Origin of the sequence: Pelagibius sp. Alg239-R121, from assembly GCF_947331435.1 — a bacterium.
Taxonomy (GTDB): domain Bacteria; phylum Pseudomonadota; class Alphaproteobacteria; order Kiloniellales; family Kiloniellaceae; genus Denitrobaculum.
Window position 1 is genome coordinate 1 of the sequence record NZ_CAMZOF010000016.1, and the last position, 55,939, is coordinate 55,939.

Consider the following 55,939-nt stretch of genomic DNA (forward strand, 5'->3'; position numbering starts at 1 on the left):
CTCGTGTCCGTCAGAGGTTCGTTTGGCGGACAAGCAGGCAGAGCGGCGCTTCATATCCTGTTTGTCTGGCTCTCCTAGGGCCGTCTTACCTAGAATTCTGGTGGCAGGAACCCACTGCGATCTGCAACCAATCCTGTGGGACCGCACGTACCTTTATGCCGATAAACCCAAACTTCTGTGGGGCCGGATGTTTCCATGTTCCCGTGGCAACCGACAGTTTTTGGTCAGGAAGAGCGAGCGTCCGAGATAATTTCAAGAATCGCCTCGACAATAGATTCCAATGCGCCGTTCCGGAATGGACCTTTTAAAATGACCACCTTTGAACTGCGTTCCTCTAGACGACGTTTCGTGGCTGCAACTATTTTTTGCGACAAATCGTCGGGGCCAACCAAGGTCCAATTCGTCGCAATTCGAGGTTGAATTTGTGTAATTGGTGCGAAATTTCCATATTGATCGACGAAGTAGATGTCTCCTGACGAATAGGCCGTGCCATCGACTTCAATTCCACCGGTTTCCAATCGCCCTAGTGTTTTCTCCATTTGTTGCGGAAAGAGTTCAATGTATTCTTCACTTGGCAATAGCTCTCGTCGTGCTTCCGGATCTTTTCCTTTATTCACGTCCTCGCTGGCTTTCCGGTTCCTTTTTTTGGGGCGTGTAAGATCGTGAAATACACTGTTCGATTTTGCTTCAACGATGTGGAACAGGAATATCTTGTTGTTTGCCTCGTCGACGGTGTGAACGAGGCCATCAGAAAGCTCTTCAAGTTTAAGCTTGCCGTTGATTGTGTCTGCTGACTTTGAAACCTTCACTGGCCCAAGTCTTCGACCGAGCTTACTTTCAATTTTATTCTTAATGAGGCTGGATTTCTGGAGTATCTTCCGAAAACGGCGTGTGTCGCGAATGGCTAGTTCGAGAATTTCACCCTTAAGTGCCCTAACAACGCCGGCACGTTGAGCTAGGTCGTCACTCGAGAACGTATTTAGGACGTTCGCCGTAACTTTTTTTCGAAAGATGTCTAGGCCTCCGCGACGGATTAAGTCGTCAAGCGTTTTGATCTCTTTTCGACGTAATTTCACGCGGTTGAGTTTACCACCTCGTCCTGCACCAGTTGCAAAATTTGCATCGATTCTATGAACGATTGACCGCGTGGATCTCGTCATTTTGGCAACAACTGCATCACGAAGATGTTTGCGGCGTTCGGCGGCTGTCATCCGTGATTTTTTTTTCATCGCGCCGGTTTTCGAACCAAGGCGGCGGCGAACAGGTGGTATTCCTCTCGGCGTTTTTCTCGATGTCTCTACTTTACTGTCCTCTAAGCCGCGGTCCCTTTGAGATGTCTTCGCGCTCATATCCCGGCGCCGCGACTGTCCGCGCGATAACATGTTCGAGCCCTTCTTAGCAAAGGACAAGATCGCTTTTAGGGCGCCCACGAGTAAGATTGCTGTTTCAGTGATTGTCACGGACGCTTCGTAATATCGTCCTTTCTGTGCATGAGCTAGACCTTCTCTAGATTTTTGAGGGACTTGAAGGAAGGGCGTGATGATGCTCTCTGCGATCATTTTGACGGTTTCTACGTTTTCTTTTATGAGCTCATTCGTCAAATTTTTTGCCGCTTCCCATGATTTCGCAGAAACGATGTCGTCGATCGCTACCCTTGTGTCAATAGTCCAGCCCACAACCGGCCCAACCAATGCCAAAATCCCTGCAACACTATCTTTGACTGCCAGCAACAATGCCATCGCGACCCCGATAATTGACTCGGTCAAGGCATCTATTTCGTTGTTTCTAAACTTGGCCGATTGAATTTGAGCCTTGATGTGGTTATCAAGTTCGGCGACGAGTCCATCCACCTTGGCCAGGAAGTCGCTAAAATCCAAAACCTTTTCAGCAATTTTGGAAAATTCGATGAGGGCGTTTCTTTCACCTTCGGGCATTTTTGCCAATAATTGGAATGCGCTTTGTAATCCCCTTAGAAGGACATCGAGCTTGTCCTCGACGTCTTGTAAAGCACGGATCTCAGGATTTCGCGGCAACGTTGCGAGCGGTATGGTTCGAACAGTGGAACCTGACAAGATACTCCTTTCTTGTATTGTAGTCCCACGTAAGCTCATCGAGTGTGCCTTCGCTAGCCATGTGAATTTGTCGTCTCGGAAATCGTAGTATACGGCATCTACTATACGTCAGGCGCCACAAAGCTAGCTGCTGCACCATGAATATCGATCCGCTTTTCGATATCCGGATCGCTGTATTCGCCTTCGAGTAAACGGATCGCGTGCCGTAGGTTTTCGAGTTCGGCTCGCCTCAATTCCTCGTTAGCTTTTTCGACGTCGATTTGCCGATGCCGAAGCTTGAAAGGTTCGAGCAACGGATGGCTTCCAGGTAATGCCTCCTCGAAGACTTGGCCTGTGGGCACAATTATGACCTCGGATGTCTTCCGAGGACTGGTCAAGCGACCGATTAGGATATTGCGAAGGTTGACTCGATCTTCTTCGGTGATGGAGACGTCATTCCAATTTCGTTCAGCATACTCGATCAATTCAGCATCTGTGTATTCCGAAAGCGCGTCCGGATCACGTAAACCAAACGAATTGTCAATATAATCTTGCATCATAAACTGGGTGATGTAGACGCATTCTTTTAGCGGAAAGAGGATGTAGTTACCCTTAAAACCGAGCGGCCGGTCTAGGTCGGCTACTTCGACCAATCGACGCGTTGAAACACTTATGTCTGAGAAGAATGGTGGAGGACAATTGCCCGTTAGAATCACGTTATTCTGGCCAAATTGACTGAAAGGAAATCCGGGGCTGATCGGTTGAAAGAAATTACAAGTAACCTCAGAGGGCTCGGGCACAGGCACTTCGAGATCGTAGTGACGGAAGAACCGCTGGTCCGGTTGCTCGTGCTCCCAGATAGCTTGCATGTAGTGAAGTATGTTTTGCTTGATATGGAGACGTAGGGCGTCGACGGCGACGCGCTTCTGGAACTGCGTTCGAATTGCTTCACTATAGTCATCAGTTGCGCTTTCGAGAGCTGAAACCACGTTCTGCAAGCGCTCTTGAGCCTCGCGCACAGCCTCCTCGGCGAAAGCAAGGCGTGACTGTGCGGCCTTGCGTTTCGCTTCAAGAATCTCAGATCGATCAGGACCATCATCGCCGAACAGGAGGCTTGTGCCATGACTAAAGATAGCCCGTGCTACGGTCGTACTTGTGTCCGTCTCGCCGGCTTCAGCTAAGTCTCTGCTCTGCGTCAAGTTGATCAGGCCCTCGCGCAGAACGGACCGAGATCGGACACGGGACGCCACTTCATTCTCGATCCGGGAAACCAGTGCTTTCTGCGTTTCCCAATGCGACTTTTTGACTTCGACCGCGATTTCATCGCTTGTCAGCCCTTCCTCGATGTAGTCGAGCGCCTCCTCAAAGTTATCGTCGAGCAGAACCCGGCGGAATATCCAGGCGTGGACCAAGATCCATGCCTCGGTGATCTCGTGCGGCGCAGGTACGTCCTGTGCCACCATGATTACAGGTGTCAGCCGGTGGATGCGCTCGCTCACGTGATAGCGGCGTTCTAACTCATAAAGCAGGTAAGTGACTGTAATTTCATTGTTTGGGTTCGATAGTTCACCCGATGTAGTCGCCTCTATAGCTTCCGAATCCATTGTCTCGACTGCTGTTGAACGTTCGTTCCGGTATTCGCGCGCGGCCTTGCGAACCGCTTCGCGAAAGGATTTTTTTGTTTGCGCGGATTCTCTCGCCTGGTTCAAACTGAAGGTCGAGTTGCCCCCTGCCGAGCCAATGCCGAAGCTGAATGACCCGTTGGCCGAGAGTGAAAAATTCGTAGTCGTGTTCGCCTTGTCGATGATTTCCTTATCGGCACGTCGGGTCTCTGATAAATCTTCCTTAACTGACAGCAAGGCTTTGGCCGCTTCTTTTTCCGATCGCTTCCGCGTTATCGTTTGCGTAGTTGTATATTTGCGGGTCTCGCCGGGGGCGAGTGGTATGGTTTTAACCAAATCACCAACTTGGTAACTCTCTGGTTTCCATTCCTGGCGATACGTGGTCATGATGCCGAAATTGAACGTATTCGGCACAAAAATATCGAATGCGTAGGGTTCGCTCAGGCGTTCGGCGATCTCAGTTGCAAGCTTCTGTGCTCGACCATAATTACCTTCTGGGTTCGAAATTATTTCGAGAGCTCGTCCTTTGCGCTCAACAACAGATAGACCAATCTCAAGGATTAAATAGTCCTGATCCAGTTGGTCATTGTGTTCCAATGACGAGTTTATGATGATTTCACCTCGTTCGCGGCGTTGCTCAATTTCCTGATCAACGATTCTTTGTCTTTCCTTTGCGAAAAAGAAGTTATATATGTCTGAGCCCATTATTCGAACCGGCTCTAGCAAAGTGCGGACCTCCGACAGATCTAGAATGAGCCGCTCTGTTCGGCTGCCCATCTGCACCAGTTGAACGACTTGTGCTTGTTGTTCGAGGCTGAGCATGTGCCACGTATCTTCCGACAATCCAACAAACAACGCGACTTCGTCGGGCACTGGAATTAACGCACCGATTTCAACTTCAGTGTTAATTGCGTTTAGAAAACGGCGCAGTTCGGAAAGTTCACTCAGATCAGGCGTCATGCTGATATCATTGTTAAAGCCAGCATCGTGGCGGGCTTGAACAACCTGACGATAGAGCCGCTGCACGCTCTCGCGCAGGTCTTCATCAAACGCCTCCATCCAAACGTGCTCGAAGGCCACCTGCAAACGATGGAAGTCGTGATAGGAGACCGCGTCCGCAGGGCTTCCGGTGCGGGCTGGTAAGTTGTTGAAGTTAGCAATGCGCTCTTGTAAACGGCCTATTTGCTCTGAGTCAGATAGAACAATTTTCGGTTCGCCCGGCCGGAAGTCTCGAATGCGAGCCAACACGCTTGCCCGTACTAGTGCAACCTGATCATTCTCATCGGTGACTTTATCGACAGCGTCGGCACTCTTTTCATTGCCGGAGCCATCCGTGCCCTCATTGTTATCTTGTGTCAAGCTGTCGAGCGCGTTGGATATCAAATCGAAATCGGCATCCAACAAGTCACGAAGCCGCTCCAGTTCCGTTCCTCCAAGGCGTTCCTCAACGTTTGCGCAGAGATCGTCAATTTTGATCTTCACGCCCCCCTTCGGGTGTTTGTCCGTTGGAGGCAATAAATCGACGACAAGATCGTCAAGAATTACCTTTGGAATCTGCCAGCTAAAGGTGCCCGTGAAGTTTTTGATCTTATCGCAACCAGCTTTCGCCGCTGCAATTTGGGCGCTCTTTACTGACTCAGATTTGTCTTTCGCCGAAAGACTAGCGTAATCGCTGAGGAACCATGGACGCTCTCGAAGATTCATAGGAACGGCAGAAAGCTTGATTGTGAATTCTTTTGCTTGCTCAGCGAATTTGTATTCGCGGAGAAACGCCTCTCGACGGATGCCTGATAGAAGGTAATTATTTTTCAGTCGGCGATCATGAGCTTTGATTACCGCATCCGCTAGTCTGCTTTGCGTTTCCTCTTTGTCACTTTTCGTAGCCTGCTCAGGCAATTCGGGGAACGGAATTTGGGCAAATTTCAATACGCTGTACGAAAGTCGAATAATCCAACTTTCTTTGGCACCCGCGTTAGTCACCGGCTCCCGAGAAACATGTAGCATACGCGACATAGGTGGTGCCGGACGCTTTTTCTCGCCAGTATCTTCCGGCGCGAGGACGAAGACGATCAGATCAGGATGGGGGCTATTCTCGCGGTTTGCGAATGCTGTACTATTGAACTCAAACGCGAATTCGCCTGCTACATTGGTAAGGACCGATCCAATGCGGTCCCCCGGAATGCGCTGCCATTCGAATTCCTCACCAAACTGTCCTGGAAATTCCAAACTACCGACGCGTTTTTCGTCCGGCATGTCGAGATCGTACAGCACAACCTGCAGATCAGGCACACCTATGCCGGTCTCTCGAACAAGCACTTTTCCGCTGACTTGATACATTTTAACCGCACCGCACACGGTTACCGAGCAACCACAATAGTATCACAATGTTAAGTAAAGTGTCGAGACGCGCGTCAGACGAAGTAACGTTGCCTCTGTTGGTCGTTCGAATTGACGCCGAGCGCCCGTTAAGACGGTCGTGAGACTCTTGTTCCAGTTAGAATTGGGGTTGATTCTCGTCCCGCAAAGCGGCGACCTACAGCCGATGTAGCCTGTCTTTCGCTCAACTCGCCGAGCTTAAATAGTAGAAGACTACTCGCTGAATCCGGTGACTCCGGCGATCGCCTGAAGGCGCGCGATGCGCTTACAGGTCGGCGGATGACCATCGAGCCAATAGGCATAGCTCCCCTGGTTCTCCGTCGGGTGTTTGGCGAGTGCTGACGCCAGAGCGGCCGGATTGCCGGTCATGGCAATTGCGGTCATATCCGCGTCGTTCTCCAAAGCCCTCAGCACAACGACGTTCAACAGCATTGCAAGGGCACTGATTACGGTCATCACAACTACGATGGCCTGACCCTCTTCAAGCGCCAGGGCGTTGAGGCCTTCAAAGCGCGTCCAGCCAAGGAGCGCTCCTGTTACAACAAAGATCAGCGCCAGGAGTGCGGCAGTGTTCAATCCCCAGGCGATATAGCCGTCCCGGTTCTTGATGTGGCCGATCTCATGGGCCAGGACGCCGGCGAGCTCTGCGTTGCTAAAGCGCTCCAACATATCTCTGGTTACAACGATCACCGCGCCAAAAGGCGTTGAGATCGTCTGCGCATCAAGGTCCGCCCGATCGCTTATCAGGAGCTTCGGCGCTTCCGCCAGTCCGGCCTTTGCGACCAGCTGGTCGAGCGCGTCAAAAGCTTCTTTCGCGACGACCCTCGACAACGCCCGGGTCCGCCGGAAACTCGGGTGGTACTTCAGGATCAAATCAGGCGTCAGAGACAGACGGATCACGATAGCTAAGAATGCCATGACCAGGCCCACGGTCCCCACGAGCGTAAAGATCAGGGATCCGGAGATCGCCACGACGACGCCGGCGACAAGAAGCCGGTGCAGATAGTCAAATCGGGGCTTGGGCAGCACCTTTATATCCAAAGACGGCATAATACCATGGTCCAAAACGTGGGGTTCTCAGCCCGGAATTCAATTCTAGCACACCCGGGGTTATTGACCCGCTTGCAAGGTTTGTCGCCGATGCTCTGCTGCCGGTCGCCGGGCCGGACACTCTGGCAACCGCCCTTGCTGTCGTTCCTGTCCGATCCCGAGTGGATCCTGGCCAATTGCCGTCGCGGAATCCTGCGCGGGGTAAGATCCGCGCGAGCGGGAATTGACCGGCCGCCGGACGTAGAATCAACCCTATCAAGAACAGAGGTTCCCATGAGCCTGGCATCCAGCTCTTTTTTTTCGGCAAGGCGATCGGCATCTTCCTGCTGAACTGGTCGGCTGGGTCAACGACCAGGTCGTCTGGTTCATCGAGGCCTACGCCCCCTATCTGATCGCCGCCGTGATAGCCGTTCTGCTCTATCTTGCCTTTCTGTCGGTTCGCTGGTTCTTGGCCGACTGACCGCCATTTTCTCAGTTTTCCTTTATCGCTCCGCGACTGTGTTCGCTGTGACCGGATAGGTTTCGACCGCGGCCAGGGCCGCGCGTTTATCGTCTCCAAAAGGACGGGGGGTTTCGACCCCCCTTCCCTGCAAGGAGAATCGGCCGGGCCGTGTCCTCGCTTCGCTGCGGGCCGCACCACCCGGGTACGTCCGCATAAAGGAACGCGAAGTCCCACACCGGATCAGATACGCACCTGAATTTTCAGAGAAAAGAGGTTATTGAAGCCCCCTGCGCGGGCGCTGAGTTTCGACGCTGAATTTCAGGGGCTTGTCGTCCGTCTGGTTATCCGCCTTTCAAATTGTCCGTTTTCGCATCATTTATCCACCTTTCGGACAGGAATTCTCGTGTCCGTCAGAGGTTCGTTTGGCGGACAAGCAGGCAGAGCGGCGCTTCATATCCTGTTTGTCTGGCTCTCCTAGGGCCGTCTTACCTAGAATTCTGGTGGCAGGAACCCACTGCGATCTGCAACCAATCCTGTGGGACCGCACGTACCTTTATGCCGATAAACCCAAACTTCTGTGGGGCCGAACGCGAGGTCGTCACCACCTATGAATCTGAGTACTCCTGGGAGAAAGGCCCGGCACAGGATTACCAGCTATCCAACAATAGCGCCTAGATCCGACGCCTTAAGAAGCGGATCGCTTCATTGCAAACGGCCGCGGCTTACGCCCTTGCCGAACCGGTCCAGGGTGACGGCTTCAAGATCATCGAGAACCCGGAGGAAAACCGCGTCCAGATCATCTTTGACGGCAAACCCGAAAAGGAGATCCGGGAGATCCTGAAGGGTAACGCTTTCAAATGGGCACCCAGCAACAAGGCTTGGCAACGGCAGTTGAACGCCGCCGGGATCCACGCGGCGCTGAGCGTCAAACGCCAACTGGACGAGTTGAAGGCTTGATCCAGGGAGGGGGCGAAAGCCCCCTCTTTCTCGCAACATTTTGCCAATGTCATACGGAATGTTCCAAAAAATGGAACTTTTTGCTTGTTCCATATTTTGGAACATGCTAGCTTAGATCATCAAAACAAAGGGGGCGCGATTGCGGATCATTGCAAGGAACAAACTAGTGGAGTTTTGGGAAAAGCACCCAGAAACGGAGCAACCTTTAAAGGCTTGGTACGCAAGGACAAAAGCGGCTGACTGGCAGAATCCACAAGAGGTGTTGAGTGATTTTGGAACAGCAAAGGTCGTATCAAAGGACCGGCTCAGGTTCAAAATTCACGGAAACAACTATCGCATGATCGTTGGGTTCAAGTTTTCTGCAGGGATCGCTTTTATCAAGTTTATCGGCACTCACAAGGAATATGACCAGATCGACGCCGGAACGGTGAGTCAGTTTTAGAAGGGTTAAGTGTGATGGAAATTAAGCCAATTCGTAGTGAGAAAGATCATAAGGCCATGCTTGGCATGATTGAAGAGCTTTGGGATGCGGAGCCAGGTTCGGAAGCCCATGACCGGCTCGAACTCCTCAGCATTCTGGTAGAGGATTACGAGGAAAAGAGCTTCCCGATTGAAGCGCCGGACCCAGTCGAAGCCGTGAAGTTTTATCTCGAACAGAACGGCCTAGAAAGGTCTGAGCTTGCCAGACTTTTGGGGAGCAGGTCGCGGGCCTCGGAGTTCCTGAACCGGAAAACGGGCCTGTCTCTTACCCAAATTCGCAAACTCAACTCTGCGTGGCAGATTCCTGCTGACATCTTGATTCAGCCCGTGCGGGCCACGTGAACATGACCAATAAGCATCGCGGCCCAACCCTCGGCGAATTCCTTGAGGAAGAAGGCAATCTTGAAGAAGTCACCCAGACCGCCTTGCGGCGCGTCGCTCGTGCAAAGCTCTCAGCCTTCGACGCTGCCGACTACCTGGAGACCGAGGAGGACATCGTTCTCTTTCTCCGGGAAGCGACTGAAACGGGCGACCAGGAATACATTGATCGAGCGACCCGGACTGTGGCCCGGGCGCGCCGTCTATCCGTCAAAAATTTCCGCCCTGCCTAATGCCCGTCCGGACGCTCGCCTTTCGGCTCGCGCTCTTCCTGTCGGCAGCGGGCAATCCGCCGCCGTGACGCCGACCGCGAGCGAGCCGTTTCCGCCGCGATATAAGCGGCTGATCCAGTAAGCCAATATCGCTAATCCTTAGATACTACGCTAAAAATTATGCCTGTGATTGCGCCGACAATAGCTATGCTCAGTGCTACATTGGAGTCTGCACCGAAAGCTATAAGCACGAAATTACCGATGACTCCGATGATGACGTATCGCGCGACACCAACCCAAACACTCACAATCTCGTCCAATATTTCGATTTTCTTCCTGCTTAAACCTTGAACATCGTCTCTGCCAATAAGACACATCGCGATGCCGCAGAACAGCCCGATACCCGCACAAACAAGCATGATGAACCGTAGATCTTCTGGTGTACTTGGTTCATCCAACCGAAACGCGTAGCCGCCCAAGACTAGGGCAACCACAAACATACTGCCCCCAAAATACACGACTCCGAATTTAAGAATAAATTCTAATGGTCTCATGTGGACACCCAAACCCGGCCTAAAAACCGACCCTATCAACGTCAGTTAAGAGCCTTCACGAGCATTCCGAATGCTGTTCTGTATGTTATCCGGCATCGACAAAATGTCTCTCAGCAACTGTAGATCAGCAGGGGTCTGGAAGCAGCGTAAGCCAATGGCACCAAATTCGGCCGCAAGCGAAAGCTCGGTGATAAACAGATCGATATGGCTATAATGCTGTTGGAGGCGCCCCATGAGGACGGCAGCTTACCAACGTACGATCCTGCCTTCTACCGGAGCGGACCCCTATTAACATCAAGAGAATGAACCGCGCGTTCGATTATTTCCGCCATTGAGACGACTCGTCCTTCGGTTTCGGTTGCTGTGTCCGCCAACTCACAGATCTTGTCATAGGTCTCTGGCTTGATCTTGGTGTTGAAGGGATAGGTTCGCCCCGTTTTAGGCCGCGTTCGGACCCGTTTGGCCCTTGGTCTTTTTGGCGCGGGATCGCGCGACGGAAAGCCAGCTTGATCGCTGGCTTGTTTTATTGCGGCAACAGAAGCCGGATCTTTCGGAACCGGTGCAGGCGTAGACGCATCCAGGTCAGAAAGATCGAGAGCGGCGCGTGGTGGTGGTGACTTGTCGTCTTTAGCCATGTCGTACCCTCCTAAGCAGCCTTGCGTTTTGCGCTAAGGCGCTTGATGACGCTATCGGCAAGAGCAAATGCGTTCTCTTGGGCTGCTGACAATCCGCTTACCGCTGTTGACGGGATGGTGTGAATGGTGCCGCCAGTCGAGAAAACAGTCCGGAACGCTTCGCGTTCAATCATTTGAACGGGCAAAACGGAAATGCCGGCATCGTTGAACTGGTTGTTGATGTCCTTGTAGTTCCGGGTTGCGATTGCCGCCGGAATTTTTGTGAAGAGAACGGCGTACTCGATAGGTCGCTGTACCGCCCTCTCCGTCTGCTTGACCAGTTTGATTGCCTTGGCTGTTTCCGGCGCGTCGAGCATCGAGCCCTGGCAAGGAATGACGACAAGGTCGGACGCGCCGATCGCAAAGGACAGCCGCGAAGACGCGGTTCCTTCGAGATCGACTATAACGACTTTGGAAGAGCGAGACGCGTTCTCGATTGAATCGAGAATTGTCTCTTCAGATTCGTCGGCCACGACCTCTATGTTGTCAGGCTTGCCCGGCAACTTCGCCCAGCGGACCAAGGGTTGGTTGGGATCCGCATCAATGAGCGTGATCTTATCTCCGCCGCGCGCCAATTCAGACGCGAGGGCTAGAGCAGAAGTTGTCTTCCCTGCCCCGCCTTTTGACGTGGCGAATGAGATTATCGGCATGCGCTTTCCTTCATCTGGGCTATTGCAATACATAATAAACACACTGGATTGCATCTGGCCATAATATTGTTTTTTGGCAGCTAATATATTGCTTCTGGACAGCAGCAATAAAAATACAATATGCTGGCTATACACCAGACGATAGAAAGATGCAAGCCAGCAGCAATACAATGTATTGCAGTTTATGAGTTGAATCCAGAGAGACCGAGAATTCCAGAGCCGGGCGGCCTTTCGACGATTGCCCACCCCGGTGAGGGGTGGGCTTGCAGGTCGGTCAATCTGCCGGGTTCAAGATGATGGCGAAGGTATCCGGATCGTCATACCCGTTGGCGACGCCCAGGTTGGCGAAGCGCATTGTGAAGGAACCGCACGATCTATATGCCCAAACCAAAAGATGCCCTGAATTGGATTGATGTGCCGCTCTTTGCAGGCCTCATCTTTGTTGCGACTTTCTTTCAGGACCAGCTCTCCAGCGCTAAGCTCTTTCATTACGCTCATCCGGATTTTAACCCCTCCGGTCTTCTGTTTTTCATCAGTCACTTAGATAAGGCACACCTTTTCAAAAACGTAGAAAGTATATGTGATTCTGCGGTGTTACTGATAATCGGTCGTTTTTTACTCGGGTATCGCAAAGATGCTCAATACCTACTCGGCGGCATAGTCTGTTCTTTAGTTATTACAGGCATAATATTTGGCGCAACGCCTCTTGCAGGTATCGAAGGCGTTCAAGGCATGAGCATCATCACCTACGGAGTAGTGTTTTACTCCTTCTGCGTGGTCTTGGCGGGATTTTTAAAGTGGCTCATTCCAAACGTTTTGCCGCGTTCTGAGTGGATATTTCTCGTCGCACCTCTGTTCTGCACTGTTTTGTGGGGCTATTATTTTTATGATCTGGAATGGGGTCCGCAAGCGAGGCGTGGCGATCGGTGGACAGAAGTTAGCGGCATTGGCCATACGATTGGATTCCTAAGCTGCCAAATTGCCTTCCTTCTATACTCCTACAGAGAACTTAAGAGGCAGAATGTCGTGCCGGTCTGGATTAATCCTCCAATTTGGCTTGCGCCGCGCATTAAGGGGTCAGTTGCGGGAGGGGGCGAAATGACACCCTCCCGCAACTGACCCCTTTATAATATTTTTTTGCGCAACTAGTCGTGAAACGGTGCCGTGTTGACACTCCATTTTGAAGAGCTGCAAGTTTTTTTACAGACAAACAAGGGTCTGGCGACAGGATTGTCTGCAGCGATGTTCAGTCTGGCGCTTCTTGCCAGTAGCCTGATCAATCAAGAGCGCAAGGGTGACATCGCGCTCTGGCTAATGGGTGGGCGAAGATTGTTGATGTTTGCTGTTGTGCTGCAACTTTCCATGATCGGAGACGTGGCTATGGCCGCCCCGGCGTTGCCTGGCCAAAAATGCCAAACAGTGCCACTGGAGAAAAAGCTAGGGAACGTCGAGCCATGGTCGCAAGCCGAGATCTGGGCTTGGACTGAAATCTGTGAAGGTCGTATCGCTGACTTCAACAAGCGCTATCACGAAACCCTCGATCCAACGAATCCGGTCGGCTGGAAAAACGGGGACAAGGACCGGCAGATCACCCAACACTTCTTAGAGACGGTCCTGCTGCATGAATCCTTGAGCGGTGCAGTGCCACGCCAAGGCGTACGGATCATAGGCGCTCTCTTTACAACTGATATAGACGTAGCCAGCGCATATGTCGGCAACGACGTTTGGCTCGATCACTCTCGCTTCGAGGGGCGGTTTTCATTGGAACACAGTGCATTTGGAGCTGCGTTGTCCCTGGAAGGCTCCGCGTTCGAAGGCAATGTAAACATGAACGGACTGGAGGTGGCGAGTATCCTGAACATGAATGGCTCCAGCTTTCAGGCAAACGTGGAAATGGACAGATTGGAAGTGGCAAGCAGCTTGTTAATGAGTGACAAAGCCACCTTCGAACGCAATGTGTTCCTGATTGGCGCCAAGGTCGGCAGGTCGATCAATATGAAGGGCTCCAGCTTCGAAGGAACAGTGCTCATGCCCGACCTGGAGGTAGCGAGCCACCTATTCATGAGCGATCAAGCCACCTTCAAAGACAATGTGGATCTGCGAAGCGCCAAGGTGGGCGGGCAGATCGACATGAGTAGCTCCAGCTTCGAGGGCGCCGTATTCATGCCCGACCTGGAGGTAGCGGGCAGCCTGTTCATACTCGATACAGCCACCTTCAAAGACAACGTGGATCTGCATTACGCCAAGTTTGGCGGGCAGATCGGTATAACCGGCTCCAGCTTCGAGGGCACCGTGAATATGAACGGATTGGAGGTAAAGACAAGCCTTTTAATACACAATACAGCCACCTTCATGGACAACCTGACTCTGATTGCTGCCAAGATAGGTGGGCAGATTGAACTGGAAGACGCCAGCTTCGAAGGCCTCGTAGACATGAGCAATCTGGAGGTGAAGGGCAACCTGTTCATGAGCGGCAAGACCAACTTCAAGGACAAAGTAGATCTGCGCGGCGCCGCGGTAGGCGGGCAGGTCGGTATAACTGGTTCCAGCTTCGAGGGCGCTGTGATCTTGAACGGACTGGAGGTAGCAGACTCCCTACTCATAACCGACAAGGCAACTTTCAAAAACAACGTGGACCTACGCGCCGCCAAGATTGGCGGACAGATCGATATAAAAAACTCTGCCTTTGAGGGCTTCGTGAGCATGAGCAGCCTTGAGGTGCATACAAGCCTGTTCATTCGCGAATCAGCCACGTTCGTCAAGCCAGTCAATTTCCTATTCGGGCGCGTTGGCTCGAATCTTGATCTCTCTGGTGCTACTCTCTCCGGATTGGACCTCAGCGGCACGCAGATTACCGGTGAAATGCGCCTGGGATCGGATCGCCATTTAAGGACCGAATGGACGAAGGGGAGTCGGCTGGTGCTCCGAAATACGCATGCTGGCGCCCTGCAGGACCGTATTGACGAGAACGATGACGCCTGGCCCGAAGAACTGCAGCTCGACGGCTTCGTATACAATCGCCTGGGGGGATTTGCGGGTAAGGGTGCCAAAGCAGATATGCTAACCACCCGCTCTGTTAATTGGTACATTGATTGGATCAAGCGTGATCTGACCTACAGCCCACAGCCTTATGCACAGTTGGCCCAAGTGTTTCGTGCGGCTGGAGAGATCGCTAAGGCGAATGATATTCTCCACGCCGGCCGGGAGCGGGAACGAAGCGAAAGCACGGGCCTCAGTTGGCTCGGTCTCAGCCTGCTCAAATGGACTATTGGTTACGGGCTGGGGTTTCGGTACTTCCAGGCACTGTTGTGGGTTTCGCTTCTGGTTGTCTTGGGCGTAACAGTGCTCCGAGCATCCGGGGAGGGACGCCGCAATGGGCTGCCGTGGGGCCTTTCCTATAGTCTCGATCATCTCATACCGGTGGTCGAGCTGCGTAAATACCACTACGACGAAGTCAGCCTACGCGGATGGGCTCGCTACTACTTCTATGCCCACAAGCTGACCGGTTATGTCCTGGCTTCCTTCCTGATCGCCGGTCTCGCTGGCCTGACACAGTCGTAGGCTAGTAGAAGCGACAGCCCAAACACAGGATCACAACAGGAAAGTGACCCGAACAACGTTACATTCAGTGGACATTTTCCTCCAAGCCTCTGTCTGCAAAGAGATGGAGTATTGTATTCGCGCGGCTGTCCATAGCCGCGTATGTGCGACGTGATCTCAGAATTTTCTCCAGATTTCCCTCTATCACATCACTTACGATAATAGCTACTTATCGTAAGGGATGGGATCATCCAAAGTTATCCTCTAGTGCTCATCATTAACTCTGTGTTAATGAATATTAGAGATTAATTAACGCGATAAACCAATGCCCTATAAAGTTCCTCAGAGCCTCCCATGGGACGAATTCATCACTTTGTGGGATGAAGCCGGCGACGCGCTCGCACGGCTCGACCAGTGCCTCGGGCACAGCGATCTGAGAGAGGCCTGGCTGCGTCGGGCGGACTTCGAGGAAGCGGCGGCCGCACTCTGGGTCGAAGGGGGACTCGTCCCTCTGGAAGATCTGGTTCTCGACGACGCTCATACCAATGCCAGACTGCCCAATCACGAGCTGTTCCAAGCCCGCTCGATCCTGCTGATCCGGCGTCGTCTGGCGCGCCAGAAACCGGATGAGGTCCTGACAATAGAAAACCTGCTTGCTCTGCAGGAGGGCAGGGACCAACTGGATACCACGCGGCAGGATACCCAAGAGATGCTCCTGCGCGATCCCTTCTGGGATCCGGAAGAGGCACTCGAGGAATGGTTGGCTCTGCTGCCCCAGTTGGCGGTCTTTCCCTCCCTGCCGGCAACAGCAATCGCCTTGCATGCCTGGGACAAGCTCTGTCCCTTCCAACACCGCAATGCCACCATGGGTCGGCTGCTCGCCTCAAGCCTCTTCATGAAGCAGGGGAAGATCACCGGTCAGATCCTCTGTCTGAATGTCGGTCTAAAGGCAATCCGATGGTATGACCATGCCACATGGCACAGTCAGGCCGCTGCTCCTCTGGAGATATGGATCAAAGAATTCTGCCGGGCGGTGACAAAGGCTGCGGGGCAGGGGCTTCAACTGCACCAGCAATTGGTCATGGCCCGTAGATTGATGGCGCGACGCCTGGAGGGACGGCGGACGACATCGCACTTGCCGGCAGTGGCGCAGCTGGTCCTCGAGCAACCCCTAGTGTCGGCACCGATGATCGCAAAGAAGCTTGGGACCACGCAGCCGACAGCGGTCAGGCTCATGGGGGAATTGGTCGGAACCGGCGCAGTACGAGAGCTGACCGGGCGGTCGCGCTTTCGGGCCTATGGGATTGTATGAGGTAATCGGCCTCAAATATGCCACCAAAGTATTGCACCTACATCTGACGAGAAGCGCAGCCGCGATTATGTCTCCAGCGAGTTCAACTTGGAGCCATTCTGCGTCGTTATCAGTAGTGCCGGAGACGAAAAGGTGGCGGGAAGCGGCCATTCGCTGCGAGTGCGAGCCAGTCTTATCGCAAAGTTGAAAGTCGACCTTTAAGCAATCTTTAAACCAAACTTCTCACTGCGACGCCGCAAGTCGACTTTGAGCCAATTCCGGTCGTCAACCGCACTGCAACTAACGTCTCAGATCGGCTCTAAGCTTGAGTTCGTTGCCCTATTAAGAACTTCGTCGGAACGCACTCGCCGAAAAATATCGTTGAGGTTTGCTACAGTTGCCTAAGAGGATGGGGGCCTCCCGGCCAGCAGACGTTCACGCTTGACCAAAGGTGCGAGCGTTTCGGAAACGCCAGCAATACACGACACTTGGCCGATCACGCAAAGCATTGTACTAGATTGCATAGGCAAAATTGATCGCGTGGCCGATCAAAGGGGACCGCATGCATATCGAGCGCATTCAAATTGAAGAAGGATTCCTTGATGGTTTAGACGTCTGCCCGACCCCGGGGTTGAATGTCATTATCGGCGCACGAGGAACTGGCAAGACCTCGCTGATCGAGTTAATACGATTTTGTCTTGATGTACCGGGATATACGCAGAAATCGAGCCGGCGCAGTCGTGAACATGCCTTGTCAGTTCTCGGCTCCGGTCAGATCACGTTGACATTGGTGGATGGAGCGCGGCGGGTAAAGGTGACAAGGTCTGCAGCCGAGGATGCTCCACGCGCATCTGGTCCCTTTCTACCTCCTATCGTCTTATCTCAGACCGAGATTGAGACTGTCGGACTCCAACCGGGTGGGCGGCTCCAGCTTCTTGATGGATTCCTTGGCGACCAGCGATCGCTCAACGCAGCAGAGACCGAGGCTATGGCCGCCGTGCAATCTCTAACGGCCGAAGCAGACGCGGTTCGCTTAGACATTGAGCAGCTCAACCTTCAACTGGCAGAACTGCCCGCGCTCGAGGAACAGCTCCAGCAGCTTGCGCCGCAAGAACAACATCTGGCTACACTATCCTCCGAAGCCCAGGCACGAACCGTTGAACTCAATTCACTCTCTGGCACGATCTCAATGAAGGGCGTGGCTGTAGCCGCAACCGAGAGATTTCAGGACGGAATCGCTAGTTGGTGTGCCTCGCTTATCGCCGCGCAAGGCTCGATGCCGCCATATGAACCTTGGCCTCATGGTGGTGACAGCGATCCTCTTGACGTTCTGCGCCCTAGGGCTGCAGCTGCGTACAATCATCTTGCACATGCTATAAGCGAGCTTGTGGCAGTAAAGAGCGAAGCTGGTCAGTTGTTGTTGCAACTAAACGGTGACAAAATCTCATTCGAAGATCAGGCTAGGCAACTGCGTGGTCAGATCGAAAACCTGCAAGTGGGCGCGGGCGAGATCATCCGTCGGGGCCAGGTGCTTCGCGAGAGGAAAGCACAACTGGAGTCGCTCGGAGCCGTCCGCCACACGCGCAATCTCACGCTGGAGAACGCGATTCAGCGTCGTACCGCCGCGCTCGATCAACTCGAATTGATCAGAACTCAGCGGTTTCAGATGCGCACGGCGGTCGCGACCGATCTCAACAAGGTTCTCGGACCGCGCATTCGCATTGATGTGCTGCGTAGTGGCCAAACCGAAGGATTCGCTGCTGCTATTGCTGAAGCCTTACGGGGCAGCGGACTTAAATACAACGAGCTCGTCACCACGCTCGCTCAGCGCATGAGCCCTCGTGAACTGCTGGAATCGATCGAGACTAACAACTTTCAACTGGTGGCTAACTGTGGCGGCATGTCTCCGGACCGTGCGGCAAAGGTGATCATCGCACTGAAGGAAGCCGACCTTGGTGCGATCGCCACCGTCGCCATAGAAGACTATGTCAGATTCTCACTACTGGATGGTGCTGATCACAAAGACATTGCAGACCTTTCGACGGGCCAGAGGTGCACTGTAGTACTGCCGTTGGTCCTGAGGCACACCGACCGTCTACTCATCGTAGATCAACCGGAGGACCACATCGACAACGGCTTCATCGTCGACACGCTTATCCGCTCGATCCTTGCGAGAGCTGCAGACGGTCAGATTCTATTCTCGACACACAATGCGAACATCCCCGTGTTGGGGAGTGCCGATTTCGTTCTGCAGCTAGGCTCCGACGGCAAGCGTGGCTTTCAACTCGTGGCCGCGCCCCTTTCCGATCCCGCAGTAGTGAATGCAATCACCATGATAATGGAGGGGGGATTGCAGGCATTCGACAGCAGAGCCGAGTTTTACGGCGCGCAGAGATGATCATGAGTCACGATGAGGCAATCTCGCAACTGGCCTCCCCGTCAGCACACGCCCGCGGACAGGCCGCACGCGCGCTCGGCGATGTCGGTCTAGGGGGCGATCTCCCGGCGATTCGAAAAGCGCTATTACGTGAAACCGTCTCTTATGTTCAATATGCCCTTCAGGACACGATTAAGCGGCTGACGAACAAGACCGGGCCACGGCCGGACGAACCCGAGGAGGGCATTAACGTGCCTCCAGAGGTGCGTCAGCAAATCTATGGTCAGGCGGTCGAATGGGTCACTGGCTTCTTGCTGCACGAGATTGCTTCTCCAGTTGGGCTCGCGATGGTCAGCGCAAAGCGGGAAATCGGAGCGGAATGGGAGAATTCCAGGACGTGGCGGCACCTCGAAACGATCCATCGGGTGTTCGACGCAATTGAGATGCTCAAGAACGCCGCTGGGGCTCCCCGCCCGCAAGAATTTGATCTGGCCACGCTCCTTCAAGAGATCATCGAAACTGAAGTTCCCGACGCTCAGCCCTCAATTTCGCGTCTCGGAGCAAAGCCGTTTGTGCTGAAAGGTGATCCGGGGCTCATCCGAATGGTGGTGAGCAACGGAATCCGCAATGCGGTCGAGTCAGTGTCGGCCAGCGGCGTCGAGCCCGCTGAGCACGCAGTGGTCATCAACTGGGGGAAGACCGATATCGATTACTGGGTCTCGGTGCTTGACCGTGGCGCCGGAATCACTGGTCCGGCGGAATCTGCTTTCGAGATTGGAAGCTCGACCAAGCGGAATCACAGCGGTTTCGGCCTAGCGATAGCACGCCAGGCAATCGACACGCTGACCGGAGAGGTGACTCTCGAACCGGCTCGCAACGGCGGGGCAGTGTACACCGCGAGGTGGAAACGTTGAGGGCGCAGGTTCTGATTGTCGAGGATGACGAGGACTTCGTTCAGGAACTGATGGCGTCGATCACCAGAGTGTCGGCCAATGTTGACATTACGGTGGCCCGTTGTCGCGAGCGGGCCTGTCAATTTCTTGACGAACGATTCTTCGATTTCGCGATTCTCGATTTGAGCATACCGACGCAAGATGGCGGCCTCGACGGCGATCCGGATCACGGCAAGTTTGTCTTCCATCATGCGCGCGTCGCCGCCCCGGGTACAAAAATTCTTGTACTTACTGGTTCACCTTCGGGCGACTTCATCGCCGACATGCTTGCGCAAAAGCACGACGCGGACATCTGGAGCGAAGGTAGAAAGATCGGAACGGTGGAATTTCTGAGGAAAATCGACCTGATCCAAGTTGACGACATTGTCAGCAAGGCCTTGAATGCCATCCACTCCCTGGGCGAAATTGAGCTGGGATTTATCGGCGTGAATCTCCAAACCAGCGAAGATCGTCTCATTCGGATTTTCGCAAAGAAGTTCGGCGCGGCGCGTTGCGACGTGTCGCTGGTTAGTCCAGGGCAATCAGGCGCAGCCCCATTCCGCCTCCAACTTTTCGACGGGAGCGGAACACCGATCCAAGTGGCCGTGGCGAAGCTGGCACCTCTAAACAAAGTGATGGATGAAAATGCGCGGTACGATCAGCACGTTGTGCTTCTCGATCCCGCATCCACTCCACGCAAGATGATCACGCTAGAGTTCGGCGCCGGCGCGACGGCTGGGATATTTTATCAGCTTGCAGACGGTTATACGCAATCGTTATTTGCTGCACTGGGAAACGACGATGCACAATCCGCGAAAGCCGTCGATGGAGCCGCCGCTGCGCTCTCAAAGTGGGCTCAAGGTAACGCTGAAGTTCGTCAAAGCATTGCCGAGATCCGGCAGTGTTGGATTGACGATGTCAAAGCCGAGGAATTGAAGCTGAAATTCGAGCTAGATTGGGCGCCCGGATTCGAAGCTCGTGAAGTTCAGACGCGCCAACGCTGCGTCCATGGAGACCTACACGGTGAAAACCTCCTCGTCTCGGTGGATGGTCGCTTGATGGTTATCGACTTTGGTGACGTTCGCCAAGGCGTAGCAAGCTACGACCCGATGACCCTCGAACTGAGCGCAGTGCTTCAGGCAAATCCAACTTTTTCTGACGCATGGCCTACACTCGAACAGTGCCGAAACTGGAACGATCTCGACGCTTATCTGGTTGAATCGCCCATCCCGCTCTTTATCAGTGCATGCCGCACGTGGGGCGAAACATGCGCCGCGGGGAGGCGTGAGGTTGCGGCATCGGCCTACAGCTACCTGCTTCGTCAATTGAAGTATGAGGACACCAAGAAGGAACGGATTCTGGCACTCATGGAAGGTGTCAAAGCTTATATCGCCGCGACCTAGTTGGTGCTAACCGATCAAATTCTAGAATTTATTCCCCTCCTTTGCATCAGATATAGGCTATTCCGACCAAACGATATTCCGAAATTATCGCCTATGTTGCCGCAGATGTAGATGAAATCGTGTCGTCGGATAGCTAGATCCACTTCGTTGTCGATGGATGGTAACCAAACACAAACCTCAATCTCAGCATTGAGCCAGGAATGTAGGCACTGTGTTGCCTGGGCGAGGTCACCGACAGAATTCTGGTCACCGATAGAAGGCGCCTGGCAAACTTTTTCTAGTAGCACCAGGTACGAAGCGTCGGATCCCACGACGATCTTGTTTTGTCTACTGAGGAAATCAACGAGGAGGATGTTGAAAAGGCGCATATGGGTTGACGTGGCAAAAACGATCTCGGTGTTAGGATCATCTCCTCGAACCGTCATCACCTCGTGATTGAGCATCGAATCGAGAGTCTCCGTGAGGGCCTTAAACACGACCAGTTCTTGCTCGATAGGTGAGAATTCCGTAGCAAAGCCCTCGGTTTCTGCTGATTCCATTGTGGACTAGTGGTCGACCAACATGTTGTTTGAAAGCAGACTAACAACATTGTTGCTGGATGTACTCGCTGACCCGATGTTTCCCATATTGCATGATACCGGCCCAACGACCAGTTTGGGTCATAGTGGACATAGGTCGGATCAAGCAAAACGTCCAAACAGTGCTGCAGAAATGAAATTGGCAAAACCCAGGCGGCTACCTTGAAGAGCGAGTATATCGTCTCCGTTTTGCGTGACATGTTCGGGTACCATTCCGGGTTCAACCGACCTTAGTTGCATGATCGAACGTAGTGAGCCGTCGTCGAGAAAATGAAATCCTATTGCGCCAAGCCTGGTCAGATAGATTTTAGCGGTATTTTTGAAAGTGAACGCCTCAATGATGTCGAGACAGTTTTCTTCATTACGGACTTCGCCAAAAAACTGTTCGTGATTCGGCACAATCAGGAAACGGTCTGGGAACCTACGGGATGTTACTTGCATGATTGTCCTCCCCGCACCGCTCACTCTTTTCTCTTTAGCAAGCAGCGTACCGCAGACCGAATCAACTAGGAAATTCAGAATAATATTCGGTCTTGCTTCGTTCTAGTCGCGCATTAGGTTGATCCAATCCCCAGCGGCGGTCTGCATAGAATTCCAGAGCTTTTCGAGTCTCGACCCGGAGTGTTTTACCTGTAAATGCGTATTCCTTCCGCACAGCGCGCACTTGCTCGGCGGAAAGTGTGCGCTTTGGCACAAGAGAAATACATGCGATCGTATGCCAGTCATCATCCAGCGGAAGTGACTCTTGTAGCACCTGAGTCTGGAAACTGCTCTTCTCACTAATACGGACAGGCAGGTAGTCGCGATACTCTTCGTGTTTATAGCTGTAGGCTCGCAAATGAGTGCGCGTACCATCGGAGGCAAACCTAGTGGGCGCGATCCACTGCTGTGATTGGCTACCTGTTGTCATGGAGGTGTAGCGAATTTGGATGGCTTCATTCTGCTCTATGGCGCGATTCAATCTGGCAATCATTCGGGGGTCTGCGGTGCGGTGCAACTCAGGGAGTTCATCAAAGTGATTTTCACCGACCGATCGCAGGACTGATTCCCAATCGCCATAACTCACTTCTTCGGTCAGCGGGATATGGTCCGGCGATGCAATATAGGTTTTCAGCGCTGCGTCATACATAGGAGCCTTTTCTCCGGCACGCGCCAAATAGGCTTTAAAGTCGAGCGCGGCCTGGGCCGTCGATACACCAAATTTCTCAATAAGGTCGCGCCGTTTAGCCGACCCTCGCCAGGCAAAACACTGATCGAGATAGATCAGTCGCTCCCGTTGCGCATGTTTGAAGTCATCGAAGCTCATGCGTGCATTTATCTTGACTTGGTTTCCTTTGTCCATCTAAAAATTATACGTATATTTTTTTGATGGTATAATTGAATGAAGATTCTGCACACCAGTGACTGGCATCTCGGGCGCCAATTTCATGGCCAGTCCCTTGAGGACGATCACGCAGAGATTCTGGAGCAGGTATTAGGCGCTGTTCGCAAGCATGAACCCAACGTGCTCATCATAGCGGGAGATATCTACGACCGTGCATCTCCGCCAACCAGTGCCGTGCGTCAATTCAATGGTTTCATCAAACGTGTCGCGACGCAAAGCGAGACGGCGATTGTCATGATCGCCGGCAATCATGATTCTGGAGACCGGATTGAATCAATTGCGACGCTTGCGGATCGAAACCAAACTTTGATCCGCGGATCTCTCTTTGCAGATGAACGTCCTCTAATTCTAAAAGACGAACATGGCCTTGTCGCTTTCTCTGCGTTGCCATTTGGGAATGAGTTTTCGGCTCGTGAATGTTTTGACGACACCAGCATCTCCAATCCAGAAGACGTGCTTGCCGCTCAGGTCCGCGCTGCACGCGCTCATGTTCCTGATGGCGCGCGCTGGGTCATTACGGCTCATGCATTCGTAACGAATTCCAGTCCTAGCGACAGCGAGCGCCGTCTGGTTGTTGGGGGAGTTGAAACTGTCGCAGCTGAGATCTTCGAGGGTGCGCATTACATAGCGCTCGGGCATTTGCACCGGCCACAGCCTGCCGGCGCGGAGCATATCCGCTATAGCGGCTCTCCTCTGGCTTTTGGCTTTGACGAGACGGATACCCAAAAATCGATGACGTTGGTTGAACTCGCACATGACGGGCGCGTGACGACAACTCTCATTCCATTCGTACCAGTGCGGTCTGTACGGACACTAAAAGGTCGGCTGGCCGATCTCGTAGCGACAGGTTCCATCTCGGAAGATTTCATCAAGATCGTGTTGACCGATCCAGGGGCCCTCATTGATCCCATGGGGCAGGTGAGGGAGATCTATCCCAATGCTATGGTGCTTAGCTACGAACGCGATGAAAACCAACCGGAAACCAAATCAACAACTGTTGCCCAGTCGCCTCTCGACAATCCGCAACATGTCGTCACTGAATTCTTGGAATACGTTCGGGGGCAGGCGCCAGATGTGAACGAAAGGCTCGTGATCGACACCGGCCTTAAGGTCATCGCCCGAGAGGAAGCGAGAACATGAGACCGCTTCGCTTGACGATGCAGGCTTTCGGTCCCTATGCGGACCGCGAGGTCGTAGACTTTAAAGCAGCTTTGGCCAACGGCCTTTTTGGGATCTATGGACCCACCGGATCTGGCAAATCCTCGATTTTTAGCGCCATGGCGTTCGCCCTCTTCGGGGAATCGGCGAAAGACGATCAGGATCCGCAGACTTTGCGTTCCGATCATGCGCGCCCGGACTGTCTGACAGAAGTAGAGCTGGTTTTTGAAGTTGCCGAGAGGCGTTATCTTGTCCGCCGCCGACCGGAGCAAGTGCGCCCTGCGCTGAAAGGCGGCGGTGAAACCAAAGAGCGTCATGCCGCCTGGTTGTTTGATGTCACGGGCATCTCCCTAGATGACCTCTCCGATGAGAACTCCGGTAAGATTATTGCCGAAAAGAAAACGACCCTCGTTGAAGAAGCAATGACGGAACGGCTTGGATATGGCGCCGAACAATTTCGCCAAATCATTCTTCTGCCTCAAGGCAGGTTTGAGACTTTTCTAACCGCTAAGACGAAAGACCGCTTAGCGACCCTGCGGGATCTCTTTGATGTCTCCTTGTATAAACGTCTTGCCCAAAAGCTGAGAGACGATGCCAAGGAAGCAGAAGAAAAGGTCAAAAACGATCGCCTGGTGTGTGCCGGTCGTTTGCGCCATGACGGCTTTGAGAGTCCAGACGCACTCAAAGATGGGATTTCTGAAGCAAATAATCAGCAATCCCTAGCCGACAGCGCGTCGAAACAGGCCAGCGAGACTGCCACGAAGGCAGAAAAAGCACTCACAGATGCATTGAATACCGATAAGGCATTTAAAGAGAAAATCGATGCCGACAAAAATTTGTCTGTCATCGAGGCGCGATCAGTTGAAATCGATAAGAGTGAAGTGGCGCTAAAAGCCGCGCTACGGGCGAAATCCATGCTTGACCTGGATAACGCTGCCGCCAAAGCTCATGAAGTTGTGCAACGCTCGCTGATCGAGAAGCAGAGGTCAGAGCAGGCGCGCGTGGCAGCGGCAGACGCTGCGGCGCAGGCGGCGATCGTACTCTCAACGGAAAAGCAGAAGAGCGGAGAGCTTGATCGTCTCCGCCGTCACTGTGAAGACTTGAATCGCCATCGAGAGACCCTGATCAGTGCACAAGGCCTCAGTGCAATCGCCAAGACCGCGGAAGATGCGGCAGGCAAGGCCGAAGATGCGTTCGTCGTCTCTCAAGAGCTCCATACGAAACTCGTCAACTTGCGCGAGGAAACTGCCAAGAACGTGACGGCGGCCCAGTCGGCAGCAACACAGCGTGCGCAACTGACGGCTGAGATCACGTCCGTCCAGCAGATGCTGGGTATTGCTCGGCAATACGAAAAGGCCGGCAAAGCTGTGGCTGACAGCACGCTTCTATTGGAAACGTCCAGCCAGTCGCATGAGCGTCGTTCCAACGAGCTACAATCGGCCGAAACGACCTTCGCCGCCGCGGAAGATGCGCTGTCGGGCGCTCAGGCCGTTCATCTCTCCGAGAAGCTTATTGAGGGGGATCCCTGCCCAGTATGCGGATCGTCAGCGCATCCATCACCCGCTCAAGGCTCTGCGGAGAGCGCCGGCCTCGACCACGCCTTCCGGGATGCGAAGGTGGCACTGGATACTGCGCGGAACAAAGAGGCTGCGGCAAGGGCATCCGTTGCGAGCGCACGCGCCGCATTGAGTGAACGCAGATCTGCGCTCGAGGCTTTGAAGAAACCTGCGAAAAGCATTAAAGAATCGGAGGACGAGGGAGACGCTCTCAAGAGTCGTCTGGAAAGTCTTGGGCCAGCTGCGGAGATACCGGAACTCGAAGCGGCGTTAGGACGCCTGCTCGAAGAAATATCGCAAGCTGTGAAGGCGTTAGAAGTGGAGCGGCTCAAGCGCGACGTCTTAAAGACTGAATTCGCATTGGCGCGGCAGAACCTGCTGAACGGTTTGGCGACCATTCCGAAAGAATTGCAAACGAGTGAAGCGCTCGAGAACGCCATCGCAAAGGTGGTCGCCAGTATTAAAAGTCAGGAAGCTGCCTTAGAAGACGCCGTTAAGAAAGAGCGCTCTGCCAGTGAAGCGCTGATAGCGGCCCAAAAGGATGGAGAGAGCGCTGCAAGGGCGTATAGCAACGCGATCGATGCCTCCGAAACAGCTGACAAGACCCTTGCGGCACGGCTTGCCGAAAACGGTTTTACACCTGAGCAATATCAGGTTCACAAAGCTAACATTTCTCAGATCGACGCCCTGGAAACCAATATTAAGGCGCATGCAGAACAACTTGCCGCCGCAAAAGACAGAGTATCGCGCGCGACTGTGGCTATTGAAGGCATCAAACGCCCTGATTTAGGAAGTCTGACCCAGGCAAGAGACGTTGCCATTAAAGCGCGCGATGAGACGGTTAAATCAGCTGCGGCCGCGAAGGCGCGTGTTGATCATCTGGTGGGACTCCAAGCAAGCATCGCGGCCGAGCTCAAGAGAATCGCGAAGGCCGAGGTAGACAGTGGCCCGCTCGTTGGGATCGCCGCTGCGTTTAACGGGCAAAACCCACAGAGGGTCGAGCTGGAAACCTTTGCAATCGGCGCTATGTTCGATCGGGTACTGGAGGCGGCGAACCTCCGGCTCCTGCCCATGAGCAGTGGCCGTTACTCCCTTGAGCGCGAACAGGAGGGCGGCAAAGGCACCGGACGTAGAGGGCTTGGGATATCGGTGTATGACGTCCATACCGGTCGCTTGCGTGCCACGTCCACCTTGTCTGGCGGTGAAACCTTTATGGCGGCCCTCGCTCTGGCGCTTGGTTTATCGGATGTTGTGGAAAGCGTAAGTGGTGGCATTCGCCTCGATACGATCTTTATCGACGAAGGCTTTGGCAGCCTCGATAGCGAAACGCTCGATCAAGCCTTGCAGGTTCTGCAGGACCTTGTCGGTCAAAGCCGAGCAGTCGGTCTCATTTCACATGTTGAACTGGTGCAACAGGCGATTCCGAATGGTTTCCAAATCAGAAAGTCTGTCTCCGGAAGTCACGTTGAGATGCGCACTATCTGACAAGTCGTTTTCCAAATGTTGTTGCGGGATCGAGTCCAATGAATCAGGATCTTTTCACAGACAGAGATGAGTTGTACCGAGGCGTCTACCTAGAGCGCCATGCACCGCAGAGTAATCTGCACCGTGCTTACGCGTTGCGAATTGCCCGATCTCTCTTTGGGCACTGGGGCTTGTCGCGTTTCTGGGGAAGAAGCGGGACCAGAGGCCGCTCTAAAACGGAATGGTTCGACACTGCTGCTAAAGCAGAACGGGCATTGGAGGCTAAGCTGGCTGAGAAGCGCCGCCGCGGCTATGAGCTGAGAAACCAACGATAGGGTAAAACATGACTGAGCCATCTGGAGATCCAAGCGACCGACTGGGCGCCTTGATTTCTGTGGTCTCCTTTGAGCACCAGGACCTGGTTACGGATCTTCTCACTGACGCAGATCTCAAGACTCTGAAACACCTGGCGCGTAAGGGCACGCCGGAAAACAGCCTGCGAGCCCTGACGTCGGATCTTTCCTACCTAGAGGCCTGGTGTTTGGCGGCAAGCGGGCAGGTCCTCCCCTGGCCTGCACCGGAGTCTCTGGCGCTGAAATATGTCGCACATCATCTCTATGATGCCGCCGAGCGCGAGCGTGACCCGAATCACGGCATGCCGGAAGATGTCGAAATTGAACTGCGTTCGCGCGGACTGCTCCGGACCGAGGGACCACAAGCGCCTGCGACCGTGCGGCGGCGGCTTTCGAGCTGGTCGACCCTGCACCGGATCCGGGGCGAGAAGGGGCCCTTTGCAGAACCCAGTCTGCGTGAGGCGGTCAAGCGCGCCGCGAAAGCTGCCGATCGGCCGCGGGTTCGTAATAGCCGACGGGCGATTACCCGCAATATCCTGGAAGATCTGTTGGACACCTGTGGAAACGGCGGGCCCGCGGCGATGCGGGACAGGGCGTTGTTACTGGTGGCCTTTGCATCCGGCGGCCGCCGTCGCAGCGAACTGGCTTCTCTCAAGATCAAGCAGCTGACCGAAGAAGAGCCAGTGCCGGCCGATCCCGCGGATCCGGAAAGCCCGATGCTGCCCTGCATGACGATCGAACTCGGACGGACCAAGACGACCGACGCGGAGGAGGGTGCGGCGGTTAAACTGATTGGTCGACCTGTTGAAGCACTCGCGACTTGGTTGGAGAGCGAGAGCATCAAGGACGGCTATGTCTTTCGTCAGGTCGATCAATGGGAGAATGTCAGCGCGCGTGGGATGACCGAGGCTGGGATCGCCTGGGTGATCAAGTCTCGACTGAAGACCGCCGGCTATGATGTTAAAGACTACAGTGCGCACGGCCTGCGCGCCGGATATCTCACTCAGGCGGCAAGGGATGGGATTCCTTTGGCGGAGGCCATGCAGCAGTCCCAGCACAAATCCGTGCAGCAGGCTTCGGAGTATTACAACGATGCTGAAGCCGAATTGAGCCGCGCCGCTAGGCTCATGGGGTAGGGCCGCGACCAGTCGGTCAAACGTCATTCGACATAGCGCTACGCACTAGAGTTTATTGGCTTGCTCGATGCCTCAGTGGCATTTCTGCTTTCTACGGGCGTAGCCCCTCTTGGCACCATTTAACGGTTCACTGGAGAACTGTTAAATGGTGCCCCATCAAAATAGAAAGCGTTGTTAATGTTCGATAGGGAATGCGGGCCCGCACCAGCGATCGCCATCTGCAGGCGAGGACCTAGCGCACCTCACAGTTAACACTATTACTATTAGTGTTAACTGTGCCTTCCGCTAAGGTCGAAAATGCGGACGGATCGAAATGGAAATTCCGGCCCTTTCCTGCCGTTCACGCCACGCCTCGGATTTTGCGACAGCGTTCCCGAAAGCTGACATTCGCTACGCAGCCGACCATTGTCGAATTCGTCCCTTACGACGAGCTTCTTGAACGGCTGAGAAATCGGCAGGACAAGGCTTTCGTTTTGAAGCCGCCTACGGTCCGTCAGAAGGATTCAATTGACAAAACGGCCTTTATCTCCTGTGCCCGCGCGGAGAAATCGCTGTCGGTCGCGTAGACAGTGTCTATAAGCTCGTCAGACCAGCTTAAAAGATCCGACAAGCGTTGTGATGGGTCGGGGCGAAACGCCTTGTTGGCATGAATGATATTGTTCCGAATGATCCTCAGATACCTGTAACAGTTTTCGAAAACCGACCATTGCTCATCGAATTCGATTTCGGCGTATCGGTAATCTTCAATTTGCCCGTCATACATCAAGGGAACCCCGATGCGTTCCAGCTTCCGGAATAACTCTATGTCGATGTCTGGCGGCGGTTCGTGAAAGTGCCTTTTTGCACCCTCGAATGCCATTTCATTGAGCAACAGACGGACGATTTGTTTTTCCTGTTCATTCATGGAACCTGATATCTTTCCTAGACATTCACTAGAGAGTTCTTCGTCTCCAGAGGCTCAACAAGACGCAGCGGTGTAACCTCCGAGAAGCGGATTCTGAACGGCCCCATATGCTTTGGTCACTAGGGGATTGAATAATCACATGCCGCTTTCGATATACACAAGATGTTGCGGTCTATTTTCCATGAGCACCGCTAGGTATTGCGAAATTGCCGGTTGGCACTCGAGGAAGAGGAGTGCTAAATTTTAAGAACGTATACTGAACATCGAGGCCACTATGACACCGAACGCAAGATTTACCGAGTTCATCAAGGACATCACGCCGAGTGAGACGACGGTTTCGAACTGTAAGAGCGCCCACACCTCCGTTCGCAGGGCATTGCTCAATGACGATGAATTCAAGGACAAGGTGAAGCGGGTCTTTCTGGGGGGCTCATACAAGCGCTACACCTCCATACGGCCCAAAACGAAAGACGGCTCAACCGAACGTCCTGATGTCGACCTCTATGTAGTGGTCGATGGACATCCCTGGTTCGCCGATCCGACGGCATTGATGGACGAGCTATTCGGAGCGTTGAACAGAGCGAGGAGCGACCTCGGCATCACGATGATCAAGAGGAATCGTTGTTCGGTCGCATTGTCGATGAATAAAGCCGATCTCGATGTGTCGATCCTTCTCGACCGGCAGGACGACAATTTGTTTCGGATCGGTAACCGTAACACTGGCGAATGGTACAGGACGGATCCGGAAGAGCATACGGACTGGTCGGCGGCTCAGAATGAACGTTGTTCCGGCCGGTTCAATCCGATGACGCGAATGGTGAAGTGGGCGCGTCGGCAGAACAAGACCGTGTCCCGCCACCCGAAGAGTTTTGCGCTTGAAACCCTGATCGCACCACACATCAGCGAGACCGAAACACATTACGGTCAGCTCTTCCATGACTGGTGTCAGAGCTTTCTCGACGCGTACTCTTTTGACCGTTCGTTTGGAAATTGCCCGTTTCTTGAGGATCCGGCCATACCTGGAGGCGATATCCTTGCGGGGGTGACGAACGAAGAATTCTGCGCTTACTACGACAAGATCAGAAGACACCGTGATGATGCCGCTAAGGCTCTAGCCGGGGACGATCAGGACAAGGCGACCGATTATTGGCGACGGATTTTCGGAGACCGGTTCCCGAGACCGAAACAGTCAGGCCAAACAATGAAGAGCGCCGCTGCGGCGATTTCGCCTCTAAGTTTCACCGCTGCCCAAGCGGCGCCGACGACTCGGCCGGCAAAGTTCGCATGAGCTTATGTGGTGGCTGACCGATCAGACGCGGCTGCGAATTGAACGCGAAGCCATTGAAGAGCTTGAAGCAGACTGGTTTCAAAACCCGGTATGGTCCGTCGACAATCAATTACGCTTGAAGCTCGCGTTCGACATCGTCATCGCCCGTGGCCGATATGTTCTCCAATTAATCTATCACAATACGTTTCCAACATCGCCGCCAAGTATTGTCCCAGTGGACGGCGCGGCGCGGCTTTCCGGTCACCAATACGGTGCGGGCGGTGAACTCTGCCTTGAAATCCGTAATGACAATTGGACGCCGGACGTGACAGGCGCAATGATGATCGAAAGCGCAAGGCGTCTTCTGGAGACCGAGACACCAGGTGATGACGGCGCGGTGGTCCACGCTCCGTCAGCACATGATTTACCAGTAACTTTGTCTCTATCCGATGTGACCCGTTTCTATGTCGGTCCGTCAGCACGCCTCGTTCTGGCGGCTGACGACATTGACGGTCTGCCAATGGAGATCGGGATCGATTTTTACAGCGGCCGGACCTTCGTGGCGCATGTCCTCTCGATCGGCAGCAAAGGGGAGGACAAGAAACAACGACTCACACCCGAGGCGCTTCGAAAAACCTGTGTAGTAAAGGAAGGCGTCGTCTTCGTCACGGACACGCCGACGAAGACGTTGGAGAAGATCAAGACGTTCGAGGCTCTGAATGATCTGCTGGGTGACCGATTCTCCCTGACACAGAATGCCCATTGGGCGGTTGTACTTCGCGGATCGGAGGGTGGCCTTACGCTGCTCTGCCATTTCGCGGATGATGACGACCTAATGAGCTTCACAACTGTCCTTGCACCTTTCGACGGCAATCGGTCCGGCGTTCCATCAGCGGACATCAGGGAGAAAAAAGTAGGTATCGTCGGGCTCGGCTCGCTTGGCTCTAAAATCGCTGTTTCATTGGCGAGATCGGGCGTTCGCCGGTTCGAGCTTGTGGATGGTGATATTCTGAACACCGGTAATCTGGAGCGACATGATGGGGACTGGCGGGATGTCGGGCGTCACAAGGTCGAGCTAACGGCACATCGACTGCGACTAATTCGGTGCGACGTCGAAATCGGTGTTTGGAAAAGTGCTATCGGCGCGCAGGTTTCGTCGCAGCAAGCGGCTAATGTCAGCCAGGCGCTCACCTTCTGCGATCTCATTATCGATGTCACCGCTAATCCGGACGTGTTCAATCACTTGGCCGGCCTAAGTCTACGCCATAATCGTTCATTGATCTGGGGCGCAGTTTACGCCGGCGGCGTCGGTGGCGAAATTGCAAGGGCACGGATCAACAAAGATCCGTCACCCTACGACATCCGCACGGTTATCAATCAGTACTACGAAACAAGCGATGGCCCCCCACCTATCTCAACGGGAGGCGGTTATGATGGTTCTATCGGCGAAGCGGCGCCGATGCAGGCGACCGATGCTGATGTATCAGTATTCGCCTCCCATTTTAGCGCTTTCACTCTCGATACGCTGATCGACATCGAGCCATCGAATTATGATGCGCACGCCTATCTCGTGGGACTGAAGCGGGGGTGGTTGTTCAACGGACCGTTTGACGCCCGGCCCATCATTGCCGACGCGCCAATCCGAAGCACCATATCCTCGGGCTCCGAAACAACTATAGAGTCGGACTTTATAAAATCCTTATTCCAGGGCGCGAACGATGAGACTGCGAATACCGAAAGCGATGATTGAGAGATGGGCTTCCGATCTCAAGGGGGCTGGACGCAAGGAAATCGGAGGCGTGCTGTTCGGCGAGCAAATCGCAGAAGGCGATTTCCGAATCGTCGAGGCAACGCGGCAGCGTTTTTTCGGCGGGACGGTCACGACATTCAAACGCCGCGGCGGCGCCGCACGCAGGGAGATTCTGGCCCTACACAAAGAATTCGGCGGCGATCCCGAACGGTTCAACTATTTCGGTGAATGGCATTCCCATCCAGCCGCACCTGTCTGGCCGAGCCTTCAGGATGAGATCACCATGTACAATCTGCTCGCCGATCAAGGTGAGGCGGTGAATTTTCTAGTGCTGATAATTGTGAAACTCGACGCAGACGCACAATTTCACATCGGTGCGCAGACCTATCTCGCGTCTGGGCACAAGATGAATTGCGAAATAGAAATTGAAGACGCAGAGCGCGATATTGCTTGTGCAGCGCCAAGCGACGCGGAGGACGAGAAATGAGCGATTGGTCGTTGAAGGATGTACTTTCGGGTTTGCACGACGATATTCAAAGCCGTCTCGAAACAATTCGCAAAACGATGCCACATCCAGTGTCCAAAGGCGATGCGAGTGAACGTGTTTGGAATGAACTTTTCAACACTTACCTTCCAGCGCGTTACAAATCAGACAAAGCGCATGTCGTGGATAGCGAAGGGACAATAAGTCAGCAGATTGATGTTGTTATCTATGACCATCAATACTCACCCTTTATTTTTCACTATGAGGGCGAAGTCATAATTCCCGCAGAAAGCGTCTACGCAGTTTTCGAGGCGAAGCAGTCGGCAAATTTGAAGCAAGTCCAGTACGCTCAGGAAAAGGTCCGGAGCGTACGCGCGCTACATCGAACGAGCTTGCCGATACCGCACGCAGGTGGAACTTATCCGGCGAAACCATTAATTCCTATCTATGGCGGTCTTTTGACCTTCGACAGCGACTGGAAACCGGGCCTTGGCGAAAGCCTCGTCGACGCTTTGAAACTGGATCAAGAAGAGGGAAAAATCGACTTTGGCTGCGTGGCTGGTCACGGTTATTTTCATGCGGGTGATGACCCTGAGGAGTATACCGTTTACTCTGGCGGCAAGCCCGCTACCGCATTTTTGTTCAAGCTGATTTCCCAACTTCAGTTTAGCGGCACTGTCCCGATGATCGATGTTCAAGCCTACGGTGAATGGCTGGCGGAATAGATCACCGCTACGCGTACGTCAGCAATTGCCGCGAGCAGTTTCCGGTTACGCTTCTGCTGCGAAAGTCCGCTTTCCGCCCTCCACGTAGAATGCTGCGCTCCGAACCAAGGCTGAAAAAGCGTCACCGAAAATAGTCTCAATTGGCTTTCGGGTCTTACGCGACCGCCGTGGTCAATAAGGAAAATAGCACCAAAATGTGTGCAGACGAATATGATGACGATGGTCCATGGTTCGATCCCGAGAAGCGGCCGAACTACGAAGCAGCTCTCGGTCGTTTCCTTGTGAGCTTCAATCGCATCGAAAACCAAATCAGCCGTTTGATAGATTTGGCCGTAGTCCGTGTGCGGCAAAAGCACGATGTGAAACACGATCCAAAAAAAGAGCATGTCAGGATGAGGTTTGAGCACCGCTTATATGTGCTCGAATTGATACTGCTGGCCTTCCCGGAAGCATCAAGCCTCCCAGCAGCGGAAATCCGGAAGTTGTCCAAAGACCGGAACAAACTTGCACACGGCCATTTCGACGAGAACCAATTCAGCGAAGACTATGAGATACCAGGTAGGAAGGAAGTCAGGAACTGGACGGATCAGGATTTCTCAAAGCTTGTGGAAAAATCGGATGAGCTTTATCAGCAGTTAAGGCAATTGGAAGCGTTTTTGGTGTTTTACGACCACTTAGATTTACCAAAGGGAGCAACCCGCGAACCGCAATAAGGTGTCAGTTGCAGGAGGGGGCGGAAGTCATGATATTCACCATTCAACACCTGCTTCGGGATTACTGGGAATCTAGCGGCCGCAATCAACGAGTGGCCGGGGGAAAAAGCCCCGGCGCTCTGGATGACCAATCTTGCTCTCATTCATAGCTAATAGTCTCAATCGCAACCCAACCCGTCTCGCCTGCACAACTACCTTCTAGGATTTTCACCTCATTGAAGGTCTCTACAGTTTGCTCCCTAAAGATTCGGCCTGTCTTCTCAATTGCGGTTCCTGGGGGAACCATACAAATGTGATCTTTGGGTTTCGCATTAAACACGCCTGGCACACCTACAAGCAGTGTTGCGCCGGTCATCGGATTTCTTAGCACAAAAGACTTTTGCGGCTTTGGAGCTTGAGGGTTGATGTTGATCGTTGCTCCAGGGCTTCCCTGCACAACAGGGGCGTTAGTTGTTCCGCTAATTGAGTTGGTGTTTTTGTTTGAAGATGTCTGGCTGTTTGAAGGTTGATTGAAGGATACCAACGCTATCGCCAGACCGAATATCGAAGCAAATGAGCCAATTACGCCGAGCTTTCTCATAAAATCAGTTCTCCATGTACAAAATCGTAAATCGTGCGCCCTTGTCGGATACCTGCGCCCATTAATAGATAAACAGAGAACTTAAAGTAGTAAATCAAATTTGTTTTACAAGTTAACGTCCCGCAGGTGGCTGTCATCGTCCGGTGCCCAGTTTTCCGGATCCGGATACCATGTCTCGACGACATGCCGATCCTGGAGCAGCAAGTTGATCGATCTCGAGCCGCAGGCACTGCAGACGATTTTCTGGCGCAACTCCCGTACGTTCACGAAGGGCGAGAGGGCAGGGCGGTTGATCAGGTCATTGGGATCGATGTGGTTCTTGTTGCGGCAATATATACCCTCATAGGTGCAGTTGGCATTTTAAGCCGCAATGTTGATTGCCGAAGACGCAGAAGCCGGACCCTGGCACTTGGTCCGGCTTCTTTCGTTATGGCTACTGGGAGAAAGAGGGCAGCTGCGGCCCGGGATGAAAAGCCACCTCACAAATTCCAACGCAGAAAGGCCAGATGATCCATTTAGAACATCTGGCCTCGCGCTTTTAAGAAGTGAAGACACATTCTGACCAAGGAGCAAATCTCCACTGACTAGAGTATTTCAGAGAAGGTTTATCAAAATCTTACCTGATTTCTCAGCCCAACATGCAGCTTCGTCCACACAGGGCCAGTTCGTCGATCGTGCAGCAAAGGGCAGGGGTGCGGATCCAGCCTCGCTATATCTGACGATGGCGGCCGTGCTGGCTGGACAGGCTGTCTCGACGTTACGCAGGTCGGAAAAGCCTGACGGCCAATCCTACGGCAACCAGAGCGGCGCCCAGGGCAAGAAGCAGAAATCCGATCGGAAGGAAAAGGCTTTCCTGCAGCACGCCTTCGGCGTCGACGTAGCCGTAGAAGATGTTCTCGAGCAACAGCGAGATCGCGCTGGCGACGAGGGCGGCAATGCCGGCCATCTGAATTTTGAACGCCATAATTTGATTCTTCCCGTTGTGTTGGGCGATCATATCGACAGATTTAATGACGAAAACTCGTGCAAAGCGGCCGTTTTCTAGTTTGTGTGCTCGGGATCTTGAGCAGGTGAACTGAGAATCTGCCCCAGTATTTCAGTGAAGAGAACAGTGGATTTAGGGAATAATTCACGGTTAAAATACGGTCGGTCACTTTTAGTGGCTGAGTACCTTTGGTGGTGTCCGCTGACACCTTGCCAAAGGTGCGGCGGATACTGAAATGCTAACCTCGATAAATAGGTGACACATGGAGTATCCGATATGGAAGGTCTACACAGAACGTTTAACTGAATCTGGTTTAAAGGAAGCTGCGGCAAGGGAAATCATTGATATGGTCATGACCAACACTGTTAATGAGCAGACTCTGAAGCAAGCCCTGACAGATGCACTGGATCGTCATGAATCTCGTTATGATGAGAAACTTGCGGCTCAGTTCACTCGGTTTCAGAATAAGCTTCTGCTGGCTATATTCGGTTTAGGCGGAACGATACTGGCGGGGGTTGCAATCGCAATCTTTCGCGGGTCGTTCACTGTGTAAGCTAGGCTCCTCATGGTGGCCGATCCCGAAAGGAGTGTGTTCGTAAGAACCACTCCTTTTTCATTCTGAGCGGTTGGAATGATGAACGAACAACTATCGATGTTTCCGGCCAGCGTATTGATCCACCGGGTTGATCCGGCCCGAAACATGCGGCGGTTTTACCGGATGCAGCTCCAGCCGAATCTTTTCAGCGGGTGTACATTGGTGCGCGAGTGGGGTCGGATCGGTACGACAGGACAATGCCGGAATGACCTGTACGCGGATGAGGGGAGAGCGGTCTCGGCTATGATAGCACTCTCGAAGCAGAAGCGGCAGCGCGGGTACTGCTAAATATTTCGATCTTTTCAATCACTTTCATACCGATGTGAATCTTCTCGTCTCTTACACCGACGACATCACGCCCATAGAATTCATCACAAAAATGGCCCTGGAAGTTACTTGTAGCGCACTGCAATCATCAACCATTTTTCGACCGGATTAACTGCGACTATCGTTACGCCAAAACCTGGCCCGGATCGTGGCCGATCCCGGAAGGAGCGTGTTCTTCGGAAACGCTCCTTTTTCATTTCCGATACCCGATTCAATTCACGTTGCCCATGGAGGATAGAATGAACCTCATGGGCGACAAGCTTTCGCGGTCGCTGTCGCCATAACCCGGAAAACCAACACTTTGTCTCTACCCAGGAGGATCCGGTTATCCTAGACTGGTAGGGCCGCTGGTACCGTTTGGTGCCAGTCGGCGCTATTCGGTGTTGCGGCTTGTCCTGAAACGATAGGAGTCGGTCATGACCCGAGTAACTGGAAAACACTTTGAGGAAGCCTTCATAGAGTTGGGATTGTCGAAAGAGAAAGCGGCCGCTTTGGCGGTCGCCCTTGATCGCAAGGCGGAAGTTTCAGACTTCCACCAGCTTGACAAGGAGATCGTGTCGGTCCGTAAGGATCTGACGCATCAACTGAGGGAACATCGGTCCTATGTGGACGATCTGCGGGATTTGCCGGTTCATGTTTCCAGGACGCCTCGTGCGTTTGGGCTGAACCTGCATCGCGTTGCTGTCGCCGCCACTCTGCTTGTGGCGATTGCGGCATCGGTTACTGTGGCGACAACCTAGGTCGATCGAGTGTAGGCCCATTGCGTGGCCGCTTCCTGAAGGGAACTTGCGAAAGCAGGTTCCCTTCCTACGTTCGGTTACGACAGCACAAGACGTTACCAGAAGAACCAAAGCACCACTCTAACAAAAAATACTGATATATTATGGCACGCTTGCGAGAAATTCTTGAGAATATAAGAAAAGGAGATGAAGGGCGAAAGTATTTAAGCAAAATATGTTTTGTTAGGCCGGTATCACGGTACAAAATAATTGGGAGCCCCATTCAAGGGTTATACGCTAATTTGAAGGACGAAGTTTTCGTCATCGAACTTACTATGAAAGACGATCAGAAGGATGTGGAGCGGGTGTTTGTAGGAAACTATGCAGGACCACATCTCATAAGATTGTCTGGGAAAGAAACCCCGCCTTGTTTTAACCCAAGACGCGCTGATGGGGCGCGAGACTATCCGACAACAACTCGGAAGAAAGGTAAGGAACCGAGACCTTATACGGCTTACAACAGAGAATTGTATGATGCCATTATGTTATTTTTTATTGCGTTTGATGTGTCGGAGAAGGATACCCGCGCCGATAAGGGGAAGGGCGAAAGCCCTACCACAAAATGTCTGTCTCTACTTACATGGAATGGTGACGAGGACCTAACAGAGGCGTGGGCGTTATCTCTTAACACTGTCTTTCAAAAGTATAAAACAAACGTTGATGAGATGATAAAAATCTTACTTTCGCGAGATCCGAATATTCGTGAATTCAAGTTTCCACGAATACAAGAAAAACTAAAGCAGCGTGGCGTTAAAGATCTTCGATTTATGTAATAGTTACCATACTCCACACGCCGGTAGATTCATTCAGCGGCTTCCTGGATCTGTTTTTTTGGCTCGATGGGGACTGGCGCGAGGGAGATAATTTTTGCGAGCTGCCCTGGCTGGAAGTATACCGCGACGCGCTTCGGTAGGGCCAGGACGGTATTTTCTGGGATCACGGCCTCTTCTAGGTCTGAGATCATGCGTTGTGATCCCCAGCTTTCGCCGCCCTGGCTGTTGATTTCGGTGCGCTCATAACGCGCGACTTTCTTGTGGAGCTTACCCGATGTTTCTGCGACGTATTCTGCCACATCGGGATCCTGTCCACCGAAGATAACCTTGATTTGGGAGTTGGTCTTGACGGCCTGCTCGATCGCCCGGCCGTCCAGCTTGCTATCGACTGGTGTCCGGAGGTCACCGAAGTTCTGATAGGCTGTCGTTATGGTGGCGTTGAACTGGAGGATGGTTGCCAGGGCATCGACGATTGGCGTGGAAATCAGGAAGCGCAGCTCATCGATAAAGAGGTTGAGATGATTCTTTCGCTGCGGCGCAAGTCGGCGAACTTCCTGCAGTATCTCTATAATCAAGGCTTTAGTCGCGTTCCGGATTACGGCATCTTCCAGTGAGCCACGGACGTAGACGACGGTGTTTTCCATGAGGGTCTGTTCGATGGAAAAACCCTTATCAGGTTTGGGGTTGAGCGACTTGTAACCGGACCATTCCTTTAGCCGGGCACGGACTGTCGAAACGTTTTTCCAGAGCTCTTCGTCCTCAATATTCTTTAGTTTTTCATGCAGGATCCGCAGGGCAGGCCGCTCTTCGCCGTCTTGGAAGAAGTCAAACAGGACTTCGCGGGTCAAAGCTTTGTAGTGATCGGCGTCAGTCCCACGTTCCTCCAGATCCATAACGCTGTAGAAGCGAGAGCGGCGGTTTGCGGGTGTGCTGCCGAGAAATGGTCCCCATTTGCCCCGTGCATTGGGGTCTTCGAGGTTGAGATAAATGAAACGGCGGCCGGCTTTCCTGCAGGTCTGCCGCATGACTTCGGGCAGGAATTCGTCTCCCTTGGGATCAATCATGAAGACGGTCTCGCCGCGTAGGATAGCCTGCTCGATCCAGATCTGGAAGGTGACGCCCTTCCCGAATCTGGTTGCGCCGACGACCGTCTTATTGATGGCTTTCCAATCATCGAGGGCGATGTAGAGGGGCTGGCCGTCAATGGTCTTGCCGGTAAAGACCTTGCCTGGTTTGTCGTAGTCCGCGGGCAGATAGGAGAGCGGCTTTATGGCGTCGATCTCCTCCCGCATGTCGGAGGGCTTTTCGTCGGATTGCTGAACGCGCCAGGACCGTAGGAGCGCGGAGATTCTGGGAACGAGATATCGGCCGCCTGCGAGTTTCATTGCCAGGCCGAGCAGGGGAGCGAGTAGGATTGCCGGAGCCCAGATGATAAAGGCATCGGAAAGAATCAGGGTGATTTCCTCGCCCGAGTGAAACTCGGTGAGGGTGGCGTAATAGGCAAGCAGTGTAAAAACTAACAGCCCGAAGGCCGCCAGTACGGTGCGGCGTAGTAAGAGGGCGGTTACCTCAAACGATGTCATTGTGGCTGACAAGATCAGCGGTGCAATTCCGGTCAGGATAATTAGGAAGAGGGCCGTGCAGAGAACAATGAACCAGGCCGGTTCAAAGCCCTCGATGTAACCGATCATCAAATTGCTGGCAATCAAGTTCAGTTTTTCCGACATCTTTCCGTCCGTTCAGCCGCCTTATTCCGGTCGGCGGGATTGGGGTTTTGCATTATGGGAGGCGGACGATCCATAAAGGATCGTCCGCCTAGTTTGTGCAATTAGCCTATTCAAGAGGCTGTCATGCGAGAAAGGACACCATAAAACCCGAGCTGAAGAACAGCAGGGGAGGGTGGCGGCCTTCCCTTGTTTTACCCTTAAGTTTGGGTAGAGAAGCCGCCAACCATGAGGGTGCTACCCTCCTGTAAGCTGTCCATGTTTTCATACTCGTGATGAATCCTTTCATCGCAGAAACTCCTGTTAATCCAGATGATGAGTTGTCCAAAAGAGGACGTTAATGACCCGCGCCAGCGGATCGTCTCGAACCTTTCCGGTGCCAACCGAAAAGGAGCCGCGTTTCACCAAAGTGCCGCCAGGCACAATGATCCGATACGCACTCGCTTAGCGCTTTCGAGGCTTTGAAACAGAGCCGGTGCCAACCGGATATCCTGTTTCTCTCCCAAGGCTTCGGTTAAATCGCCGAAGGGATTTTTACTCTACTCACGCCGCTCCCACGCATAGCCTGGACTGGTGCCACCCAGTCTTACGGCCGTAGCGCTTCCCGCGTTAGTTCTGCCGGTCTTAACGATCAGAACGCCGCCGTCTCACAAAACAAGCTAGGGTTAAACCCTATCGGATAATGTTTATCCGATTTCAGGGGACCGAGATTCCAAAGCATCTCCCTTACTCGCTTGCTTGTTTCCAACTTTAACCAACCGGACACTGAAGGTCCGACCAGCGGCTCTTGATCTCCAAAAAGCATCCTCGAGGGATGCTATTAGTCGCTTGAGCTATTCGCCGATCCGCAAAGGTTGCCCCTCACGGTACCGCCGGTTCCAGGTTTCCCCTTACCGGCTCACGATGGTTTCCCACTGTGCTGACACCCACGACATTGGCATAGGTTGTACCCTTACGAGCACCCCCTAGAGCGGACTGGATACCGCTTTTCCAACAGAATAGGGTTGACCGTGTTGCCACGGCTCCCGTTTCCGCGTCGCCCATTCTCTTAACAATATCAAAGAGCGATTGGGTCGAACGGGGCATTACAGCCCCGAGCGCCCGTTGCAGCCGGACGAGCTCAATTACGAGCATCCGGCTACGGCAAGTGCTGGAGTGCGGGCAGGCAGCCGTGCACTCCTCTGGCGGTTGGCGACCGCTAGCCCCGCATAAAGCGGGGACGGATCGATTGGCTATTTCGAGACTAACTTTGCGGCAAGGCCGGGCATCGCTTCTGTCTTCCTTTCATGATGAGCGATGAAGTTGGGCGGTATCGAGGTTGGCGACCTCCCTTGCTGCTGAATCGAGATTTGTGAAAAAGACCGCATTATCCAGGTGGCTAGCCCGGAGTAAGCGGTCATCAAAGATGGGCTTACGGTTGGGGTCGCTCTGGAATGACGGACGTTCTCTCTCTTTTCGGCGGGGAAGGGCACTCCTCTTTGGCTTGGTTTCATCGTTCGAAAGGCGAGCAGCAGACGATTACGGCGGTTGCCAGTTTCGTCCCGTTCACACAATCATCCAGTCGCAGATAGTCGTTCTGCGCTGGCAGAATTGCATTTGAGACTCTGCGCGATCAAGCGCAAAGTCGCCCAAAAAATTTTTTCCAGGAATCTCTAGATAAAAAATCACAATTCTGCATAGAATTGCCCGTTTCGGTTTTTATATAATCACAGTTAGAATGTATGCCTGAGATTTTTGTTCATAAAAGCGGCGTAATGCGCCACATTATAGCTGCGATATCGAAAGGATACATCTACCATACCACTGGCCGCGTTCCGTTTGAAAAAGCGGAGAGATTGTTCACCAAATTCGAAGAAAAATATTCGGTCAATCCAGATCGTGTTGAAGCTCAAAAAAGAAAGCGGCATGGTGAGGCAAACGCCCGTCTATTTCTCTATCCGGGATCGGACAGTCTTACTTACGACTTTTGGTTTCTTCTGACAGAAGGTGAGCATCCAGCTTTATCTGAAGAAAAGTTGCGGCGTGCCGATCACAAACGAAGCCGCATTCTGTTTCAAGACCAGTACGAGGCGATCTGCCTTCCGGCGGCAAGTTCGGTGCCAAGATGGACATGGCGCCTTACTCAGAAACAGTACCGCGGTTATGAGGAATGGATCGAAAATACGATTCGACATGCGAAAGACGATTCCGAAGCGAAAGCGGTTATCCGATCACTGCAAAGTCTTCCCGGCTTTCGCGGTATCAGACAGCAGGTTTTCGCCTTGCGGAAACACTTTATTCGGGAGTGGGGACGCATCAAGGGAGAAGAAGCCTGTCCTATCACTGACCGGATGCAGGGATATCTCCGATATCAATCCTACAAGACAGTGCCTATCGAACTTGTCAATGCGCGCATGGCGGAGGGTTTGAAACCTATTTCTGATGCCTGGCGTAAGACAGAGAGAAAACCAAAAACCAAGATCTTAGCTGAAGAGAAGGAAGACGATATGTCCGTATCCATTGCACCGCCCGTGAAGAGTGAGAATGTGACCATGAAGAAGGTCGTTTTTACATCGAAAAGCTTTGCCAAGCTGGAAAGCTATCGCGCAGCTTTTGAGGAAAAACACAGCACAACAATCACGAACGAGGAACTGATCCCGCTCCTGGTCGAATTCGCATTTGATAAGGATCCGGAGTTCAAGAAACACCTTCGCCAGCAAGGAAAAGGGTAGCGGAGAAAACCGAATTGGAGGTTAGCAATTTGAGGGAGGTCATTGTTTAGCTGTGAGCAGTAAGCGGAACACACGAACTAGATCGCCAATGCGCAGTTTATCGGCAATTCACGAATTTGAAGGTATGTCATGACGGATCTTCTGACGCACTATTCAGATCCAATTGCCGTTTATCTGGAAGACCCGGATGTCACGGATATTTTGGTCAACCGCTTCGATGAGATCTGGATCGAAAAGAACGGTGAACTCTCAAAGACAACATCGCAGTGGCGGGATGAAATGGAGCTCGAATCCTTCATCGATATCATCGCTAACAGTCTTGGTCAGGATGCCGATGAAGCAGGTAAGCAAATTCTCGACGCACGCCTACCAAACGGAACGCGCGTCAACGCGGTTTTGCCGCCGATCGCGGTTAAGGGCCGGTGTCTGTCCATCCGGCCCTTTCCCAAGCGAAAATTCACGATGGATGATCTGCTGGAACGCAGAATGTTGGCCGATGCGGAATGCGATATTCTTCAGAAGGCGGTTTTGGACCGAAAGAATATTCTGGTTGCCGGCGGAACCGGCAGCGGCAAGACGACAGTGTTGCGGGCGGTCTGTTCGTTCATCGATCCGGCGGAGCGGGTCATCACCGTCGAGGACACGGCGGAGGGGCTTGTAGATCGTCCGCATGTGGTTTCCTTCGAGGCGGCAAAGCGTCTCGGTGGGGATCACGGCGATACGGTGACCATGGGGCGGTTGATCGAGAATGCGTTGCGGCAACGTCCGGACAGAATCATCGTTGGAGAGGTGCGCTCTCCGGAGGCGGCGACGGCTTTGGTTGACGCGATCAACACCGGCCATGCGGGCTGTATCTCCACGATCCATGCGAACAGTGCGTCCGACGCGCTGGTTCGGTTGGAAACACTTTACGCCCGTCATGCGCCAAACCTAAGTCTAGAGCTCATACGGCGTCTGATTTGCTCAAACGTCGATCTTTTAATACACGTTAAAAGAGAAATAAAAGGGTTTCGTAAGGTGAGAGAGATTGTCGAGGTCGATGAGGATGGAAACCTGCATTAAACTCATGGGTGTGAAGTTTTCTGCTTTTCACGGTTAACAAATGTTCGCAAATGGCTCTTTTTATTGATGTGTATAAAAAGCATAAAAAAGATGCATGCAGAGAGGCATTTGTGCGTTACGCTGCGCCCGTCCACTGACAAGCGCTCGTCCGCTTGAATGTGGACGGAGCGTTATCCTGGTTGAAATAGGAGAAGCGTAATGCAAGCTGAGTTCACGATTATTGGCCGGATTGGCAAAATTTTTGACCGCCGGGAAGACGATTCGCCGGTTGCTTTCGGGATATCCGTTGCGACGGAAAGGTCCTGGAAGGATGAGAACGGGTGGCAGAAGAGAACCTTCTGGCACTATGTTACGGTTCCGGCGGGACTGGCGCGTTTAGCTGAGAAACTGCGTGTTGGCGATCTGATTCAGATCAGAGGAGATTTGCGGCCCTGGTCCCAGTCTTCGACTGAAACGGAGAGTGAAAAGCGCGGGATCGACCTAATCATGACCGAACGCAAGATACTTGTCCGAGCCTCCAAAGAAGATACGGAACAGGCATCCAGCGAAGCGGCTTAGAACTTAGTAGTCCGGGTTAAGGGCGATTGCAAAAGAGAGATAACGCTTTGCGTTATCTCTCTTTTTATCTTTCAGACCAGTAAGCCTTGAAAGCCCGTTCGTAAGCATTCTCTATGTCTGTAAGGGTTAGCGGCTTGTTGTCTGCCTGCACCTTATCGAAGGTTTCAACGTAGACTTTGACAGCGGAACGGATCAAATCCACTCGGGATGTGCCGATCCCATAATTTCGGCGAATGAGATCAACGCGCTGGTCCAGCTCGTTCACGAGAGGCTCAGATAATCCAATGGAAATACGCGGCTCGTAATCATAGTCCTTGCTTGAGCTTCGTCTTGCCATGACCCCTCCTAAGGTGCTTTCCAGTAATCTTTAAAAGCTTGTTCAAAGATGTTTTCTACGTCGCCGTAAGTAAGGGGGTTCTTTCCTGTACGCGCGCTATCAAAAGTGCAAACGATAGTTTTTACTGCTGTGCGTATGACCTCTGAGCGTGACGTATTGATGCCATAGTCGACGCGTACTTTACTTATTACTTCATCCAGACCTTCGAGAAGCGGTTGCGGAAACGCCAGTGTAACACTGTGTTGTTCGCGTTCGTTCTTTTTTCTGCCAGAAATGATTTTCGGTTCGTTGCTCAACAGCGCCCCCAATTGCTTGATTGTAGCTTATCTTCTATCGATTGGATTAGATCAATACTCGAAAAAACCTCCCCAAAAAACACTGTGACACAACATTGTTACAGGCGGCATGTCCGATAAAACAAAAAAAATCTTTGTTTAAACAAAAAATAATAATTGATAAAAAATCATGAACGCTAGTATCGCGAGAGATAAAAGCGATTTCAATGCTAACGCGAGTGGTTTAGGGAATTTTGTCGGTGGATCACAACTTTGAGGATAAGACTCACGCGCATGAGGTTTTTTCGAGCGTTGATCGAATTCTTGGCGTGCCCTCGACACATTTCATTGCAACCGGCGCGATATCGGTCGTCAGTGGTGTCTTGATTGCATGGTATTTCGGCCTTTTTGTCGGTCTGGTCGGTTTTTACGGCCTCTATCAGCTCTATCTGCTGGACCCTGAAGGTTTGGTTCCCTGGCGCGCACGTCTGATGTCACGCGTGAACGCCTGGAGGATCGGACGCGGCCGCCCGAAGTCGATCTATTTCATTCCAGATTAGGAGAAGCTTCATGAAAACTTGGCGGAAAAGGCGCCTTGTCGCACTCGCGATCTGCTCGCCATTCCTATTTCTGGTGGGAGTCGGGGTTGCCTATTCAATGACGTTCTTTCTTCGCTTGCTTCGAACGATCGGCACAGAGGGAGTGCCGATCGTGGCAAACACAATTGGAATTACCCTACTCACCGGGGTTTCGATACTTGCCCTTTCCCCACTGTTCGGGCGTGCCGTTGCCTGGGTCGACCGTCGATTTCTCTAAACCCCGTAACTGATAGAAAAGGTACTGAATAATGAAAACTCTGATTTCAAGGCTCTCTCTATTTGGAGCTTCGATGTCTGGCGGACTCATGGTGGCCGCCGGGCAAGCCTTCGCGGAGTACGACATCGGCAAGTCCGGCGGTGCGCGCGGTATTGGTAAGATGGAGGACTACTTGCAGGATTGGATCAACTTCGCAACCGGCCCCTGGGGCTTGGTTGTGATCGTTGGCGGTCTGATCTTGGGTGCGTCGATGTGGGCGCTTGCCCCGAGAGGCGGAGGCCTTGGCATCGCACTTCGCGCCGCTGCAGCCGGGCTCTTAATCGTCAATCTGGGCACCGTTGTGGCCGGGTTTACCGTCACCTAGAGAAGAGAACATGATCCCTAGAGACTTTCCGGTTTCCGAAGCTTTTCCCCTGATCTGTCCAGTCGGGCCGCACCAGCTGACCAAAACGGGCAGTTTAATTACGGCCATCGAGCTAGGCGGTAGCGATCCCGATGCACAGACGGATCAGGATGCTGTAACCCTCTCGATGCTCTCGCGGGTGATTTACGGGGCGTTGCCGAACAACTGCAGCGTCTCGGAATATTACATCCATGGGGGCAGCGAGGAGATCAGGCTGCGGGACCGTGAAGACCCTCTTTCCCACAAGGTATCGAAAGCCCGCGAGGCCGCGCTGAATAAGCGCGGTCTGGCGCGGAGCCGCCTGATCCACGTGATCCAGATGCACGACCCGAACGACTGGAACGGCTATCTGTCGACAACTCTGATCAAGAACCTGCCGATGTTCTTTCTTAGTCGGGAGAGCCGCCAGACTGTCTTGAGCCGCTTACGCCGCCCGAATGCACTTATCTTGCGCGAACGCGAACTGGAAGCGCGTGCGGAAGCTCTGAGCCGGGCGGCGGACGATGCTGCAGCGAAGTGGTCTCTGGCTATGAGCGCCCGTCGTTTGAGGCGTGACGAATTTTGGCCCTTGCTGCGGTTTTTCGCGACCTTCAATCCCCTTTTTCTCGATCCCGCTTACAAAGCGCCTGCGCCTGTGGATGACTGCGATGTGGCGCTGGCGAGTGGCGACATTGTGCCGGTTAAGCTGAATCATGAAGACGCGCTCCGGCTAAACGGTGCGGAAACGCGCTATTGCCGGATCGCTTCTATCCATAAGACCCCGAAGAATCCAATCGGTCTCTGGAGCAAGGGGCCGGACCCGATCATCGGTCGGCCCGGTAATTTCATCCTGCAGAACCACTACACGCCACTCTCCGCGATACAGCAGACTTTCTCCTTCAAGGCGGCGCGGACCAGGGTGGACCGGACCCGTGTCGATCTCTTTTCACTCTTTGTCGGAGACGATTTTCTCGACACGAAGGACGAGCGGTTGGCAATCCGCCAGAAGATCGAGCAACTGGAGCAAGCAGAGGCGCTGGACGACACCTGGGCGACGCAGTTCGCGCAACTGGTGTTGTTTGACGAGAGCCCGCTCAAGCTTAAGCAGTCGGTGATCAATTTTAATAACTCCCTCGAAGCCAAGGGTTTTTCCCTTGTTTGGGAAGGGGTCGGCCTACCCATGGCCTTTCAGTCGCTCCAGCCGGGCGGCGAGGCCAAGAGCATTCGTCAGGCGACGGTTTCCAGCTCCCGCGCAGCGGCGCTGTCGCTGGTCAACCGCGCCAACAATGGCTGCCGTCTCGTGGAGGATCTGAATGGCTGAGGAAGCTCTTTACGTTTTCGAAACGGCTTCCGCCGAGCCGTTTTTTTACAATCCCTATGCCAGCGATCGCTGCTTCATTATCTGCGTCGGATCTCCAGGATCGGGCAAGACCTTCTTTAAGAACACCTCGACTACGCACTTCCTGAAATATGGCGGCTTTAGCTGGTCGATTGATATCAATCCCGGCACCGAAACCCTGGCGCAGTTTTTCGGTGACGCCGGCGGTATCTTCAGGGCCGGTGACGGCGCTAGAGGAATCAATCCCTTCATTTCGTACAAGGGTGAGGGCGATCGCGCCTTTCTGGCGCACATGCTCTCTCTGGCTCAGGAACTTCTGGCGGTTAACGACGAGCTGGCTGCCAAGCAATTTGCGACCGGTGAACAACCAAAGTTCGATAAGGCCGTGCTTGCTACACTCCGCTTGAAGGAAGAGGACCGCAATCTCGATCATCTGATTGCGCATCTGCCCGTAGAGCTGCGGCGCAAGTTCTCCCGTTGGCATAACGGCGGTCTCTATGCGGGTCTCTTCGATGCCAAGGCCGATGGGATTGGCAGCCTGGATAAACGGATCAGTGTTTTCAATCTTCAGGCCTTTCGGGACAACCCGAAGCTCTTGAAGCCGATGATGCTGGAGATCTTTCACCGGGTCGTTCGGGAGTTCGAGGCCGAGGAAAACCGGGCGCGGCCCAAGCTGCTTGAGATCGACGAGGCGCATTACGCGCTGTCCCTGCCGACTCTGCGGCAGTTTATTGTCAGCAAAATCCGGACTTGGCGTCAGTTCGGCGCCGGCGTCACTCTCTGGTCGCAGGGCGCGAACGAATATCTCAGTGTACCCGAATGGGACGTGATTCGTGGGGCGGCGAGCACTTTCGTGTTTCTGGCGGACGGGGGCTTCAACGAAGCCAAGTACAAGGAAGCCTTTCCCCTCACGGATGGGCAGTGCGAAGCCATCCGGACCCTCGTGCCCAAGCGGGAGGCCTTCATTCTACAGCCCGAAAGCGGCGTTGCTAAAAAAGTCATTCTCCGGGTCGAGCCGGAACAACACGCCATCAACACCAGCCGCCCGCGCGAGGTCGCGCTGCGGACCGAACTAATCAACCGCTACGGTTTTGAGAAAGGACTGGATCGCTTTGTTCAGGCCCTCGGTCATTCTTCAGATGATCTCCAAGCTGCTGAATAAGGATCACCAACCATGAAGAAATCCTTCACCGCCCTGACGGCTGTCGTTGGCATATCACTCTCTACCGGCGTTGCGCAGGCCCAAGGCATTCCGGTCTTCGGTAGGGGTGCTCAAGATCTAGTGAACCAAATGGAGTGGGACATAAAACGCAGGCTGGCAGACGTCCAGGCAAAGTGCGGTGTCATTCTCGAAGAACCCGCGATCGGTCCGGATATCTTGAAACTTTGCAATGACGTTCTTGAGAACCCCCAGAAAGCATTTGGCCTGCCCTCAGAATCCGATCTCCTAAAATAAGAAATCAGCCGATGAAAAAATACCTTATCCCTTTTGCTTTTGCAGTTTCCATGGCTGCGCCGGTTGGAAGTAGCCACGCCCAGGGCATTCCGACTTACGACAATGCCAATAATTTGAATATGATCCTGGACAAGATCGAGCAGGTTAAACAGCTTGCCGAGTTGCAAGCGCAGTATCAGCAGTTGGTGCAGAACTATCAGCAGGCCGTGGCCAACGCCACGCGGTTGCAGGACATGGTCGAACTGACAGAGTTGTACGACCTGGCGGACCATATTGTTCATGCCGATGTGACCAAGCTGATTCTGAACCAGATCCATGGTCTCGATCCCAACTCCATCACCTATGCCAACGACGCCAAGCGTCTGCTGCAAGACCAGTACGGCATCCCGGCGACGGACAGCGGTATCCGGGAGCGGATCGGAAAGGTTGTCGCGCCCGATGTCGCCGAGAGGATCGGCGACAAGATGAGCCGGACACAGAGGGATTTCAATTTCTCAGTTGCGAAGTCGAAAACGATAACGGCGGCAAAAGATCGCACTTCTGATGTGCAGCAATTGTTTCCGGAATATCAGTCGCGGCTGGCCGGCATGGGAGATAACAGTTTGGCGGCAACAACTCAGTTGATGGCTGATCAAGACCAAACAGCCATGGTCCAACGCGACATTATGCTTGGTCTGTTGATCGTCCAAGCACAAGCCCAGGAGGAGGAAGAAATTCGCCGCCTGGAGCGGGAAGTCAAACGTATGGAAACCTTCGTTAGCCGTCTGGAAGCCAAGAAGAAGTTTCAGACCGAACCCATCAACATGCGTTCCGAAAGGATCATCGAATGACCCGACTTACTCTCGTGTCCGCTGCGGTCGTTGCCATGCTTGCCTTAGCAAGCACGGCTAAAGCAGGTGTGTTCGATGAAGCCATCATCGACGAGGACTACCAGCAGGCTGAATTAGCGCTGCAAAAAAAGAACGAAGAAACTTGTCGGAAGAAGAGTGTCAGAAAGGGACTCTCTTGCTTCAAAGACCTTCAAAAGGAATTCAAAGCCAGTGGCAAGAGGCGCGGTTCGACCGAGTATTGCAAGATCCACTATCTACCGATGGAAACGAAGGCTCTTAAACGCAAGCTTCCGGAGCTGGCCACCCTCAAAAAGAAAGCCCGTCATTCACCGGACAACCGCCAGCCAGGCGAAGTGACAGCCGACGACTTCGACCAGGAAATGCAGTGCATCTTCCAGATCTTTGAAAAGCGCGGGGTGCGCTACTGATGCGTTTGCTTACTGCCTTCCTATTTGTCATCTGTGCCTCCACCGTGATTTCCACGCCGGAGGCTTCTGCCGCTGCGGAAGGTGCGCAAATCGGCAGCACGGACTACTTCACTCAACAGATGGACGCATTTGAAACACGGCTTAATGACGCGATCAAAGCTGTTCTCGATGGCGAGTCCGTCTTCGCCAAACACGTTCATATTGTTTTTCTGGTTTTTCTGATCCTCTCGTTGCTCATCATGATTTCGAAGTGGGTCTTCGCGCGCGGAGGCTTTGACGATATCGTAGGCTGGTTCATCTCCACGTTGCTCATCATCTTTGTCTATGAAAGCTATACTACCCTGTCATCGCTGATCTGGGGCTGGTTCAACGAGTTGGGCCGCGCCTTGCAACTGGCCATGGTCGGTGACAACAGCATCTACGGGCCGTCGAATTTTATTTCCAAGATTCAGTCCCTCATCACTCTCGACGAAGAAGTCGATATCTGGGACGAGATGGGCCTGATCCTGTCCGTTATAGTGCTGTGGATTGTCTCGGTCATTGTTCAGGCCGTCTCCTTCCTGGCGGCCATGTTGCCGGTCTTCGGCTACGCCTTTGCGAAATCTGTCGGGCTGTTCTTCGTGCCCTTCCTGTTTTTCCAACGCACAGCGGATTGGTTCGACAGTTGGCTGAGCTTCTTTCTGGGGTTCTGTCTTTTCACCTTTTTTTCAAAGGCCGTGCTTGCCGTGATCGCGCTGCTCTACAGCGCCTATTTTGACATTCCCTATGCGGCAAGCATCGAAGTCGATCAGATCGTGATCGAGTCCGGAGGCGTCGAAGCGCTCCTAGGTGTCATAGTGCTCGCGTTCGGCTCGCTGCTGCTGTTCGTCATGGCGATCGGCGCGTCCTTCTCGATCATGGGCGGCAGTATCGGCAGTGCCATCTCGGCCCAGAAGTTCATCAGCAAAGGAGCGAGTCTTGGAGTCAAATTCACCTCCGGCGCTGTTCGCATGGGTGGCAAGGGCGTGATCAAGGGCATTTCCGCTGGTGCCTCGGCCCTGACCAAGTTTTTTAGGAGATAATAAGCAATGTTCAAACGGCACCTGAAGGCAGTCCCCAGCGGTGGTTTGGAAAACCATCAGGACGGCCAGGTCATCGAGGAAGTCATTCAGGAGAAGCTGCGCAACAAGCGGTCCCAGAACGAATTGACACGAGCGACCGTGATGGCCAACTGGATGGTCGGGATTGCCCTGGTGGCCATGATTGTTGCGATCTTCAACGGGGTTGGTTGGTTTAAGGCTGAAGAGCGCTATGCCAACAACGTCCAGGTGACCTGGGTCAAGCTGCTGCCGGACGGCACCCACCGGATTGAAGCCTTCGGCGACGGTGGCGCGGATGCCCGTTGGCATGAGGCGGCGATCAATTCGAGTCTCATGAATTACGTCCAGGCACGCTTTCAGCAACACCACGACACGATCCGGCAGGACTATGGCTTTGCCTCGCAGTTTCTTTCTCCAAAGGAAGAGGGAATTTTCATGAGCGAGTTCAAGGCGGTCGAAAAAGTTGTCGCGTTCGAAGAGTGTCTGAACTGTGCCGAAGTCGATCTGCATATCCGATTGATCGATCATGAAGAACTCAATCAGATTTCTGCCCAGACTGATATCGACCGGGTGTTCCGTTCGACCATCTACACCACGGAGATTGTCCGCTCTCCCAGTGGTAAAGCCGTCGAAGAGACAAACAAGCTGGTGCATCTGACTTGGAAGCTCTCGCCACCGTCCAGCGTCATAGAGAATCGGGACATGCTCCTGGCCAATCCGCTCGGCATTCAGATCACCAATCAAATCGTTCGGGAGGAACTGTCCCATGATTAAGAGTTTTCGAAACAGCGCATTGGCTGTTGTCTGCCTTGCCGCGGCGTATCCGGCCCATGCAACCCTCGAACCGGTTTCTTCGGATGGCCATACGGCAGTCGCGAGCGAGTGCCGTTACATAGTGGTGCTGCCGGGCCAGCGTTTTTCCGCGCCGATCAATCTCAAAATCGGGACGCGTCTGCGGTTCCTGAAACCGGTGCGTCTGGTCACGGTCTCGCTCAAAAACTGGGAGAAGGAGCAGGACGGTCCTTCGGTTTGGATCAGGCCGACTACAACAGCGGAACCAACCGATCACGTGGGCGTAACCGTGATGTTGGAAGGCAACGGAGAGCAGAACGAATTCGATTTTGTTTTCAAGGCGACGAACGACAAAGTTGCTTCTTGTACCTTCATCGCCGATGCCGCGTCGGCTGCGCGGATCTTTGAAGGAGATCAAAATAAGGGCGACCAGGACACGGCGTTTCTGCAGCGGCAGCTTAACGCGGCGATCGCGGACGCGGAAGCCGCAAAGCAACAGGCCAATGCACGCGCGGCCGCAGCCGTGGCGCAGACCACCAATGCTAGCGATGCATACAGTCAGAGCATGAAGGAAATGCACCGGCAGTTCAGCGCCCAGGCGGAAGACGCGCTCTGGGCGTTGCGGCGTTCGATCAACACTTCCTACGACTGGCATTCGGGCAAGGAGAGCCGTCCCAGAATCATTGATGGCGTCTACGACGATGGCCGCTCGACTTTCATCCGGATCACCGAGAGCGGTTTCGGCATTCCCGCCGTTACCGCCAAGGCCGGTGAAAACTTCTACGTGGTGCAGTACGACTACCACGACCTAACTGGTGTTTATGAAGTCCAGGGTCTTTTCGACCACATGGTTTTGCGCTTCGGGACGCAGGAAATCACCATCCAACGGAGGAACTGAGCCGTGATCGCGGATGTTTTTTGACCGCCCGATGGCGGTGTAGAGGCTGAAGCCCGAGAAGGCATGGAAAGCGGTCAATGGGAGCGAGAGGTAGCATGAGCGAAGAGAAAAAGACGAACACGGTAGCGGTTGAGGGTACGGGCAAGGAAAAGGCCGCCGAGGAAACCCCAGTCAATCACAATCGTAAAATGCTGGGATTGATAGGCATTGTAGGTGCCATCCTCTTTGTTGCATTGACCTTCGCCGGCTTTGGCCGTTGGCAGGACCGCGAGGGCCGCGAGGCTAAAGCAAAGATTCAGGTCGAGCAGGCGACGTTACAGGACAAGGCGGTGACGCAGGACGCTTTCAAGAAGAAGGTCGTCAATCAACGCAGGATCGAGGAGCGTAGGGTCGACAAGACGCCGCGGCGTGCCTCAGAAAACAAACTCAGCGATTTCGAACTGGCGGAAATCGAGGAAGCCCGCAAGGCACTGCGTAAGCCGATGCAGATCTGGACCGTCGAGCAAGAGAAGGCGGGCGAGAAAGTACATCAAGCCTCATTGGGAGGTCCGGCCTCTTCGGTTTCGGCCCTGCCGGACTCCGCGACAAAGCAGAGCGTAGAAATCCGCCGGCAGCTCATGCTTCGCCTGAAGGAGCTACAGGACGACGCCGACAAGCTCCAACGCCAGCAGAAGCAATCCCCAGGTGACGCCCAATGATTCGCCGTATTTCTGCAACGTTAGGCGTTTGCGCCCTGATGATATTCGCTGGTCCTGCGCTCGCGCAGAATTTTCCACTGCTGCCCGGCGCGCAAAATCCTCTGGCCGCGCTTGGGGCCCAGGACGAGTTTGCCCCTCGAGCGACCCAGCCCGAAAGCGCGCCGCTGGAGCCAGTAGAACAACCTGCATTCACCGGTCCTACCGGTAAAGTGCCGATCGGTACCGTGGCGTCTGGTGTGCTCAACATGATGTCTATTTCCGATTACCCTGGTCCCTGGCGCGGCGCTCTCTCTCATCCTATCCTCAGCATCGACAAGAATGACGTACTCTTTCCCGCCGGTTCGGTTGTGGTCGGCAGCACGGTTCTAATCAAGGGACCGAACGAGGTCATTCATAATCGCCTTGGTTTCGTACCCCGGCATATCGTTCGTCCGGACGGACAGGCGTTTGAGATCGTCAATCAGGCGGTGCTGGATCAGGCCGGTGTCAGCGGCTTGCAGGATATCGTCGATTATCATGTAGGCATTCAGGCGGCGGCCCTGGGGGTCTTTACCGCGGTCGAGACTCTGCCTGAGCTGCTGAATGAACTCGCTCGGGACGACACCACGGTCGATACCCTGATTAATTCGGCTACTGATCGCGGCACACCGATCCTGCAGAAATACATCACTTTGGTCCCGACGATCCAAATTCGGCCCGGCTCGCACTTCAAGGTGTTCTTCATGAACGAATTGACGGTGCCGGTCTGGCGGACCCGCCGAGGCTTCGACTACACCACAGTCAATCTGGACTGATTTTATGAGAAAAGTTTTTTTCTGCCTGACCCCGTTGATTCTTCTGAGCGCCTGCGCCAATCCGAAGACCCCGCCGATCACAACGGCAACGCCGGCGGCTACGCAGCAAACACCCGGTTTGAATATGCTGACGCGGCTGAAAATCCCGGAAGATTATAAGACGGTCGGACAAGCCGCGGCTTGGTTGTTGCGGCCCACGGGCTATCTGCTCGTGGTGGATTGTCCTGGCTGTGCGCCAGAGGCTGTGCGGCTGGCGGACGATCCGATCTCCCCTTTGGCCGTTCGGCCAGAGTTGACGAGCGTAACGCGGGCCTTGCTGCTGGTTCTGGGCTCGGACGGCCGCTTGATCGTCGACCATGAAAACCGTCTGGTGAGCTTTGGGTTTTTCGAGCGCGGTAAGACAAAAGATGCCGAGAACGCGATCCTTCTGAGCGAGGGGTCTCTGTTATGAGGGCACTTGTTGCTTTGCTTGTTGTGCCGCTTGGACTAGGCGCATGCAGCACGCCGCCGGATGGTCCCAAGCTGCCGTTGTCGCCGATCGAGCGCCCGGTTCTTTTGGTGCCACATGAAGCACGGATCGAGGAGCGGAACTTGATCCTTCCGGTGAGGAACGCGCAGGACGCCCGTGTCGAAGAGCACGCTGCGGAAGAACAACATCCTAGTGTCCTAGGAAACTAGAGAAGGACGACGAATGCGTAACCTGCATCTGGTGGCTGCTTCTGCCACGTTCCTTTTGACGAGCACTCCTGCATATGCGGCCTCGCAAGACGAATGCGCGATCTGGCTTTGTCTGCCGGGTGGCTTTCCCTCCGGTTGCGGCGCGGCCTACAGCGCTTTCATAGAGCGGATTACCCATAAGCCAAAGCCTAAGCCGCCTCTGCCTCCCTTTAATTCTTGCGCGGTCGATTCAGGAAACATCGGGTTCGACTGGGGTTTTGAAGAAAAGAAACGCTGCAAGAACCCGGAGGCCAAGATGCTTAAGGGACAGGAAGGCACGCTTTCCTGTCGCGTCCCCTCTAACAACGAAGATGGCTTCCTCGCATCGCCTGTCGTCACTGACCACGTTCTCTGGACCGATGTTCCCTCACTCGGCAAGGACTATCGCAAGACCGAGTATGTCTGGAAGACTACAGGCGGCGCCCGGGAAGAAGGCGGGCGGCCGTGACGATGAAGCGATCGACAAAACCAGAGAATCCAAATGATTCGGGCAGACAGAATCAGCGCCGTCCAAGCCACATCAAATTGGACAACGCGCTTTTC

The 55,939-nt window shown here is 53.5% G+C and carries 58 protein-coding genes (1 of these 58 cut by a window edge); 43 read left to right on the plus strand and 15 right to left on the minus strand.

Translation table 11 applies throughout. The features are described 5' to 3' along the window. Nucleotides 1-224 precede the first annotated feature (224 nt). The 3 genes from QMZ18_RS34455 to QMZ18_RS34465 form a co-directional block, all read right to left on the minus strand. Nucleotides 225-2,072 (minus strand): hypothetical protein, encoded by a 1,848-nt coding sequence (locus QMZ18_RS34455; RefSeq protein ID WP_282610989.1) that lies wholly within the window; start codon nt 2,070-2,072, stop codon nt 225-227. Nucleotides 2,073-2,173: 101 nt separating this feature from the next. After that, nucleotides 2,174-6,010, minus strand: a complete 3,837-nt coding sequence (locus tag QMZ18_RS34460) for a hypothetical protein (protein ID WP_282610990.1) — start codon at nt 6,008-6,010, stop codon at nt 2,174-2,176. 252 nt (nt 6,011-6,262) lie between these two features. Further along, nucleotides 6,263-7,099, minus strand: a complete 837-nt coding sequence (locus QMZ18_RS34465) for a M48 family metalloprotease (protein ID WP_282610991.1) — start codon at nt 7,097-7,099, stop codon at nt 6,263-6,265. Nucleotides 7,100-8,246: 1,147 nt separating this feature from the next. Between QMZ18_RS34465 and QMZ18_RS34470 the strand changes: the two genes are divergently transcribed. The 4 genes from QMZ18_RS34470 to QMZ18_RS34485 all read left to right on the plus strand — a co-directional run bounded on the left by QMZ18_RS34470 (nt 8,247) and on the right by QMZ18_RS34485 (nt 9,589). Next, nucleotides 8,247-8,498 (plus strand): hypothetical protein, encoded by a 252-nt coding sequence (locus QMZ18_RS34470; RefSeq protein WP_282610992.1) that lies wholly within the window; start codon nt 8,247-8,249, stop codon nt 8,496-8,498. 166 nt (nt 8,499-8,664) lie between these two features. Further along, on the plus strand, nt 8,665-8,940 hold the full coding sequence (locus QMZ18_RS34475) for a type II toxin-antitoxin system HigB family toxin (protein WP_282610993.1): 276 nt from the start codon (nt 8,665-8,667) through the stop codon (nt 8,938-8,940). A 14-nt stretch (nt 8,941-8,954) separates the two neighbouring features. Next, nucleotides 8,955-9,320 carry a type II toxin-antitoxin system HigA family antitoxin gene (locus QMZ18_RS34480; protein ID WP_282610994.1) on the plus strand — a complete coding sequence of 122 codons (366 nt, stop codon included), beginning with the start codon at nt 8,955-8,957 and terminating at the stop codon, nt 9,318-9,320. 2 nt (nt 9,321-9,322) lie between these two features. Further along, nucleotides 9,323-9,589 carry a DNA-binding protein gene (locus QMZ18_RS34485; RefSeq protein ID WP_282610995.1) on the plus strand — a complete coding sequence of 89 codons (267 nt, stop codon included), beginning with the start codon at nt 9,323-9,325 and terminating at the stop codon, nt 9,587-9,589. A gap of 131 nt (nt 9,590-9,720) precedes the next feature. Here the strand turns inward: QMZ18_RS34485 and QMZ18_RS34490 are convergent, their stop codons facing one another. The 3 genes from QMZ18_RS34490 to QMZ18_RS34500 form a co-directional block, all read right to left on the minus strand. After that, the gene (locus tag QMZ18_RS34490; RefSeq protein ID WP_282610996.1) at nt 9,721-10,122 is read right to left on the minus strand and encodes a hypothetical protein; all 402 of its coding nucleotides are present in this window, start codon (nt 10,120-10,122) and stop codon (nt 9,721-9,723) included. A gap of 269 nt (nt 10,123-10,391) precedes the next feature. Then, nucleotides 10,392-10,757 carry a hypothetical protein gene (locus QMZ18_RS34495; protein ID WP_282610997.1) on the minus strand — a complete coding sequence of 122 codons (366 nt, stop codon included), beginning with the start codon at nt 10,755-10,757 and terminating at the stop codon, nt 10,392-10,394. 11 nt (nt 10,758-10,768) lie between these two features. Continuing rightward, complete coding sequence (locus QMZ18_RS34500; RefSeq protein ID WP_282610998.1) at nt 10,769-11,581, minus strand: ParA family protein; 813 nt, start codon at nt 11,579-11,581, stop codon at nt 10,769-10,771. Nucleotides 11,582-11,824: 243 nt separating this feature from the next. Between QMZ18_RS34500 and QMZ18_RS34505 the strand changes: the two genes are divergently transcribed. From QMZ18_RS34505 to QMZ18_RS34530, 6 genes are all read left to right on the plus strand, one after another. Beyond that, complete coding sequence (locus QMZ18_RS34505) at nt 11,825-12,565, plus strand: hypothetical protein (RefSeq protein WP_282610999.1); 741 nt, start codon at nt 11,825-11,827, stop codon at nt 12,563-12,565. Nucleotides 12,566-12,688: 123 nt separating this feature from the next. Then, nucleotides 12,689-15,007, plus strand: a complete 2,319-nt coding sequence (locus QMZ18_RS34510; RefSeq protein ID WP_282611000.1) for a leucine-rich repeat protein — start codon at nt 12,689-12,691, stop codon at nt 15,005-15,007. A gap of 304 nt (nt 15,008-15,311) precedes the next feature. Further along, a complete protein-coding gene (locus QMZ18_RS34515) occupies nt 15,312-16,298 on the plus strand; it encodes a DUF1612 domain-containing protein (RefSeq protein WP_282611001.1) in 987 nt (328 codons plus the stop codon). A 541-nt stretch (nt 16,299-16,839) separates the two neighbouring features. After that, nucleotides 16,840-18,675 (plus strand): AAA family ATPase, encoded by a 1,836-nt coding sequence (locus QMZ18_RS34520; protein WP_282611002.1) that lies wholly within the window; start codon nt 16,840-16,842, stop codon nt 18,673-18,675. Further along, nucleotides 18,672-19,568 (plus strand): HAMP domain-containing sensor histidine kinase, encoded by an 897-nt coding sequence (locus QMZ18_RS34525; RefSeq protein WP_282611003.1) that lies wholly within the window; start codon nt 18,672-18,674, stop codon nt 19,566-19,568. Before QMZ18_RS34520 ends, QMZ18_RS34525 begins: the two co-directional genes overlap by 4 nt. Beyond that, nucleotides 19,565-20,989, plus strand: coding sequence for a phosphotransferase (locus tag QMZ18_RS34530; protein ID WP_322097615.1), 1,425 nt, complete (start codon nt 19,565-19,567; stop codon nt 20,987-20,989). Before QMZ18_RS34525 ends, QMZ18_RS34530 begins: the two co-directional genes overlap by 4 nt. Before the next feature lie 14 nt (nt 20,990-21,003). Here QMZ18_RS34530 and QMZ18_RS34535 read toward each other — a convergent pair whose 3' ends face one another. The 3 genes from QMZ18_RS34535 to QMZ18_RS34545 form a co-directional block, all read right to left on the minus strand. Further along, nucleotides 21,004-21,528, minus strand: a complete 525-nt coding sequence (locus tag QMZ18_RS34535) for a hypothetical protein (RefSeq protein ID WP_282611005.1) — start codon at nt 21,526-21,528, stop codon at nt 21,004-21,006. A gap of 141 nt (nt 21,529-21,669) precedes the next feature. Next, complete coding sequence (locus QMZ18_RS34540) at nt 21,670-22,008, minus strand: hypothetical protein (RefSeq protein ID WP_282611006.1); 339 nt, start codon at nt 22,006-22,008, stop codon at nt 21,670-21,672. Between the two features lie 61 nt (nt 22,009-22,069). Further along, on the minus strand, nt 22,070-22,873 hold the full coding sequence (locus tag QMZ18_RS34545; RefSeq protein WP_282611007.1) for a hypothetical protein: 804 nt from the start codon (nt 22,871-22,873) through the stop codon (nt 22,070-22,072). Nucleotides 22,874-22,948: 75 nt separating this feature from the next. On the opposite strand from QMZ18_RS34545, the gene QMZ18_RS34550 reads away from it, so the two are divergent. The 4 genes from QMZ18_RS34550 to QMZ18_RS34565 are packed head-to-tail and all read left to right on the plus strand — an operon-like array spanning nt 22,949 to nt 28,618. Next, nucleotides 22,949-24,091 carry an exonuclease SbcCD subunit D gene (locus QMZ18_RS34550; protein WP_282611008.1) on the plus strand — a complete coding sequence of 381 codons (1,143 nt, stop codon included), beginning with the start codon at nt 22,949-22,951 and terminating at the stop codon, nt 24,089-24,091. Nucleotides 24,092-24,108: 17 nt separating this feature from the next. Continuing rightward, the gene (locus tag QMZ18_RS34555) at nt 24,109-27,150 is read left to right on the plus strand and encodes an SMC family ATPase (protein ID WP_282611075.1); all 3,042 of its coding nucleotides are present in this window, start codon (nt 24,109-24,111) and stop codon (nt 27,148-27,150) included. Between the two features lie 38 nt (nt 27,151-27,188). Continuing rightward, nucleotides 27,189-27,464, plus strand: coding sequence for a WGR domain-containing protein (locus QMZ18_RS37155; RefSeq protein WP_282611009.1), 276 nt, complete (start codon nt 27,189-27,191; stop codon nt 27,462-27,464). Between the two features lie 8 nt (nt 27,465-27,472). Further along, nucleotides 27,473-28,618 carry a tyrosine-type recombinase/integrase gene (locus QMZ18_RS34565; RefSeq protein WP_282611010.1) on the plus strand — a complete coding sequence of 382 codons (1,146 nt, stop codon included), beginning with the start codon at nt 27,473-27,475 and terminating at the stop codon, nt 28,616-28,618. A 493-nt stretch (nt 28,619-29,111) separates the two neighbouring features. Here the strand turns inward: QMZ18_RS34565 and QMZ18_RS34570 are convergent, their stop codons facing one another. After that, nucleotides 29,112-29,522, minus strand: a complete 411-nt coding sequence (locus QMZ18_RS34570) for a hypothetical protein (RefSeq protein WP_282611011.1) — start codon at nt 29,520-29,522, stop codon at nt 29,112-29,114. Between the two features lie 274 nt (nt 29,523-29,796). Between QMZ18_RS34570 and QMZ18_RS34575 the strand changes: the two genes are divergently transcribed. From QMZ18_RS34575 to QMZ18_RS34595, 5 genes are all read left to right on the plus strand, one after another. Beyond that, nucleotides 29,797-30,810, plus strand: a complete 1,014-nt coding sequence (locus QMZ18_RS34575) for a nucleotidyltransferase (RefSeq protein ID WP_282611012.1) — start codon at nt 29,797-29,799, stop codon at nt 30,808-30,810. 4 nt (nt 30,811-30,814) lie between these two features. Continuing rightward, the gene (locus QMZ18_RS34580; protein WP_282611013.1) at nt 30,815-32,539 is read left to right on the plus strand and encodes a ThiF family adenylyltransferase; all 1,725 of its coding nucleotides are present in this window, start codon (nt 30,815-30,817) and stop codon (nt 32,537-32,539) included. After that, complete coding sequence (locus tag QMZ18_RS34585; protein ID WP_282611014.1) at nt 32,508-33,026, plus strand: Mov34/MPN/PAD-1 family protein; 519 nt, start codon at nt 32,508-32,510, stop codon at nt 33,024-33,026. Before QMZ18_RS34580 ends, QMZ18_RS34585 begins: the two co-directional genes overlap by 32 nt. After that, the gene (locus QMZ18_RS34590) at nt 33,023-33,748 is read left to right on the plus strand and encodes a DUF6602 domain-containing protein (RefSeq protein WP_282611015.1); all 726 of its coding nucleotides are present in this window, start codon (nt 33,023-33,025) and stop codon (nt 33,746-33,748) included. Before QMZ18_RS34585 ends, QMZ18_RS34590 begins: the two co-directional genes overlap by 4 nt. Nucleotides 33,749-33,942: 194 nt before the next feature. Further along, the gene (locus QMZ18_RS34595; RefSeq protein WP_282611016.1) at nt 33,943-34,461 is read left to right on the plus strand and encodes a hypothetical protein; all 519 of its coding nucleotides are present in this window, start codon (nt 33,943-33,945) and stop codon (nt 34,459-34,461) included. Nucleotides 34,462-34,600: 139 nt separating this feature from the next. Here QMZ18_RS34595 and QMZ18_RS34600 read toward each other — a convergent pair whose 3' ends face one another. Continuing rightward, nucleotides 34,601-35,041, minus strand: a complete 441-nt coding sequence (locus QMZ18_RS34600) for a hypothetical protein (RefSeq protein WP_282611017.1) — start codon at nt 35,039-35,041, stop codon at nt 34,601-34,603. A 757-nt stretch (nt 35,042-35,798) separates the two neighbouring features. Continuing rightward, entirely contained in the window at nt 35,799-36,005 is a 207-nt protein-coding gene (locus QMZ18_RS34605; protein ID WP_282611018.1) for a DUF3955 domain-containing protein, read from the minus strand. Between the two features lie 283 nt (nt 36,006-36,288). Between QMZ18_RS34605 and QMZ18_RS34610 the strand changes: the two genes are divergently transcribed. The 4 genes from QMZ18_RS34610 to QMZ18_RS34625 all read left to right on the plus strand — a co-directional run bounded on the left by QMZ18_RS34610 (nt 36,289) and on the right by QMZ18_RS34625 (nt 38,500). Then, the gene (locus tag QMZ18_RS34610) at nt 36,289-36,579 is read left to right on the plus strand and encodes a hypothetical protein (protein WP_282611019.1); all 291 of its coding nucleotides are present in this window, start codon (nt 36,289-36,291) and stop codon (nt 36,577-36,579) included. Between the two features lie 99 nt (nt 36,580-36,678). Continuing rightward, on the plus strand, nt 36,679-36,909 hold the full coding sequence (locus tag QMZ18_RS34615; RefSeq protein ID WP_282611076.1) for a WGR domain-containing protein: 231 nt from the start codon (nt 36,679-36,681) through the stop codon (nt 36,907-36,909). A gap of 455 nt (nt 36,910-37,364) precedes the next feature. Then, nucleotides 37,365-37,688, plus strand: a complete 324-nt coding sequence (locus QMZ18_RS34620) for a hypothetical protein (protein ID WP_282611020.1) — start codon at nt 37,365-37,367, stop codon at nt 37,686-37,688. A 314-nt stretch (nt 37,689-38,002) separates the two neighbouring features. Then, entirely contained in the window at nt 38,003-38,500 is a 498-nt protein-coding gene (locus QMZ18_RS34625; protein ID WP_282611021.1) for a hypothetical protein, read from the plus strand. Nucleotides 38,501-38,529: 29 nt separating this feature from the next. On the opposite strand, the gene QMZ18_RS34630 is transcribed toward QMZ18_RS34625, so the two are convergent. After that, nucleotides 38,530-40,227, minus strand: coding sequence for a type IV secretory system conjugative DNA transfer family protein (locus QMZ18_RS34630; RefSeq protein WP_282611022.1), 1,698 nt, complete (start codon nt 40,225-40,227; stop codon nt 38,530-38,532). 1,718 nt (nt 40,228-41,945) lie between these two features. Here QMZ18_RS34630 and QMZ18_RS34635 point away from each other — a divergent pair. From QMZ18_RS34635 to QMZ18_RS34645, 3 genes are all read left to right on the plus strand, one after another. Further along, the gene (locus QMZ18_RS34635) at nt 41,946-42,935 is read left to right on the plus strand and encodes a hypothetical protein (protein WP_282611023.1); all 990 of its coding nucleotides are present in this window, start codon (nt 41,946-41,948) and stop codon (nt 42,933-42,935) included. Between the two features lie 129 nt (nt 42,936-43,064). Continuing rightward, entirely contained in the window at nt 43,065-43,997 is a 933-nt protein-coding gene (locus tag QMZ18_RS34640) for a CpaF family protein (protein WP_282611024.1), read from the plus strand. 198 nt (nt 43,998-44,195) lie between these two features. Continuing rightward, on the plus strand, nt 44,196-44,555 hold the full coding sequence (locus QMZ18_RS34645; RefSeq protein WP_282611025.1) for a single-stranded DNA-binding protein: 360 nt from the start codon (nt 44,196-44,198) through the stop codon (nt 44,553-44,555). A gap of 64 nt (nt 44,556-44,619) precedes the next feature. Here QMZ18_RS34645 and QMZ18_RS34650 read toward each other — a convergent pair whose 3' ends face one another. Further along, nucleotides 44,620-44,892 (minus strand): ribbon-helix-helix domain-containing protein, encoded by a 273-nt coding sequence (locus tag QMZ18_RS34650; RefSeq protein ID WP_282611026.1) that lies wholly within the window; start codon nt 44,890-44,892, stop codon nt 44,620-44,622. An 8-nt stretch (nt 44,893-44,900) separates the two neighbouring features. Beyond that, nucleotides 44,901-45,188 carry a ribbon-helix-helix domain-containing protein gene (locus QMZ18_RS34655; protein WP_282611027.1) on the minus strand — a complete coding sequence of 96 codons (288 nt, stop codon included), beginning with the start codon at nt 45,186-45,188 and terminating at the stop codon, nt 44,901-44,903. A 239-nt stretch (nt 45,189-45,427) separates the two neighbouring features. Between QMZ18_RS34655 and QMZ18_RS34660 the strand changes: the two genes are divergently transcribed. The 17 genes from QMZ18_RS34660 to QMZ18_RS34740 form a co-directional block, all read left to right on the plus strand. Then, nucleotides 45,428-45,727 (plus strand): hypothetical protein, encoded by a 300-nt coding sequence (locus QMZ18_RS34660; RefSeq protein WP_282611028.1) that lies wholly within the window; start codon nt 45,428-45,430, stop codon nt 45,725-45,727. A gap of 10 nt (nt 45,728-45,737) precedes the next feature. Beyond that, a complete protein-coding gene (locus QMZ18_RS34665) occupies nt 45,738-45,983 on the plus strand; it encodes a hypothetical protein (RefSeq protein ID WP_282611029.1) in 246 nt (81 codons plus the stop codon). Nucleotides 45,984-46,056: 73 nt separating this feature from the next. Then, nucleotides 46,057-46,347, plus strand: coding sequence for a hypothetical protein (locus tag QMZ18_RS34670; RefSeq protein ID WP_282611030.1), 291 nt, complete (start codon nt 46,057-46,059; stop codon nt 46,345-46,347). Nucleotides 46,348-46,357: 10 nt separating this feature from the next. Continuing rightward, nucleotides 46,358-47,686, plus strand: a complete 1,329-nt coding sequence (locus tag QMZ18_RS34675; protein ID WP_282611031.1) for a hypothetical protein — start codon at nt 46,358-46,360, stop codon at nt 47,684-47,686. Beyond that, complete coding sequence (locus tag QMZ18_RS34680; protein WP_282611032.1) at nt 47,679-48,866, plus strand: VirB4 family type IV secretion system protein; 1,188 nt, start codon at nt 47,679-47,681, stop codon at nt 48,864-48,866. Before QMZ18_RS34675 ends, QMZ18_RS34680 begins: the two co-directional genes overlap by 8 nt. Nucleotides 48,867-48,878: 12 nt before the next feature. Continuing rightward, nucleotides 48,879-49,160: a hypothetical protein gene (locus tag QMZ18_RS34685; RefSeq protein WP_282611033.1), complete on the plus strand. Its 282-nt coding sequence runs from the start codon at nt 48,879-48,881 to the stop codon at nt 49,158-49,160. A gap of 11 nt (nt 49,161-49,171) precedes the next feature. After that, nucleotides 49,172-49,990: a hypothetical protein gene (locus QMZ18_RS34690; protein WP_282611034.1), complete on the plus strand. Its 819-nt coding sequence runs from the start codon at nt 49,172-49,174 to the stop codon at nt 49,988-49,990. Then, nucleotides 49,987-50,418, plus strand: a complete 432-nt coding sequence (locus tag QMZ18_RS34695) for a hypothetical protein (protein ID WP_282611035.1) — start codon at nt 49,987-49,989, stop codon at nt 50,416-50,418. The genes QMZ18_RS34690 and QMZ18_RS34695 overlap by 4 nt, the downstream gene beginning before the upstream one ends. After that, on the plus strand, nt 50,418-51,479 hold the full coding sequence (locus QMZ18_RS34700) for a type IV secretion system protein (RefSeq protein WP_282611036.1): 1,062 nt from the start codon (nt 50,418-50,420) through the stop codon (nt 51,477-51,479). Before QMZ18_RS34695 ends, QMZ18_RS34700 begins: the two co-directional genes overlap by 1 nt. A 6-nt stretch (nt 51,480-51,485) precedes the next feature. After that, nucleotides 51,486-52,271, plus strand: coding sequence for a VirB8/TrbF family protein (locus tag QMZ18_RS34705; protein ID WP_282611037.1), 786 nt, complete (start codon nt 51,486-51,488; stop codon nt 52,269-52,271). After that, the gene (locus QMZ18_RS34710) at nt 52,264-53,187 is read left to right on the plus strand and encodes a TrbG/VirB9 family P-type conjugative transfer protein (RefSeq protein ID WP_282611038.1); all 924 of its coding nucleotides are present in this window, start codon (nt 52,264-52,266) and stop codon (nt 53,185-53,187) included. The genes QMZ18_RS34705 and QMZ18_RS34710 overlap by 8 nt, the downstream gene beginning before the upstream one ends. 95 nt (nt 53,188-53,282) lie before the next feature. After that, a complete protein-coding gene (locus tag QMZ18_RS34715) occupies nt 53,283-53,885 on the plus strand; it encodes a hypothetical protein (protein WP_282611039.1) in 603 nt (200 codons plus the stop codon). After that, on the plus strand, nt 53,882-54,679 hold the full coding sequence (locus QMZ18_RS34720) for a TrbI/VirB10 family protein (protein ID WP_282611040.1): 798 nt from the start codon (nt 53,882-53,884) through the stop codon (nt 54,677-54,679). Before QMZ18_RS34715 ends, QMZ18_RS34720 begins: the two co-directional genes overlap by 4 nt. A 4-nt stretch (nt 54,680-54,683) precedes the next feature. Further along, a complete protein-coding gene (locus tag QMZ18_RS34725; RefSeq protein ID WP_282611041.1) occupies nt 54,684-55,130 on the plus strand; it encodes a hypothetical protein in 447 nt (148 codons plus the stop codon). Beyond that, on the plus strand, nt 55,127-55,357 hold the full coding sequence (locus QMZ18_RS34730; RefSeq protein WP_282611042.1) for a hypothetical protein: 231 nt from the start codon (nt 55,127-55,129) through the stop codon (nt 55,355-55,357). The genes QMZ18_RS34725 and QMZ18_RS34730 overlap by 4 nt, the downstream gene beginning before the upstream one ends. 13 nt (nt 55,358-55,370) lie before the next feature. After that, complete coding sequence (locus tag QMZ18_RS34735; protein WP_282611043.1) at nt 55,371-55,844, plus strand: hypothetical protein; 474 nt, start codon at nt 55,371-55,373, stop codon at nt 55,842-55,844. Between the two features lie 2 nt (nt 55,845-55,846). Then, nucleotides 55,847-55,939 carry the 5' end (the start) of a ClpX C4-type zinc finger protein gene (locus QMZ18_RS34740; protein ID WP_282611044.1) on the plus strand. The gene runs 201 nt beyond the window's last position, so the window shows 93 of its 294 coding nt (coding positions 1-93); its start codon is at nt 55,847-55,849; its stop codon lies beyond the right edge, outside the window.

Excerpts from the sequence above, each read along its gene's own strand:
- QMZ18_RS34650 (WP_282611026.1), bottom strand. The coding sequence starts at position 44,892 with ATGGCAAGACGAAGCTCAAGCAAGGACTATGATTACGAGCCGCGTATT.
- QMZ18_RS34645 (WP_282611025.1), top strand. The coding sequence starts at position 44,196 with ATGCAAGCTGAGTTCACGATTATTGGCCGGATTGGCAAAATTTTTGAC.
- QMZ18_RS34520 (WP_282611002.1), top strand. The coding sequence starts at position 16,840 with ATGCATATCGAGCGCATTCAAATTGAAGAAGGATTCCTTGATGGTTTA.
- QMZ18_RS34545 (WP_282611007.1), bottom strand. The coding sequence starts at position 22,873 with ATGAGCTTCGATGACTTCAAACATGCGCAACGGGAGCGACTGATCTAT.
- QMZ18_RS34515 (WP_282611001.1), top strand. The coding sequence starts at position 15,312 with ATGCCCTATAAAGTTCCTCAGAGCCTCCCATGGGACGAATTCATCACT.
- QMZ18_RS34480 (WP_282610994.1), top strand. The coding sequence starts at position 8,955 with ATGGAAATTAAGCCAATTCGTAGTGAGAAAGATCATAAGGCCATGCTT.
- QMZ18_RS34705 (WP_282611037.1), top strand. The coding sequence starts at position 51,486 with ATGTTCAAACGGCACCTGAAGGCAGTCCCCAGCGGTGGTTTGGAAAAC.
- QMZ18_RS34625 (WP_282611021.1), top strand. The coding sequence starts at position 38,003 with ATGAAAGACGATCAGAAGGATGTGGAGCGGGTGTTTGTAGGAAACTAT.
- QMZ18_RS34495 (WP_282610997.1), bottom strand. The coding sequence starts at position 10,757 with ATGGCTAAAGACGACAAGTCACCACCACCACGCGCCGCTCTCGATCTT.
- QMZ18_RS34565 (WP_282611010.1), top strand. The coding sequence starts at position 27,473 with ATGACTGAGCCATCTGGAGATCCAAGCGACCGACTGGGCGCCTTGATT.
- QMZ18_RS34615 (WP_282611076.1), top strand. The coding sequence starts at position 36,679 with ATGTTTCCGGCCAGCGTATTGATCCACCGGGTTGATCCGGCCCGAAAC.
- QMZ18_RS34540 (WP_282611006.1), bottom strand. The coding sequence starts at position 22,008 with ATGCAAGTAACATCCCGTAGGTTCCCAGACCGTTTCCTGATTGTGCCG.
- QMZ18_RS34505 (WP_282610999.1), top strand. The coding sequence starts at position 11,825 with ATGCCCAAACCAAAAGATGCCCTGAATTGGATTGATGTGCCGCTCTTT.
- QMZ18_RS34675 (WP_282611031.1), top strand. The coding sequence starts at position 46,358 with ATGATCCCTAGAGACTTTCCGGTTTCCGAAGCTTTTCCCCTGATCTGT.
- QMZ18_RS34575 (WP_282611012.1), top strand. The coding sequence starts at position 29,797 with ATGACACCGAACGCAAGATTTACCGAGTTCATCAAGGACATCACGCCG.
- QMZ18_RS34535 (WP_282611005.1), bottom strand. The coding sequence starts at position 21,528 with ATGGAATCAGCAGAAACCGAGGGCTTTGCTACGGAATTCTCACCTATC.
- QMZ18_RS34510 (WP_282611000.1), top strand. The coding sequence starts at position 12,689 with ATGTTCAGTCTGGCGCTTCTTGCCAGTAGCCTGATCAATCAAGAGCGC.
- QMZ18_RS34635 (WP_282611023.1), top strand. The coding sequence starts at position 41,946 with ATGCCTGAGATTTTTGTTCATAAAAGCGGCGTAATGCGCCACATTATA.
- QMZ18_RS34665 (WP_282611029.1), top strand. The coding sequence starts at position 45,738 with ATGAAAACTTGGCGGAAAAGGCGCCTTGTCGCACTCGCGATCTGCTCG.
- QMZ18_RS34695 (WP_282611035.1), top strand. The coding sequence starts at position 49,987 with ATGACCCGACTTACTCTCGTGTCCGCTGCGGTCGTTGCCATGCTTGCC.
- QMZ18_RS34680 (WP_282611032.1), top strand. The coding sequence starts at position 47,679 with ATGGCTGAGGAAGCTCTTTACGTTTTCGAAACGGCTTCCGCCGAGCCG.
- QMZ18_RS34715 (WP_282611039.1), top strand. The coding sequence starts at position 53,283 with ATGAGCGAAGAGAAAAAGACGAACACGGTAGCGGTTGAGGGTACGGGC.
- QMZ18_RS34590 (WP_282611015.1), top strand. The coding sequence starts at position 33,023 with ATGAGCGATTGGTCGTTGAAGGATGTACTTTCGGGTTTGCACGACGAT.
- QMZ18_RS34735 (WP_282611043.1), top strand. The coding sequence starts at position 55,371 with ATGCGTAACCTGCATCTGGTGGCTGCTTCTGCCACGTTCCTTTTGACG.
- QMZ18_RS34525 (WP_282611003.1), top strand. The coding sequence starts at position 18,672 with ATGATCATGAGTCACGATGAGGCAATCTCGCAACTGGCCTCCCCGTCA.
- QMZ18_RS37155 (WP_282611009.1), top strand. The coding sequence starts at position 27,189 with ATGAATCAGGATCTTTTCACAGACAGAGATGAGTTGTACCGAGGCGTC.
- QMZ18_RS34555 (WP_282611075.1), top strand. The coding sequence starts at position 24,109 with ATGCAGGCTTTCGGTCCCTATGCGGACCGCGAGGTCGTAGACTTTAAA.
- QMZ18_RS34700 (WP_282611036.1), top strand. The coding sequence starts at position 50,418 with ATGCGTTTGCTTACTGCCTTCCTATTTGTCATCTGTGCCTCCACCGTG.
- QMZ18_RS34720 (WP_282611040.1), top strand. The coding sequence starts at position 53,882 with ATGATTCGCCGTATTTCTGCAACGTTAGGCGTTTGCGCCCTGATGATA.
- QMZ18_RS34600 (WP_282611017.1), bottom strand. The coding sequence starts at position 35,041 with ATGAGAAAGCTCGGCGTAATTGGCTCATTTGCTTCGATATTCGGTCTG.
- QMZ18_RS34685 (WP_282611033.1), top strand. The coding sequence starts at position 48,879 with ATGAAGAAATCCTTCACCGCCCTGACGGCTGTCGTTGGCATATCACTC.
- QMZ18_RS34725 (WP_282611041.1), top strand. The coding sequence starts at position 54,684 with ATGAGAAAAGTTTTTTTCTGCCTGACCCCGTTGATTCTTCTGAGCGCC.
- QMZ18_RS34710 (WP_282611038.1), top strand. The coding sequence starts at position 52,264 with ATGATTAAGAGTTTTCGAAACAGCGCATTGGCTGTTGTCTGCCTTGCC.
- QMZ18_RS34605 (WP_282611018.1), bottom strand. The coding sequence starts at position 36,005 with ATGGCGTTCAAAATTCAGATGGCCGGCATTGCCGCCCTCGTCGCCAGC.
- QMZ18_RS34570 (WP_282611011.1), bottom strand. The coding sequence starts at position 29,522 with ATGAATGAACAGGAAAAACAAATCGTCCGTCTGTTGCTCAATGAAATG.
- QMZ18_RS34585 (WP_282611014.1), top strand. The coding sequence starts at position 32,508 with ATGAGACTGCGAATACCGAAAGCGATGATTGAGAGATGGGCTTCCGAT.
- QMZ18_RS34730 (WP_282611042.1), top strand. The coding sequence starts at position 55,127 with ATGAGGGCACTTGTTGCTTTGCTTGTTGTGCCGCTTGGACTAGGCGCA.
- QMZ18_RS34620 (WP_282611020.1), top strand. The coding sequence starts at position 37,365 with ATGACCCGAGTAACTGGAAAACACTTTGAGGAAGCCTTCATAGAGTTG.
- QMZ18_RS34550 (WP_282611008.1), top strand. The coding sequence starts at position 22,949 with ATGAAGATTCTGCACACCAGTGACTGGCATCTCGGGCGCCAATTTCAT.
- QMZ18_RS34485 (WP_282610995.1), top strand. The coding sequence starts at position 9,323 with ATGACCAATAAGCATCGCGGCCCAACCCTCGGCGAATTCCTTGAGGAA.
- QMZ18_RS34460 (WP_282610990.1), bottom strand. The coding sequence starts at position 6,010 with ATGTATCAAGTCAGCGGAAAAGTGCTTGTTCGAGAGACCGGCATAGGT.
- QMZ18_RS34690 (WP_282611034.1), top strand. The coding sequence starts at position 49,172 with ATGAAAAAATACCTTATCCCTTTTGCTTTTGCAGTTTCCATGGCTGCG.
- QMZ18_RS34670 (WP_282611030.1), top strand. The coding sequence starts at position 46,057 with ATGTCTGGCGGACTCATGGTGGCCGCCGGGCAAGCCTTCGCGGAGTAC.
- QMZ18_RS34630 (WP_282611022.1), bottom strand. The coding sequence starts at position 40,227 with ATGTCGGAAAAACTGAACTTGATTGCCAGCAATTTGATGATCGGTTAC.
- QMZ18_RS34610 (WP_282611019.1), top strand. The coding sequence starts at position 36,289 with ATGGAGTATCCGATATGGAAGGTCTACACAGAACGTTTAACTGAATCT.
- QMZ18_RS34490 (WP_282610996.1), bottom strand. The coding sequence starts at position 10,122 with ATGAGACCATTAGAATTTATTCTTAAATTCGGAGTCGTGTATTTTGGG.
- QMZ18_RS34580 (WP_282611013.1), top strand. The coding sequence starts at position 30,815 with ATGTGGTGGCTGACCGATCAGACGCGGCTGCGAATTGAACGCGAAGCC.
- QMZ18_RS34595 (WP_282611016.1), top strand. The coding sequence starts at position 33,943 with ATGTGTGCAGACGAATATGATGACGATGGTCCATGGTTCGATCCCGAG.
- QMZ18_RS34640 (WP_282611024.1), top strand. The coding sequence starts at position 43,065 with ATGACGGATCTTCTGACGCACTATTCAGATCCAATTGCCGTTTATCTG.
- QMZ18_RS34465 (WP_282610991.1), bottom strand. The coding sequence starts at position 7,099 with ATGCCGTCTTTGGATATAAAGGTGCTGCCCAAGCCCCGATTTGACTAT.